Origin of the sequence: Cobetia sp. UIB-001 (assembly GCF_044789135.1) — a bacterium.
GTDB classification, from domain to species: domain Bacteria; phylum Pseudomonadota; class Gammaproteobacteria; order Pseudomonadales; family Halomonadaceae; genus Cobetia; species Cobetia amphilecti.
Window position 1 is genome coordinate 2648342 of sequence record NZ_CP058244.1, and the last position, 55730, is coordinate 2704071.

Below are 55730 nucleotides of genomic sequence, written 5' to 3' on the forward strand. Positions count from 1 at the left end.
GAGGCATCGAGCAAATCCGTCTTGCTGATCAACAGCACATCACAGAATTCGATCTGATCGACCAGCAGGTCGGCGACATTGCGCTCATCGTCTTCGCCGAGGCTTTCCCCCGCTTCCGCCAGTGACTGCGCCTCGCGATACTGGGTGAGGAAGTTGGCGCCATCCACGACGGTAACCATGGTATCGAGACGCGCGACACTGGAGAGGCACTGGCCATCCTCGTCCTCGAAGGTGAAGGTTTCCGCCACCGGCAGCGGCTCGGAAATGCCGGTGGATTCGATCACCAGGCAATCGAAGCGCCCTTCCTCGGCCAGTCGCCGTACCTCGATGAGCAGGTCTTCACGCAGCGTGCAGCAGATGCAGCCGTTACTCATCTCGACCAGCTGCTCCTCGGCACGATTGAGCGTCACCTCGTTGTCCGCACCGGGCGTGCCACGCACCATGGCAGCATCGATGTTGACCTCGCTCATGTCATTGACGATCACCGCTACCCGGCGCCCTTCCCGGTTGGCAAGGATGTGATTGAGCAGCGTCGTCTTGCCGGCGCCCAGAAAGCCGGACAGCACAGTGACTGGCAGGGCCGGAGGCAGTGAAGCGGGCCTGTCAGGAGAGGAAGTCGATTGCAGAGTTGTCATCAGTCATTGCCTTGGATTCATGAGGGGGCATCACGCCGAATCAGGTGCTGCATGACGCCCATGAGGGCTTGTCTCACAGAGCCCTTGTCAGAGCCCTTGACAGAGGGCTTGCATCAGCAAGCACGATTGCGCGGCAGGTCGAGGAATGCGCCATCATCCACTCGACCCCAAAATGATACGTTATAACATTTCTACAAGGCAATCCCTTACCCCCTGCCTCCAGAAGACAAAAAACGCCCCGCTGGCAAGCCAGCGGGGCGTCGATAGCGTAATGAACCCAATGCGAGAGTTCATGTCATCGTCATGAATTCCCTCAACCTGAAATCTTCCTAGACCGCCATGATCATGGCAGAGGCCATCACCGCCCCACCCACCAGGCGTGAAGCGATGGCGGGCACGCCCATCAGGCGCTGGCCGATTGCACGGCCCAGCAACGCCAGGGCCAGCGTCGCGACCACGAAGCCCGCCATGTAGCCCACGGCGCTGCCAGCCGCCGGCATTTCCAGCGCATGGGCGAAGCCGTGACAGGCCATGAAGCCGGCGACCATCACGGCGCCAGCCAGGGTCGGCAGACGCAGCAGCAGCGCCACCAGCGCACCGGAGGCCAGCACCGAGAGCAGAATGCCCTGCTCGGCGATCAGCGCATGCAGCGCCTGACCACCGCTGAGCAGCGCGATGCCCGCCCCCGCCAGCATGCCGACGGCCATCAACAGCGGAGTGGCAAGCGTCAAGGCCCGCGACTGACGCGCACTCCAGATGCCGATGGCCAGCATGGCCAGCAGGTGGTCCAGCCCGGTGAAGGGATGCGACAGGCCCGCCATCAGCCCCTGGGCATCATGGCCGGGGTGTGCGGAGGCTGAGGTCGCCACCAGCAGCAGCGAGGTGGCAAGCAGTGCGGAGTGAGAACGCTTCATGTGTCATTCCTGAACAAGATGATGATGAATCCCCCCCGACACCCGTGGAGAGGCGAATGCCGGGAGACAATGGCTCGTAGACAAGTGGCAGAAAACGCTGCGCCGTCAGGCCTGTGCCGCCAGCTTTTGCGGGCGACGCTCCGGCAGCATGCCGCGATCCAGAATGAAGGCGATGATCTCTTCCAACCCGACACCGTCATACAGATTGGCGAACACGAAGGGCCGCTCGCCGCGCATCTTGCGCGAATCGCGGTCCATCACCTCGAGCGAGGCATGCACCTGCTCGGCGATGTCGATCTTGTTGATGATCAGAAGATCCGACTTGGTGATGCCCGGCCCGCCCTTGCGCGGAATCTTGTCGCCTGCCGAGACGTCGATCACATAGAGGGTGAGATCGGAAAGCTCGGGGCTGAAGGTCGCGGACAGGTTGTCGCCACCGGATTCCACCAGCACCAGCTCCATGTCCGGATGGCGGGCCTGCAGATCATCGATGGCCGCCAGATTCATCGAGGCATCCTCGCGAATCGCGGTATGCGGACAGCCACCGGTCTCGACCCCGAGGATACGGTCCGCCTCCAGCGCTTCATGGCGCAGCAGGAAATCGGCATCTTCGCGGGTGTAGATGTCATTGGTGACCACCCCGATGTCGTAATGATCGCGCAGGGCCAGACACAGCTGGCGCAGCAGCGCCGTCTTGCCGGAGCCCACCGGCCCACCCACTCCTACGCGTAGACAATGCTTCATGGCAGCTTCCTTTCTCGTGAGATATCAGACGTTCATGTCGGTCGGTTCAGCCGCCGCCTCAAGACAGGCGGCCTTGGCTCAACTCCTGAACAGACGGGAATATTGTGTTTCGTGCTGGGCGGAGGCGAGCGCCAACCCCGGCAATATCGGGCCAAGCTCATCATCCAAACGCGTGAGCGCCTGTGAGACGATTTCCACCACACGGGGTCGCAGCTGCTCGGTCAGGCGTTGGGCGGCGGTGTGCCCCAGCGGCATGGCCTTGCAGGCCACCGCCAGCTGATTCTCGAGCCAGGCCCAGGCGAAGCCGATCAAGGTCTGGCGCGGTGGCACCCCACGCTGATGCGCCACCCAGGCAAACACCGTCACGTAGCCGGGTGACTGCGGCATCAGCGAGCTTGGCGGTTCGAGCTCGAGACTTCTGAGCAGGCGCAGCAGCGCCGCCCCGAGACGCGCGTCCTCATCGCTGAGTTCGGCGGTTTCACGGGTCGCCTTGAGCCAGCCATCCCACTCGTCGAGCGCCGGTGCATCCCCCGCGGCCCACGCCTGCTGCAGACGCACCAACAGTGGCAGTTCGCAACGGCCGAGCCCGTCTTCCAGCACGCCGTCGATCCACTCGCCTAGCTCCTGCTCCTGAGTGACCCAGCCAAGCTCGAAGGCACTCTCCAGCCCCTGGGACCAGGCAAAGGCGCCGATGGGCAAGGCAGGGCTTACCAGCTGCAACAGCCCAAGCAGCGCCAGATCCTCCTGCGCCGGCAGGCCCGCCATGGCATCAGTGCTCATGCGTGTGCTCATGAGCGTGGTTGTGAGAATGGCCGTGGCTGTGCTCATGGTCGTGAGCATGTGAGTGGCCGTGTGAATGACCGTGAGAATGAGCATGCCCCTGCCCCGCCTGGGCATAGGCGCCCGGCTCAGGGTCAAAGGGCGCCTCATGATGGGTGAGGGTCGCGCCGAGGCGCTCGGCCAGTTCTTCCAGCACGTGATCCGGCGGGAAGCGCACCCAACCGGTTGCGCTCTTTCCTTCACTACCGGAAGCATCAGGCGTCTGCATGCCGATGGCGAGCTGCACATGGCGATTGCCCAGGTGATAGCAGAGCGCGGCCATCGGTCGCCCGGCGGCGATGTGGGCAGTCACTACCGGCTCATCCGCGGCGCGGATGCGGATCACCTCACCCTCGCGCGAGGCCAGCCGATCGCCATCACGCAGTACCGGACCGCGATCCAGAAACAGTCCGACCTCGCGCCCGCCGTCCGTGGTGGCACGCAGACGACCGCGGATACGCAGCTCCAGCGGCAGGGTCAGGGTGTCGAGGGGCTCGGCATCGGTGTGAGCGCTCGCTGGGTCGCCTGATCCACTGGCGTCTGGCAGGCGATGTATCAATTCCATCATGGCGTCAATCTCGAATAGGGAATCAGAACAGGTGATAGCGCTGGGCCAGTGGCAACTCGCTGGCGGGCTCACAGGTCAGCAGCTCACCGTCGGCGAAGACTTCGTAGGTCTCGGGGTCGACCTTGAGTTCCGGGCAGGCGTCATTGAGCTTCATGTCGCACTTGCGCACCTGACGCACGTCGCGGCAGGCAGACAGAGGACTGTCGAGCCCCAGCGCCTCCCCGACACCAGCCGTGAGCGCCGCCTGGGAGACGAAGGTCAGGCGCGTAGCGCTGGCCGCCTTGCCGAAGGCGCCGAACATCGGGCGGTAATGCACCGGCTGCGGTGTAGGAATCGAGGCATTCGGGTCGCCCATGGGTGCGGCAGCAATCATGCCGCCCTTGAGGATGCAGGCCGGTTTGACGCCGAAGAACGCCGGTGACCACAGCACCAGGTCCGCCAGCTTGCCGACTTCAATTGAGCCGACTTCATGGGCGATACCGTGGGTGATGGCCGAGTTGATGGTGTACTTGGCGATATAGCGACGCGCACGGAAGTTGTCGGTGCCGCGCTCGCTGTCCTCTGCCAGCAGGCCGCGCTGTTCGCGCATCTTGTGCGCCGTCTGCCAGGTACGGCAGATCACCTCGCCCACACGGCCCATCGCCTGGGAATCCGAGGACATCATCGAGATGACACCCAGGTCATGCAGGATGTCCTCGGCGGCGATGGTCTCGCGGCGAATGCGCGAATCGGCGAAGGCGACGTCCTCGGGGATGCTCGGGTCCAGGTGGTGGCAGACCATCAGCATGTCGAGGTGCTCATCCACCGTATTGACGGTGTAGGGACGCGTCGGATTGGTGGAAGACGGCAGCACGTTGGGCCGCGAGCAGGCGGTGATGATGTCCGGAGCATGGCCGCCACCGGCGCCTTCGGTGTGGAAGGTGTGGATGCAGCGGTCCTTGAAGGCCGCCAGGGTGTCCTCGACGAAGCCCGACTCGTTCAGGGTGTCGGTATGGATCGCCACCTGCACGTCATAGGCATCGGCGACGGTCAGACAGTTGTCGATGGAGGCCGGCGACGTGCCCCAGTCCTCATGCAGCTTGAGCCCGATCACGCCGGCCTCGATCTGCTGCTCAAGTCCCTGTGGCAGCGAGGCATTGCCCTTGCCGAGAAAGCCGATGTTCATCGGCAGGCTATCCACCGCCTGCAGCATCTTGCCGATATGCCACGGCCCCGGCGTACAGGTGGTGGCATTGGTGCCGGTGGCCGGCCCGGTGCCGCCGCCGAGCATGGTGGTGATGCCGCTCATCAGCGCCTCTTCCACCTGCTGAGGGCAGATGAAGTGAATGTGCGGGTCGACGCCACCGGCAGTGAGAATCTTGCCCTCACCGGCGATGATCTCGGTGCCCGGGCCGATCACGATATCCACGTCGGGCTGGGTATCAGGGTTGCCCGCCTTGCCGATGGCTGCGATGCGCCCGGCCTTGAGACCGACATCCGCCTTGACGATGCCCCACCAGTCCAGAATCAGCGCATTGGTGATCACGGTATCCATCACGCTGTCATCGGCGCGCTGGCTCTGGCCCATGCCATCGCGGATCACCTTGCCACCGCCGAACTTCACTTCTTCCCCGTAGTGGGTGAAATCCTTCTCCACCTCGATCCACAGCGCCGTATCGCCCAGACGCACGCGGTCACCGGTGGTCGGGCCGTACATGTCGGCATAGGCCTGTCGCGTTATCTTCATGGGTTGCCTCTTGATCCCTGAGCCGCAGCTTTTAAGCCAACGCTTCTGAGCTGCAGTTTCTAAGCCGCAATTTCTGAACTGCTGATGCCAGGTGTGCTCCGAACTGAATGCCCGTCAGCGCCATTGCCTGGCGCATTGAGGCAAAGGGCGTCGCACGCTCAGCGCTCGACACTGCCGTCATCCTTGAGTTGCCCCATCACCTCGCCGCGGAAGCCATAGATATGACGGCTGCCGGCGAAGGGAATCAGCGTAACGTCACGCGTCTGCCCCGGTTCGAAGCGAATCGCCGTGCCGGCGGCGATGTCCAAGCGCTGCCCGAGGGCGGCCTCGCGATCAAACACCAGCGCCGGATTGGCCTCGGCAAAGTGATAGTGCGAGCCGATCTGGATCGGTCGGTCGCCGGTATTGCCGACCGAGAGCTTGGTGCGCAGGCGGTCTTCACAGAGAGAGATCTCGCCGTCCGCCACCAGATATTCACCGGGAATCATGATTGCTCGCCTCACACGATGGGGTTGTGAACGGTCACCAGCTTGGTGCCATCCGGGAAGGTCGCCTCGACCTGCACCTCGGGAATCATCTCGGCGATGCCCTCCATCACGTCGTCACGGGTCAGCACCTCCGCTCCGCGCCCCATCAGCTCGGCCACGCTCAAGCCTTCGCGGGCGCCTTCCAGAATCTCGGCGCTGATCAAGGCGATGGATTCCGGATAGTTGAGCTTGAGGCCCTTGGCCTTGCGGCGTTCCGCCAGCAGCGCTGCGGTGAACAGCAACAGCTTGTCCTTGTCTCTTGGCGTCAGTTCCATGTCGTGGCTCTTGTGGTTGTCATTCAGTGGGGTCTGTCGAGATCAGGTCAGCCAGATACGTGGCACCTGCGCCTCAAGCCCCGTCATCAGAGGGCGCAGGAGCTGCCATGCCTGCTGGCACAGCGCCCAGGCCTCGTTGCGTTCATGGCCCAGATAGCGCAGCAGCAATACGCCTTCGCGACGTGTCACCGCCCAGCGCGGGGAAGCCGGCAACGCCTCACGCAGCGCCTCGATGGCCGCCGCCTCATCCTCGAGCCCGACCGCCCACAGCGTCGCCTGCACACTGCAACCGCCCTGCCCCCAGCGCCCGGTGAAGCGCGGATGCAGCGGGTCCAGCGACTGGCGCTCGATCCACACTGGCTTGCCGTCACGGGTCAGGCGAAAGCGTTGTTCGAGATGGCCGCTGACGAAGGGCAGCTCACCGACCGGGCGCCCCAGCGCCAGCACTTCCCAGCCCAGACAGCACGCAGAGCCGGCAAGCTCGAGGGTGGTGGTCTGCTCACCGCGCGAGCCATTGAAGGCCAGCGTCTCCTGAGGCAGCCATTCCAGGGTGGCCCCGTCGGCGACCTTGAGATGGGTATGCTGGCCCCAGGCCACGCCGTTGCGGTCCGCCTTGTAGAGCTTGGCCGCCGCCGGCGTGGTCAACAGCACATGCGCGCCCTCCTCCACCTCGGCCTCGATCTGCAGCGCATCGCCGCTGACCAGCCCACCGGGGGGATGCAGCAGATAGACGTGGCAGCAGCCGTGGCGGCCCTCGGGATAGAACGGCCGCTGCACGCGCAGCGGGCCATGATGACGTCTGCGCGTCAGGCGGGTGATGGCGCGCCCGGCATCACTGGTGTCGCGCGCATCAGCCTCGAACCGCAGCGCCAGCGCGGCCTGCCACTGGCGCTGGTCATCGAAGCGATGGCCGGAGGTATTGGCCTCACTGCGCGCGGCATCCGTCGCACCATCAGCGGGAATCACGCACCGGATCGTCATACGGTCAGGTGCTGCTTGATCAGTTCATCGGACAGCGCCGCGATCTCGCCTTCGGCTACCCGGCGGCCGCGATCCATGATCACGAAGCGGTCGGCGTACTTGCGCGCGAAGGGCAGCTTCTGCTCGACCATCAGTACCGTCAGGCCGTCTTCCTTGATCAGGCGGCGAATGACCTCACCGATCTGGGCGACGATATTGGGCTGGATGCCCTCACCGGGCTCATCGAGGATCAGGAGACGAGGTTCGATGACCAGCGCGCGGCCGATGGCGAGCTGTTGCTGCTGGCCGCCTGAAAGGTCGCCCCCGCGCCGGTGACGCATCTCCTTGAGCACGGGAAACAGCTCATAGATGCGCTCGGGAATCTGGCGCAGGCCATCGCGGCGCACGGCAAGCCCGGTGCGCAGATTCTCTTCCACCGTCATCATCGGGAAGATCTGCCGCCCCTGGGGGACGTAGCCGACACCCAGCCGCGCGCGCTCCTCGAGCTTGCGCCGCGTCAGATCAAGCGGCTCGTTGCTACTGGCATCGCGACCGGAATCGCTGCCACTGGCATCGCCATCGGCGCGGTACAGGAGCTTGCCGTCACGGACGCTCTCCTCACCCATGATGCATTTCATCAGCGTGGTCTTGCCGACGCCGTTGCGGCCCATCACGCAGGTACATTGCCCAACGGGAATCTCCAGCGTCAGGTCCCACAGCGTGTGGCTTTCCCCATAGAACTGGTTGAGCGTGTCGATGGTCAACAGCGGCGACTCGCCGCTCGGCATCGGTGCCTTGGTGTTCAGCGCTTGCGTCATCCGTCACTCTCTCCCAGGTAGACCTCGACGACTTTCGGGTCGCTCGATACCGCATCCATGCTGCCTTCCGCCAATACCGCGCCCTGATGCAACACCGTGACCTTGCGCGCGATGGAGCGCACGAAGCCCATGTCGTGCTCGACCACCACCACCGACTGGCGTCCCGCCAGGCTGGTCAGCAACTCCGCGGTGCGCTCCATCTCCTGCTCGGTCATGCCGGCCACCGGCTCATCGACCAGCAGCAGACGCGGCTTCTGCATCAGCAGCATGCCGATCTCCAGCCACTGCTTCTGGCCGTGGGACAGGATGCCCGCCTCGCGCGCATGCCACTCTTTGAGGTGAATCGTCTCGAGCACTTCCTCGATCCTGGCGCGGGTCTCGCCGCTCATGCGGGCCGCCAGCGTCGGAAAGATGCGCTTGTCGGTGGCCATGGCCAGCTCGAGATTCTCGAACACGCTGAGCGCCTCGAAGACGGTGGGCTTCTGGAACTTGCGCCCGATGCCCAGGGTGGCGATCTCGGGCTCACTCATGCGCAGCAGATCGTGCCGGCTGCCGAACCACACCGAGCCACTGTCGGGGCGCGTCTTGCCGGTGATGATGTCCATCATCGTGGTCTTGCCCGCGCCGTTGGGGCCGATGATGCAGCGCAGCTCGCCATCGTCGATGGTCAGGTTGAGGTCATTGATCGCCTTGAAGCCATCGAAGCTGACACTGACATCCTCCAGATAGAGGATCGGCCCGTGGGTCACGTCCACCGGCGAGATGCGCGGGGTCAGGAAGTCGAACACGCGGTCACGCGTGGCCATCTCTTTCAACAGGCTCATGCGGTGGCCTCCTCGATGGGACGGGAACCGGATGCCGATTCGGACGGCGGTTCGCTCTTCGCCGAGGACGACTGCGAGCGGCTGCCCCAGCCACGCTGGGCAAAGAGGCCAGCGATGCCCTTGGGCAACAGCACGGTGACCAGCACGAACAGGCCGCCGAGGGCGAACAGCCAGGCGTCCGGCATGATGCCGGTGAACACCGTCTTGGCGTAGTTGACGATCAGCGCGCCCAGCACGGCACCGTAGAGCGTCGCGCGGCCGCCGAGCGCCACCCACACCACCACCTCGATGGAGAACAGCGGCGAGAACTCGCCGGGATTGATGATGCCGACCTGCGGCACGTACAGCGCCCCCGCGACCCCGGCCAGCATCGCCGAGACCACGAAGATGAAGAGCTGGACACGTTCGACGCGGTAGCCCAGAAAGCGCGTGCGTGCCTCGGCGTCGCGACAGGCGATGCTCAGCCGCCCCAGCTTGGAGCCGACGATGCCACGACACAGCAGATAGCCGAGCCCCAGCGCCACGCCACTGGCGATGAACAGTGCGATGCGCACCGCATCCGTGCGCAGATCGAAGCCGAGAATTTCCTTGAAGTCGGTCAGGCCGTTGTTGCCACCGAAGCCCATCTCGTTGCGGAAGAACGCCAGCATCAAGGCAAAGGTCAGCGCCTGGGTGATGATCGAGAGATAGACGCCGGTGACGCGGGAGCGGAAGGCGAGGAAGCCGAACACCAGCGCCAGCAGCCCCGGCGCCAGCAGCACCATCAGGAAGGCGAAGGCCGGCATGTCGAAGCCCTGCCAGAACCACGGCAGCTCCTGCCAGTTGAGGAAGACCATGAAGTCCGGCAGTTCCGGATTGCCATAGACGCCGCGGTCGCCGATCTCGCGCATCAGATACATGCCCATGGCGTAACCGCCCAGCGCGAAGAAGGCGCCGTGGCCCAGACTGAGAATGCCCAGGTAGCCCCAGACGAGATCCACCGCCACCGCCAGCAGCGCATAGCACAGGTACTTGCCCAGCAGGGTGACGGTGAAGGTGCTGACATGCAGCGGATGCCCCTCGGGCAGCAGCACATGCAGCAGCGTGATCGCGAGCACTGACAGCGTCAGCACCGCGAGGAAGATCTGGGTGGAGCGCTCCGTGAAGGGGCGCGCCAGCCAGGAACGTGAATCAGGCATGGATCAACCCTCCGCGGCGCGGCCCTTCTGCGGGAAAAATCCCCGCGGGCGCTTTTGAATGAACAGGATGATGAAGACCAGCACCACGATCTTGGCGAGAACCGCACCCGCCCAGGGCTCGAGGAACTGATTGAGCAGCCCCAGCGACATGCCGGCCACCAGCGTGCCCCACAGATTGCCGACCCCGCCGAACACCACGACCATGAAGGAGTCGATGATGTAGTTCTGGCCCAGGTTCGGCCCGACGTTGGTGATCTGGGAGAGCGCGACACCGGCCAGGCCGGCCACACCGGAGCCCAACGCGAAGGTCATGATGTCGACACGGGTTGCCTTGATGCCCATCGAGCGCGCCATGGCCCGGTTCTGGGTCACCGCCCGCACCTCGAGGCCGAGACGGGTACGGCGCATGATCAGCATCAGACCGGCGAACACGAACAGCGCGAAGCCGATGATGTAGAGGCGATTGAGCGTCAGTGACAGCGCCTCGTTGATCATCAGCGAGCCACTCATCCACTCCGGCGTGACCACGATGCGATTCAAGGGCGAGATGGTGGTGCGCACCAGCTGCTGCAGGATCAGGCTGATGCCGAAGGTGGCCAGCAAGGTCTCCAGCGGGCGCCCCTTGAGGTGCTGGATGACGCTGCGCTCGATGATGACGCCCACCGCCGCCGCGACCAGAAAGCCCGCCGGAATCGACAGCAGCAGCGCCAGCCCCGGCTGCCCCGGCAGCAATTGCTGCATGCCCCAGGTGGTGTAGGCGCCCAGCATGATCAGTTCGCCATGCGCCATGTTGATCACGCCCATGACACCGAAGGTGATGGCAAGCCCGATGGCGGCCAGCACCAGTACCGAGCCCAACGAGAGGCCGAAGTAGAGCGTCTCGAGCCCGCTGTTGAGCTGAAGCTTCTGCTCGATACCGGCCAGCGCCACCTTGGCGGCCTGGGCCAGCTGCGGATCATCACTCGCCGCGGCGCCATTGATGGCAGCGATCGCGGCGGCGTTCAGGCTGCCGGAGAGCGTCTCCAGCGCCGCGGGGTCGCCATCGGCCTCCAGCTGCTGGATGGCGAGCGCTTCCTTGAGCGTGGCGCGGATAGCGTCATCGCCTTCCTTCTCGATCAGGCTCGGCAACCGCTCGGCCATGGCCTCATCGACGCTGCCGCGCAGGCCGCGCGCCGCCGCGAGTCTGACCTCGGCATCCGGCGAAGACAGGTCGATCATCGACAGCACGCCATCGATATGCCCACGCAGCGAGTTGTTGCTGCGCAGTGTCTTCAAGTCGCGGCGCGAGACCTTGCCCGCCGATTCTCCCGACAGGGCGTCGGAAACGGCCCATTCGCGGCCACGATTGTTGTCGATGATCAAGAAGCGCTCGGCGTCCTTGAGACGAGCCAGCTTGCTGGCAGAAAAGGCTTCCAGCCAGCCACGTGCACGTGCATCGCCGCTCATCGCGATTTCATCGATCACGGCTGGCTTGGCCGGGTTGCGTGCCTCGGCAAGCCGGGTCAACAGGGATTGGGCAGCGCCGTCGGACAGGCGCGCTGACTGGCCAGTCGCGGACTCGGACTGGGCAGCGGCAAACAGGGGGAATGACAGAAGACAGACCAGCAGCATCCACTGCCAGCACCCGCGGTACATCGTTGCAACGGAGATAGACATCAAGAAGGCCATCCATGGTGAACGCGCAAAGGCGTCATCAGTCTCCGAGGGCATCGCGGCTTCGGAGACTGACACTCAACGAGGCGGCATGCAGGTGAGCCAGCACGCCGCCTCGCTCTCAGAACGTGCTACGCATCATTGCGCCGCAACGCTCTGTTGAGCCCCACAGGAATGGGTCACGACATTGTAGTTGCCGCATTCCATCGGCTTGCGCCAGTCACTGATCAGGTCCTTGGAACCTTCCAGATAGTCAGACCACGCATCGCCTGCCACGGTGGACGGGGTCTGCCAGACGACGGAGAACTGGCCGTTGTCCTGGATCTCGCCGATCAGCACCGGCTTGGTGATGTGATGATTGGGCATCATGGTGGCGTAGCCGCCGGTCAGGTTGGGCACCGAGACACCGATGATGGCGTCCTTGACCGCATCGACCTCGACGCTGCCGGCCTTGCGCGCGGCTTCCATCCACATGTTGAAGCCGATGTAGTGGGCTTCCATCGGGTCGTTGGTGACCGCATCTTCCTTGCCGGTGTAATCGATCCACTCATCGATGAAGTCGTAGTTGGTGTCGCTGTCCACGCTCATGAAGTAGTTCCAGGCGGCCAGGTGGCCGACCAGCGGCGCGGTATCGATGCCCGAGAGCTCCTGCTCGCCCACCGAGAAGGCCACCACCGGGATGTCCTCGGCATTGATGCCCTGGTTGGCCAGCTCACGATAGAACGGCACGTTGGCATCGCCATTGATGGTGGACACCACGGCCGTCTTCTTGCCGGCACTGCCGAAAGACTTGATGTCCGAGACGATGGACTGCCAGTTGGAATGACCGAAGGGGGTGTAATTGACCATCACATCCGCGTCCGCCACGCCCTTCGACTTGAGGTAGGCGGCCAGAATCTTGTTGGTGGTACGCGGATAGACATAATCCGTGCCCGCCAGCACCCAGCGCTCCACGCCCACGTCGTTCATCAGGTAATCCACTGCCGGAATCGCCTGCTGATTGGGCGCCGCTCCGGTATAGAAGACGTTCTCCGAGGACTCCTCGCCCTCATACTGCACCGGGTAGAACAGCAGGCCGTTGAGCTCCTCGACCACCGGCAGCACCGACTTGCGCGAGACGGACGTCCAGTTGCCGAAGATCACGTCGACCTTGTCCTGTGCCAGCAGCTCACGCGCCTTCTCGGCGAACAGCGGCCAGTTGGAGGCCGGGTCGACCACGACAGGCTCCAGCTTGCGTCCCAGCAGCCCGCCCTGCTCGTTCTGCTTCTCGATCAGCATCAACATGGTGTCTTTCAGTGTCGATTCACTGATCGCCATGGTGCCGGACAGTGAGTGTAGGATGCCGACCTTGATCGGCCCCTCTTCTGCCTGGGCGACATTGGCCAGCGAGAAACCGACACAGGCGGATAGCATTGCGGCAGCGATTTTCTTGTTCACGACATTCCCTCGTGTCTTGTTGTACTTGTTGTCCCGGCTGAGGTAGTGCAATCGATGTGCCAGCCGCACACTGACGCCGCCGGCCAACGGCCAGACAAGAAAGCGACAGCGGTGAGATAGAAGAGAGACAGGGAGAGAGACGGGCACAAAGACAGGGAGAAAGACTGGGCAAAAACAGTGGAAAGACCGAGAAAGGATGAAGAGAAACGCGAGACATGATGAGAGCGAGCGAAGCACAGCGACACTGCTCAAGCGCAGCACTGCACCAGGATGATGCGCCCATCACCGACCCTCGCCTTGCCTTGCACCAGATAGGTGAGAAGAGCGCTGGGCGTGGCTCTGTGCGTGGTGCAGGGCGTGGCGCTCGCCCCGATAGAGCCTCCGGCCGAACGAAAGCGAGGGAAGCTAATGACATTGGTGCATCCACTACGACGCCCAAACGTCACTGTCTATCGACACTGCGGTATCCTTGCCCTCTCTCTTGCCCTCTCCCTTTCACTCTTCCACCCCGTCAGGAAATCCCCCATGAAGCGTTATGAACGCTTTGCCGCCAAGATCTCCAACCTGATTCGTACCGGCATTCTCGCGCCGGGTGAGCGCGTGCCGTCGGTGCGCCAGGCCAGCAAGGCGCATGGCATCAGCCCCTCTACCGTCTTTCAGGCGTATTACCTGCTGGAGAATCAGGGCCTGATCAGTGCGCGGCCGCGCTCAGATCCGCTTCACCACATCCGCCAGCTTGAGGCGTGACTTGGGTACCTGCGAGTTGAAGTCCTCGGCATGGTGATAGCCCACTGCCAGCGCGACATCACAGAGGTGCCCGTCCAGTTCCGGGGCGAATTCCTGTGCCACCAGCTCGCTGTCGATGCCTTCCATCGGGGTGGCGTCGATACCGAGTCTGGCGAGCACATGCAGGGCGCTGCCCAGCGCGATGTAGGTCTGGGCCTTGGTCCAGCTGGCGGTGCTTCCGTCGGCGTCGGTATTCATCTCGACGAAGGCATACTTGGCCAGCGCCGCCTCACGTCGCTCGGCAGGCGTATGAAGATTGGCGATGTCTTCCTCCACCACACGGCGATAGGCCGCAGGCGAGTAGGCAGGGTCATGCGCCAGCAACAGGATGTGCGAGGCCTCACGAACGTGGCGCTGGTTGTACTGGAAGTTGCGCGCGAAGGTACGCTCCATGCGCATCCTGGCGGTCTCGCTTTCCAGCGCGATGAAGCGCCAGGGCTGGGAGTTGATCGAGGAAGCGGACAGGCGCAGGGCCTCGTAGAGCACCTCCATGTCCTCGGCGGCGACCTTGCGGGTCGGGTCATAGCGCTTGGAGGTCTTGCGTGTGCGCAGGTCAGTGAGAATCTGCTCGCGGGTCGCGATCCGCTGTGCATCGACTGGCTGAGTCATGGCCGTTCTCCTTAGAGAGTCTCGAGAGACATGGCAAAGTTGGGCTGACCATTGGACGCCGTGACACCACCATCGACCGGCAGATTCACGCCATTGATGAAGCTGGCTTCGCTGCTCAGCAAGAAATAGATGGCCGCGGCCACTTCGTGGGCCTTGGCGGCTCTTCCCAGCGGAATGCGATTGCGGAACATGGCCATGACCTTGTCATCCTCGGTCACGAAGGACGTCATGTCGGATTCCGTCAGCGTCGGAGCGACGGCATTGATCCTGACGCCCTGACTGCCCAGCTCCAGCGCGAGCGAGCGGGTGAAATTGGTGACGGCGCCCTTGGCCGCATTGTAAGGACTGAAGCCCCAGTCCCCCGCGAGCCCGGACACGGACGAGACATTGACGATGGCGCCGCCAGCCTCCTTCAGGTGCGGCAGCGATTTCTGGATGGTGTTGAACACACCCTCGACATTGATTGCCATCGAGGCGCGCCAGTCTTCCAGCGAGACCGTCTCGATGGCGCCGCCGAACGGGACACCGGCGCTGTTGACCAGGCCATCCAGGCGCCCGAAGCTCTCGATATGACTCGCCACGAGGCGTTCGACATCCGCGGCCTGGCTGACATCGCCCTGCACCACGACGACCCGCTCAGGCTGAGCGAGCGAGTCGCGCATGGCCTCGAGTTTCGCCAGATTGCGTCCGAAGAGCGTGACGTTCCAACCGTTGTCGATGAGCTTTCGGGCTGTGGCAGCGCCCATACCGGAGCCACCGCCAGTGATGATGGCAGAGAGATGGCTGGAAGATTGATGGTCGGAAGAGAGACGAGTGGTTTGCATGCGGGTACCTGCTTGAAAGACAAGAGCGTGCGAAAGAGAGCACGACACGACGAGGTGTCATCGCTCTCCACGAATGCCACCAAGGTATGAGATAGCGCCGCACGGATAAATATCATCAGCGTGAGATGAGTTGTGAGGAAAACTGATGAATCAGCATTCACTTATCCCTATTCTGCAACGCTGCGGTAGCAATAGCTGATCCCCCGCTCGGCAAGCGCCTCGGCCCTGAGCCGCCCGACCGCGTGCTCCTCCAGAGACGGCTTGCACAATGCACAGCCACAGCCACCGATCATGCGATGACGTCGCCGCTTCGGTATCCTTGCCCTCTCCCTTTCACTCTCTCTTGCCCTCTCCCTTTCACTCTTCCACCCCGTCAGGAAATCCCCCATGAAGCGTTATGAACGCTTTGCCGCCGAGATCTCCAACCTGATTCGTACCGGCATTCTCGCACCGGGTGAGCGCGTGCCGTCGGTGCGCCAGGCCAGCAAGGCGCATGGCATCAGCCCCTCTACCGTCTTTCAGGCGTATTACCTGCTGGAGAATCAGGGCCTGATCAGTGCGCGGCCGCGCTCGGGGTATTTCGTGCGTGACAATGCCTCGCGGATACTCGATGAGCCGCATGTCGCCCTGCAGCAGCAAGCCCCTTCCGATGTCGCCGTCAGTGAACTGGTGTTCTCGGTGCTGGGCTCACTGCGTGACAACGACACCGTCCCCTTCGGCTCTGCCTTCCCGAGCCCGGAGCTCTTCCCCCTCGCGCGGCTTGCGACCAGCATGACGCGTGGGCTGCGCCAGCTGTCATCGCATGCCGTGATCTCCGACATGACCACAGGCCATCCTGACCTGTGCCGGCAGATCGCTCAGCGCTACATGGTCAACGGCATGCAGCTGCCGACAGAGGAGCTGGTGATCACCAATGGCGCCATGGAGGCGCTCAATCTCGGCCTGCAATGTGTCACCCAGCCAGGGGACCTTGTCGCCATCGAGGCGCCAGCCTTCTATGCCACGCTTCAGGTGCTTGAGCGGCTCAAGCTGCGCGCGGTGGAAATTCCGGTACATCCGCGTGACGGGATTGATCTCGAGGTGCTCGAGAATCGTCTGGAGACGCTGCCCATCAAGGCCTGCTGGTTCATGAGTCATCTGCAGAATCCGCTGGGGGCCAGCCTGAGCGATGCACGCAAGGCCCAACTGTATGCGCTGCTCTGCCGTCATCAGCTGCCGATGCTGGAGGATGATGTCTACGCGGAACTGTACTTCGATCAACGTGCCGAGGTGTCGCCCCCGCAACCCGTCAAGGCGCTGGATGTCGAGGGCCTTGTGATGCACTGCGGGTCATTCTCCAAGTGCCTGGCGCCGGGCTATCGGGTGGGCTGGATATCCGCGGGGCGGCATACCCGGGAGATTTCACGCCTCAAGTTGATGACAACCATCTCGCCATCGCTGCCTGCCCAGGTGGCCCTGGCCGACTATCTTCAGCACGGCGGCTACGACCGCCACCTGCGCAAGCTACGCCTGGCGCTCGAAACCCAGCAGACGGCCATGCTGGCAGCCATTGATCGCTACTTCCCCGCAGACACCCGCGTCACCCATCCCCACGGGGGCTATTTCCTGTGGTGCGAGCTTCCCGAGCACATCGACTCGCTGGCCCTGTTTCAGCAGGCGCTGGCCCACGGCATCAGTCTGGCGCCGGGGCCCATCTTCTCGGCCACCCAGGGCTTCAATCATTGCATTCGCTTGAGCTACGGCCACCCATGGGACGCGGCATCAGAGCGCGCCATGCAGACATTGGGTGAATTGCTCAAGGCAGCCTGAAACGCGGACCGCTCAGACGATATGCGAGGTGCGAAGAGCGAGGTGCAAAGAGCGAGGTGCGAGGCGCGAGGCGCGAGGCGCGAGATGTAAGGAATGCCTTGAGTATGTGCGCGCATGAGTGCGCGCAAATGCCGCAGCCCTTGCGGCCGCCTTGCCATACAGTCATCACGCGTTATCCGCTGGGGCGAAAACAGCCTTTTGCGGCGCATGTCACTCGCGCGCCAGCCGCTTGCCACGCCTGGAGGTCGCACCTTGTTGCGTACCTTGATTGCACGCCCTGATGACGCACGCGTACCCCTTAAGGATGCGCCAGAGCCCGCCATGGCGGGGCCTGCCGCCAAGGGCGATACGACAAGCAGCTGATCCCGTCATGGTGCTGACGTGAATCAGAGTGCGCCCTCCTGCCCGGCTCGCCTTGCTGGCTGCTCTCCATACCACCTGGCTGGCCGGTTGACTGGCTCACGGGCAGTTAACGACTTACCAAGATTCAGCTTGCAACTGATATGGTTTTTTCTCGCACAACTGAGCCTGTTATGGCTTCCGGTGGCTCCCTAGAGTAGCGGCGAAGATTCAGGCAGGGCCGTCCCCCTTGCCGCCTACTCAGGAGACATTGCCATGTTCGGCACCGAGGCCATCGACCTGGCCAGGATACAGTTCGCCTTCACCATCTCGTTTCACATCATCTTCCCGGCCATCACCATTGGCCTCGCCAGCTATCTGGCGGTGCTGGAAGGCATGTGGTTGAAGACAGGCACACAGGTCTACCGCAACCTCTATCATTTCTGGTCGAAGATATTCGCGGTCAACTTCGCGATGGGCGTGGTGTCAGGGCTGGTTTCTCGGCCTTTGCCGGCAGCGTGACCGGACCACTGCTGACCTATGAAGTGCTGACCGCCTTCTTCCTCGAAGCCGGCTTCCTCGGCGTGATGCTGTTTGGCTGGAATCGCGTCGGCCGCGGCCTGCACTTCTTCTCGACCTGCATGGTGGCGCTCGGCACCCTGGTCTCGATGTTCTGGATCCTGTCGTCCAACAGCTGGATGCAGACCCCACAGGGGCATGAGGTCATCGATGGCATCGTCGTGCCGGTCGACTGGTTCGCGATCGTCTTCAACCCCTCCTTCCCCTATCGCCTGGCCCACATGGCACTGGCCTCCTTCCTGAGCACCTCGCTGTTCGTCGCTGCCTCCGCCGCCTGGTTGCTGCTCAAGAAACGCGACACCCCGGAAGTGCGCAAGATGCTGGTCATGGCGGTGCTGATGTTGATGGTGACCGCCCCGCTGCAGGCCTTCGTCGGCGACATGCATGGCCTGAATACGCTCAAGCACCAACCGGCCAAGATCGCGGCCATCGAAGGGCATTGGGACAACAGCCATGGGGAACCGGCGCCGTTGATCCTGTTCGGTGTGCCCGACATGCAGCGCGAAGAGACGCGCTTCGCACTCGAGATTCCAGCTCTCGGCAGCCTGCTGTTGATGCATGACATCGACAAGCAGGTACCGGCGCTCAAGGACTTCCCCGCCGCGGACCGCCCCAATTCGACCGTCGTGTTCTGGAGCTTCCGCCTGATGGTCGGCCTGGGTCTTGCGATGATTCTGCTCGGCCTCTCCGGTGTCTATCTGGCTCGCAAGGGCAGGCTCTTCACCTCGCGGCGCTGGCTGAGGCTGGCCGTCGCCATGGGGCCGGCCGGTCTGATCGCGATACTCGCGGGTTGGTTCACCACCGAAGTCGGCCGCCAGCCGTGGGTGATCTACGGCTTGATGAGAACGGAAGATGCCGTCTCTGCCCACAGCGCCGTTCACCTCAGCATCAGCCTGGCGGCCTTTGTCACGGTCTACTTCATCGTCTTCGGCACGGGGATCAACTACATCTTCAAGCTGATCAAGAAAGGGCCTGCGGGTGATGACAGCCACGCCCCCAGCGGCGGCCCCGGCAAGCCACGTACACCTTCCCGCCCACTGTCGGCCATCGAGGAATCTCTCGACGGCACCACTCACTGACCGGAGCGATGAACGCTATGGGTATCGACCTTTCTGTCATCTGGGCGGGCATCATCCTGTTCGGCCTGATGATGTACGTAATCATGGACGGCTTTGATCTGGGCATCGGCATCCTCTTCCCGTGGGTGGAGGAAAAGGTGGACCGCGATGTGATGATGAATACCGTGGCGCCCGTGTGGGATGGCAACGAGACATGGCTGGTGCTGGGCGGCGCGGGGCTTTTTGCAGCCTTTCCGCTGGCCTACGCCGTCTTGCTGGAAGCCCTGAGCATTCCTCTTGTCGCCATGTTGATCGGCCTCATCTTCCGCGGTGTCGCCTTCGAATTTCGCTTCAAGGCCTCGGACGCGAGCCGCCACTGGTGGGACAAGGCCTTCGTGGGCGGCTCGGTGCTGGCCACCTTCAGTCAAGGCGTCGCACTGGGAGGCTACATCCAGGGCATCGCCTTCGATGGGGTTCACTTCAGCGGCGGTTCGCTGGACTGGTTGTCACCCTTCCCGCTGTTCTGCGGTGTGGCGCTGCTGTTCACCTATGCATTGCTCGGCAGCACCTGGCTGATCATGAAGACCGAAGGCATTCTCCAGGCGCGCATGTTTGCCCTGACGCGCCCGCTGACGCTGTGGGTATTGATCATGATCGCGGCCGTCAGTCTGTGGACTCCGCTGGCGCACCCCGCCATCGCCGAGCGCTGGTTCACGCTGCCGCAGCTGTTCTGGTTCCTACCGGTGCCAGTGCTGGTAGTGCTGGCCGGTTATGCGCTGATCCGCGCCGTCGCCCTTGAATATCATGCCCAGCCCTTCCTGCTGGTGCTGGCCTTGATCTTCCTGGGCTACAGCGGTTTCGGCATCAGCATGTGGCCTGACATCATTCCCGGTCATGTGACGATCTGGGAAGCGGCCTCTCCGCCCCAAAGCCAGGGCTTTGCCCTCGTCGGCACGCTCTTCATTCTGCCGATCATCCTGGTGTATACGGCGTGGAGCTACTTCGTGTTCAAGGGCAAGGTCCGTCATACCGATGGCTACCATTGAGAGGTGCTGACATGACATCCCCGACTCGCGAGACACATTCAGCGCCACTGCATGCCCCCACAACCAGACTCGACGACGAGCCATCCGGGACGCCCGCGCGCCCGGCCAGCTGGCTCAGCAAGATCGGCTGGCTGGTGGTGATCTGGGGAGGCAGCGTAAGCGCGCTGGGCCTCGTCTCTCTGGCACTGCGCCGCTTCATGCAGGCCGCGGGCCTTACGCCCTGACAGCAGTGAAAGAAGACATGACGTAGGCAAAAAAAAGACGCCGGAGCAGTGAATGCTCCGGCGTCTTTCTTGGTTTCAGGGGCTTTCTTGGTTTCGGAGGATTCTTGGCCTCGGTCCAAGCAACGATGCCTTTCCCCGCTTATCCTGCGCCTTTCGATAGTGATGCTGTCGCCCACGGGATGTCGGCCCGGGTGGCGGCCGTGCGAAGATAGCGCTCCAGAACGCCCAGGGCGTTACCCCCGCCAGGTTTTGACAGGAGGCATGCGTGTATTCGATTCGTCTGTGGGCCGCACGTCACGCACGACTGCTGGAGCTCACCTATCAGGCCGTCGAGCCGGTGATCATCAAACTGCAGCCGCTGTGGAAGTCCGTCGGTTACGCACGCGCCGAGAAGCCCGTCGCCAGGCTGGAGCAAGCCTGCAAGGGCTTGCTGTTTGACTGTCAGATGTGTGGCCAGTGCATTCTGAGTTCGACCGGCATGTCCTGCTCAATGAACTGCCCCAAGCACCTGCGCAACGGCCCCTGCGGCGGTGTCATGCAGAATGGCAACTGTGAAGTCGAGCCGGACACGCGCTGCGTCTGGGTGGAAGCCTGGGAAGGCAGCCAGCGGATGAAGGACAGCGACGCGATCCAGATCGTGCAGTTGCCGGTGGACCATCGCCTGCAGGGCACCTCATCCTGGTTGCGCGTGGCCCGGCAAGCCGCTGAGCGCCGAGAGAGCCTGAAATGACCTCCAGACTCACTATCCCCGACAGCCCCCAACTGCCACCTGCCGAACGCGACGGCAACGTCGGTCGCCTGGAGCGAGTACTTCGCAGCGGTCAGTTTGCCGTTACCGCCGAGCTGGCGCCGCCCGACTCGGCCGATCCACAGGAGGTGCATGCGCGCGCGCAGCTGTTTGCCGGCCATGTGGATGCCATGAACGCCACCGATGGCTCGGGTGCCAACTGCCATATGTCGAGCGTAGCGATGTGTGCCCTGCTGGCCCGCGAAGGCCATGAGACGGTGATGCAGATCTCGTGTCGTGACAGAAACCGCATCGCCATTCAGGGCGATGTGCTGGGGGCTGCGGCGCTGGGCATCCGCAACCTGCTGTGTCTGACCGGGGATGGCGTGCAGGTCGGGGATCACCCCGAGGCCAAGCCGGTGTTCGATCTCGACTCCCTGTCGCTGCTGGAAATCGTCGCCGGGCTACGTGACAAGCACGCCTTTGCCAGCGGGCGAACATTGACCTCAGCGCCCCAGGTATTTCTGGGCGCAGCCGCCAATCCCTTCGCCCCGCCCTTCGCGTTTCGCCCTCACCGTCTGGCCAAGAAGATTGCCGCCGGCGCCCAGTTCATCCAGACACAGTACTGCTTCGACCTGCCGCGCTTTCAGGACTTCATGCATCGCGCCCGTGATCTGGGCCTGCTGGAGAAATGCTTCATCCTGCCCGGCGTCGGCCCGCTGGCCTCGGCACGCACCGCCGAGTGGATGCGCCGCCATGTTCCCGGCGTACATATCCCGGATGACGTGCTCAAACGCTTGGAGGGAGCCCGGGATCAGAAGGCGGAGGGCCGTGATATCTGCATCGAGATGATCCAGCAGCTGCGTGAGATCGAGGGCGTCAGCGGCGTGCATATCATGGCGCACCGTCAGGAAGCCTTCGTGCCCGAGATCATCCAGCGCGCGGGCATTCTGGGGGCGCGTAGGCAATACTCGCCGCAAGCCCCGCTGGGCGCTACACCGCCCATTGGCTGATATGTCTGCGGGTCAAATCCATGAATCGCTATTCCGCCAGGCTCACCATCTCAACCTGCTCGCAACACTGGTAGTACTGCTTAACCAGCGGTCGCTGCCTCACGCGTTGTGACGACACCTGAATCGGTGCCAGCCTCAGGTCTGACCTCGGTGCCAACCTCGGCGCTTGCCTCCAGCGCCCCGACTTCCTCAAGCTTGCCCTTGCCGGTGACGATGGCTTCCAGGTGATCGCAGAAGTCACTCAGCGCATCGCTGACATGGCCCGGCGAGCGATGAAGCTCGATTTCCACATGGCCAAGCGGCGGCAAGCCTTCGTCATCGGCGACGATTCGACAGCCGGAGGGGACACTGCGCGGTGTCTTGACGGTCAGTGCCAGTCCGGCCTTCACCGGCAGATTGATACCCGTCGGTGACTGGCTCGAGTAACGCACATCCCACTGTCGGTCATCCCGCCCCAAGGCGGCGAAGGCATGCGCGCGGAAGATGCAGCCTTCCGGATTGAGCGCGAGCGGCAGTACCTCCCAGTCTGCAAGCGACTGGTCCTCGGCGACCACCCACACCATGCGCTCGCGCCCCAACAGCCGCCCGGTCTGGGTCGGCCCGTGACGCACCACCAGCACGGCGTCCAGCAAGCCTTCCTGAAAATCATGCACCAGCGAGGCGCTGATCTTGCAGGTCACCTCCAGGCGCACTTCGGGGTGATCCGCGGCGAAGCGCGACAGCAATTCGGGCAGGTAAGTACTGGCCTGTTCTTCCGACGTGCCCAGCCGGATGAGCTCATTCTTGCGATCGACCCCGAGCACCTGCCGCGCCTCATCCTGCAGCTTGAGAATGTGCCGCGCATAGGGCAGCAACCGCCCTCCCGACGCCGTGAGTTCTACCCGACGGCTGGTGCGGGACAGCAGCGCCCCGCCCATCTGATCCTCCAGCCGCTTGATCTGCAGACTGACGGCAGACTGGGTGCGATGCAGCACCTTGCCGGCGGCGCTGAACCCTTCACATTCGGCCACCGTGACAAAGGCACGAAGCAGGTCGGTATCCATGATCTATGAGCCCTCGCAATGCATTTGATCTTGACCATTCATTTCTATTATCAAAACACGCCCTCTAACCTATTCCTACGTTATTTAGCGATCAGGGAACAGGAGGCCGGGCATGAACACAATCCAGCAGCAGGACAGTGATACCTCTCTCGATGGGCTGATAGATCTTGAACACTATCCCATCCATCGACTGACAGAAGCGCGGGGTCGCGAACTGATGCGCCAATGTCGTGAACAGCTCGCGCAGGATGGCTGCGTCGTGCTGGAGGGCTTCGTGCCGCAGGAGGCGCTGGCACGACTGGAGCAGGAAACGGAGCGTCTTTCACCGCTGGCGCACTACAACCAGACCGTCACCAACCCCTACAACAGCGACGGTGATGACTCACTGCCCGCATCACATCCGCGCAATCGCTTCGATGATCGCACCAACGGTTTCGTGGCGGGGGATCGCATCGGCTCGGACACCCTGATTCGCCAGGTCTACTCGCATCCCGATTTCCAGCACTTCATCGCCAGCGTCGTCGGCATGGACGACATTCACCAATATGCCGACCCGCTCGCGGATCTGGTCGTCAACGTGCTGCGCGATGGCTGCCAGCATCCCTGGCACTACGACACCAACGAATTCATCGTCACCATGATGACCCGCAAGTCCGATGCGGGTGGCCGCTTCGAATACGCCGCCGGTATCCGCAGTCCCGAGGGCGAGAACTTCGAGGGCGTCGAGAAGGTGCTCGACGGAGACCGCTCGCGCCTGACCGCCATCGATCTGAAGCCGGGCGACCTGCAGATCTTCTTTGGTCGCTACTCCCTGCATCGCGTCACCCCGGTTCGCGGTGAGCGAGAACGCCATACCGTGATCTTCGCGTACGCCAAGGAGCCCGGCTTCATCGGTCGCCCTGAGCGTGCCCAGCGAATCTTCGGCCGCATGGCACCTATCCACGAGCGCCTGCTCAAGGAAGGCATGCAGCGCAGCGACAACCTGGCGGACTGACATGCCCGAGCCCGGCGCGTCCTGTCCTCTACCAGTTCTTGTACCAGCGCTTGTACCAGCGCCTGTGCCAGTCCTTTTTTCCAGCGCCTTTCCTGACCTTTTCACCAGACCGTGAGCCGAGACCAACCATGAGCATCGTCGACTTTGAACGCCTGACCGACAGTGAACCCGCAAGCTTCCCGATCGTGCCGTCCGCGCCAATGGCCAATGGCGACAGCATTCCCACGGCCTTTGACCCGGTGCAGCTGCGCGGCGGTCGTCTGGCTCGCCTGCGCGCCATGATGGCAGAGCAGGGCTACGCCGCCGTAGTGCTGTTTGATCCCAACAACCAGCGCTATGCCACCGGCTCGCGCAACATGTTCGGCTACTTCCTGCGCAACTCCACCCGCTACATCTACGTGCCTCTCGAGGGGCCGGTGATCCTGTTCGAATACCCCGGCAGCGCCCACGTCTCGACCTGGCTTGAAACCATCGATGAGGCGCGCACGTCCAAGGTGGTGTGGTCCGCCGTCAACCAGCGCGACAACCTCTCGAGCGACCCGTTCGGCATCGAGATTGCCCAGCTGGTCGAGGAACATGGTGGCGGCAATCGCAAGGTCGGGCTGGACCGCTGCACCCTGAATCTGGCGCGCTCGCTGGAAGCGCAGGGGCTGGAAGTCTTCGACTGCATGCAGGACACCCTGCACTGCCGTCGCCTCAAGACGCCTGAGGAAATTGCCTGTCTGGCCCAGTCGATGGCCGGAAGCGAAGCCGCGGTTGCCGCCGTGGAAGCCGCCATCAAGCCCGGCGTCACCGAGAATGAGCTGTTCGCCATCATGTACGGCGATGTCATCCGCCAGGGCGGTGAGTTCATCGAGACCCGCCTGCTGTCGTCCGGACCGCGCACCAATCCGTGGTTCAACGAGGCCAGCGACCGCGTGATTCGCCCCGGCGAGCTGGTCGCGCTGGATACCGACACCATCGGCTGCCACGGCTACTACTCCGACTTCTCACGCACCTTCCATGTCGGGCCGGGCCGACCGACCGCCTATCAGCAGAGCCTGTACCAGATGGCGCACGAACAGGTGCACCACAACATGTCGATCCTCAAGCCCGGCATCAGCTATCGCGAGATCGCCGAGAGCGCCTGGAAGATTCCCGAGCGCTTCCTCGACCGCCGTTACCCCTCGATCATCCACGGCGTCGGCATGCATGGCGAGACACCACTGGTCGCGCACCACATGGACTTTGATCGCTTCTCCAAGGATGGCGTGCTGGAACCCGGCATGGTCGTCTCGGTGGAAAGCTATATCGGCGAAGTCGGTGCGGCCGATGGCGTCAAGCTGGAGGAAGAGGTGCTGATCACCGAGACCGGCATCGAGAAGATCTCGCGCTATCCCTTCGATGAGGCACTGCTTGGGCGTCAATTCTGAGTACTGGTCATTCCAGGCTCACAGCAACCTCAGCACAAGACAGCGACTTTCTCTGCCACATTCTCTGCGACTGAACACAAGGCTGAAAACTGACCGATGGATACCCTGACTCACCTGATTGGCGGTGACGCCGTGACTGGCGAACGCACCCTGGATGTGCTCAATCCGGCCACCGCGCAAGCCGTGCGCCGTCTGCCACTGGCCGATGCCGCCATCGTGCAACGCGCGATAGCCGCTGCCAAGGATGCCCTGCCCGCCTGGCGCGCCATGCCGCCCGCCAAGCGCGCTCAGGTCATGTATCGCTTCAAGACATTGCTGGAACGGGATGCTCAGGAAATCTGCGCCCTGATCAGTGAAGAGCACGGCAAGGTGCTCGACGATGCCATGGGCGAACTCAAGCGCGGCATCGAGAACGTCGAATATGCCTGCGGCGTGCCGGAGCTGCTCAAGGGCGAGTATTCCCACAATGCCGGGCCGAGCATCGACACCTGGTCCAACCATCAACCGCTGGGCATCGTGGCCGGTGTCACGCCGTTCAACTTCCCGGCTATGGTGCCGCTCTGGATGTTCCCCATGGCGCTGGCCTGCGGCAATGCCTTCATCCTCAAGCCGTCGGAGCAGAGTCCGTCGGCGGCCAACAAGATGGCCCACCTGCTGCAAGAAGCCGGACTGCCCGCAGGGCTCTTCAGCGTGGTGCATGGTGATCGCGAAGCCGTCGAGGCGCTGATCGCGGCCCCGGAGGTCAAGGCGATGAGCTTCGTCGGCTCGACTCCCGTGGCGCGGAGCCTCTACGAAGGCGGCACGCGTCAGGGCAAGCGGATCCAGGCGCTGGGAGGCGCCAAGAATCACGCCGTGGTATTGCCGGACGCCGATCTCGACAATGCCGCCAGCACCTTGATCGGGGCCGCCTTCGGCAGCGCAGGCGAGCGCTGCATGGCCATCTCGGTGGCCGTCTGTGTGGGGGATGAGACCGCGGATGCCCTGATCGAACGTCTCGCGCCTCAGGCCCGCGCCATGAGCATCGGCCCGGGCACTGAACCCGGGCACGACATGGGCGCCCTGATCAATGCCTCGCAGCGCGACAAGGTCGCCGGCTATATCGAGGCAGGCGCCAGCGCTGGCGCCCAGTTGATCGTGGATGGCCGCACTCACCCGCTGGTCGAGAGCTCGCCCGGCTTCTTCATGGGCGCCACGCTGTTCGATCGCGTCACGCCGGACATGAGCATCTATCGTGACGAGATCTTCGGCCCGGTACTCTGCGTGGTGCGCGTGGCAAGCTTCGAAGACGCCATCGCGCTGATCAATGACCACCAGTACGGCAACGGCACCTGCCTCTTCACCCGCGATGGCGAGGCCGGACGCCGCTTCGCCGACCAGATCGAGGTCGGCATGGTCGGCATCAACGTGCCCTTGCCGGTACCGGTAGCCTTCCACAGCTTCGGCGGCTGGAAGGACTCGCTGTTCGGTGATCTGCACGCCTATGGCCCCGACGCCGTGCGTTTCTATACCCGACGCAAGAGCGTGTCACAGCGCTGGCCTGAGCGCAGTGCCCAGGAAGCCGCTCAGTTCAGCTTCCCGTCCTGAGCCGCATTGCCGGCAACGTAAACAAGACCGCAAACAAGACATCCGCGACATAAACAAGACGCCCGCGCCAGAATTCTGGCGCGGGCGTCTTGTTGTTCGACAGGCTTAATTGCTCAACATCAATCGCTCAGCGATAGCCCAGCATCAGGTCACGGACCAGCGGCGTGTCGGCGTCGCGGTGCGTCGGCAGCTCGAAACGGGCCTTGGCGATCGCTGTGCGCGACAGCTCGGCATGTATCAGCATCTCGCGGTCTTCCGCCTGGGCCAGTGTTTCCCCGCGCGGGCCAAGAATTCGCGACCCGCCCCAGAAATGACTGCCGCCTTCCGGGCCGAAGCGATTGGCCATGATGACCGTCGTGCCGTAGGTCATGGCGTAGAACTGGAGGTTGATCGCCCAGTTCTGCTCGTTGGAGAAATCATCGCTGACGATGCCCGAGGCCGAATTGATCGGCGCACACAGCACGGTGGGGCGCGCGAGCATGGCGGCGTGCACCAGGCCCGGATTCCACAGGTCCGCGCAGATCAGTGAGGTGGCCGACCAGCCTTCACGCACATCGTTCTGGGTCAGGTCACTGCCGTGGGTGAACAGCTTGCCCTCCTCCAGCCCGCCATAGGTCGGCAGGTTCAGCTTGCGATGCACGGCCTGCAGCGCGCCGTGCTGCAGGATCGCCAGGGCGTTGTAGTACTCCCCCGGACTGGCCTCCTCGACAAAGCCCACCACCAGCTGCATGTCGCCCGCGGCACGCGCGAGCATCAGCAAACGCGGGTCATGCGGCGGAAAGGCCAGATCAATGACCCGACTGCCCATGCCATAGCCCGTCAGCGACAGCTCCGGGAAGACCAGCAGGTCCAGATCGACATCCCGCGCCTGATGGATGATGTCGAGATGACGTTCCAGGTTGGCCTCAATATCGCCAAGGGTGGCGTTGATCTGGGCCGCGCCAACGCGCAGGTGATCTTGATGGTGCATGGGCAAGTCTCGGTAATGAAAAGAGAAGGCAACGAAGAGCAGAAGCCTGGGTCAGGGTCAAGCAGGCCAATGAGAATCAAGCGCCGCGCAGAATGTCAGCCGCGGCCGCCAGATTCAAGCCGGTGCGCCCAGAAGCGCCAGCAGCTCGGAGACCGGCCGTGACTCCAGATCCATCACGACATCACTCAACCTGGCCGCGCGGTCTCCCAGCACCGGCTCCGCCAGAGCCTGATACTTGGCCAGCACCTGAGCATCCGTCAGCGGCTTGTCCGGATTGCCCAATGCCTCATGGTCTGCGCTTTCCAGCACCTCGCCACTTTTCAGCACGATTCGCGCACGGGCCCAGCGCTCGGCAGGGAAACGGGCATTGAATGTGGCATCCTCCTCGATGACCACCTTGCTCGCCAGCGCCTTGAGGTCCTCATCGTCAAGGGCGTCGCAGACACCTGCCACATCCACGCTGCCCCGCCCCAGAGCACAGGCGACCGACCACGGCAGGCTGTATTGCGCCTGCTCCGTGGTGTCAGGGTGCATGACATGCAGCCGCTTGCCCTCATGGAAGGTGATGATCTCGATACGCATGATGTCGTCAGGCTCAGCCACGGCGTCTGCCAATGACAGCACCGCCTCCACTGCCGGCTGCGCCCAGCGACACACCGGATAAGCCTTGAAATACTGCTCGAACAGATAGTGACGCTGGCCGAGGTCCTGCCACAGCGCAGCGACCTCCGGCGCCGTGACCGTCAATGCCGGCGCTCCGGTGAAGCCATCTTCCGCCAGCAACGCCGCCGAGATGCCGGTCATCGCGCCCCAGCCGGAGCCATCCTTGAGCATGGTGGGATGATCGATGCAGCGCATCATCTGGCTACGCGGCCCGTAGAACTCGGCGATGCCCAGCGCGTGGTGCAACGTCTCACGATCAAAGCCGCGCAGACGCGCAGTCACTGCGGCCACGCCCAGCGCATTCCAGGCCCCCGACGTATGGTAATCGGGGCTCTGGGCATGCAAGGCGATGCCCGCGCGCGTGGCGATCTCATAGCCATAGGCCAGCAGCGCCAGAAACGCCTGCCCGCTGAGCTGCCGGGTTTCCGGGAGCGCCAGCAGGCCGGGCAACAAGGCTACCCCCGCATGCCCCTTGGTCAGCACCTGGCCGTCGTGGGCGTCCAGTGCATCGATCAACCAGCCACCCTGCAGGGCGACACCACTGGAAGAGGCCGTGCCGCTGGCAAACAACAGCGGCAAGTCGCCACCGTGCTGACGCGTGACATAGCGAGCCGCCTTGGCGGCCAGGGGAGTCCGCGTCGCACCTGCCGCGACGCCCAGCAGATCCAGCAGGCAGCGCTTGGCCTGGTGCAGCTGCTCTGCGCTGAGACGGGTCTCGTCATATTCATGGATCAGGGACAGCGGCGCAGGCGCCAGGCCATCCTCGGCAGGTGCATGAGAGGTGGGCAAAGCATGAGAGGTAGACGTGGCTTGAGGCAGACAATCCGGAGCAGACATGGGACTTCTCCAATTTGGCAGACACGAAATGACCAACGGGATGGCAGCAAGTGCGAGCGAGGCAGACGCGGCCGCCAGAGACGACAAGACCGCCCGCAGGCGGCCTTGTCGTGCTGGCATGGCCCCTGAGCCTCGCTATCAGAGGATCAGGCGTACCTGAAGGTCACTTGAGGCCGTGTTCCTTCAGGAAGTCCTCGGCGACCTGCTCGATGGTCTTCTTCTCGACATCGACCTGGGCGTTCAGGCTCGCCATGGTGTCGTCATTGAGCTCGGCGGACAGCGCATTCATCTGCGACTCGAGTTCCGGGTTGGCCTTGAGCGACTCCTCACGCACCACCGGTGTCAGGGCGTAGGCCGGGAAGTAGCCCTTGTCGTCCTCGAGCACCGTGAAATCAAACGCCGGGATGCGGCCATCGGTGGCGAATACCAGGCCGACATCGACCTGACCATCACGCAGGGCCTGGTAGACCAGGCCGGAATCCATGCGCTTGACGTCGGCGCGCCCGACACGGAAGTCATAGGCTTTCTGCAGCGGACGCCAGCCATCATCACGCGCGTAGAATTCGGCGTTCAGCGCGAAGGACAGCCCCTTGTCGTCATTGACCGCCTGCGAGAGGTCGGACAGTGAGGCGATACCGCGCTCCTGGGCATCCGCCTCACGCATCGCCAGTGCGTAGGTATTGTTGGCCGCAGACGGCTCCAGCCACACCAGGCCCTTCTCGGCGTCCAGCTCCTTGACGCGAGCATAGGTGTCTTCCGGGCTCAGGCGCTCACTGACATCGTTGTAGTTGATCAGTGAGGTGCCGGTGTACTCCCAATAGAGATCGATCTGGCCGTTTTCCTGCGCCTGACGCAGAACGGCGGAGCCCATGCCGGAGCGCTCTTTCACCTCATAGCCCAGGCCTTCCAGGTACTGCCCCGTCATGCTGGCGAGGATCTGTTGTTCGGTGAAGTTCTTGCCACCCACCACAATCTCTTCAGCCTGCGCCGTGGAAAGTGAAGCGGCCAGTGCCGCGCCGGTCAGCAGAGTCGTCAAGGTCTTCATGGTGTTCTCCTATCCTGTGAAATTTCGGTCCAGCCGGTTGTTGTTGTTCAGGTCGTGCAGTCTGTCACCACGCGCCGATCGGGTCGGCGCGTGGGTCTTCATTCATGCCCGTGCCGGGTTGACGCCTCGCGGCACCACGAGGAAGGCCACGAAGGCCACCAGCACATCCACCCCGATCGCCAGCAGCGCCGTGGGGATGGCACCGGACAGCATCATGATGGGGTCATAGAGGTCGATCCCGGTAAAGATCAGCTCCCCCAGTCCACCGGCGCCGATCAGGAAGGCCAGCGGTACCGTGCCGACATTGATCGCCAGGGCGGTGCGAATCCCGGCGAACATCACATACAGCGCATTGGGCAACTCGACCCGCACCAGACGCTGGAGGGGCGACATGCCGATTCCGGCCGCCGCTTCCTTCAGGGCCGGTGATACTCCCTTGAGCCCCGTGTAGGTATTGCGGGTGATGGGCAGCAGGGTCGCGACGAACAGCCCAAAGACCGCCGGCACGGTGCCGATGCCCAGAAAGCTCATCGACAGGGCCAGCACCGCCAGCGTCGGGATGGTGGTGCCCACGTTGAGCACCTGCATGGCGGATTCGGCATAGCGCGTCATGCTCGGTCGCGACAGGATGATGCCCAGCGGGACCGCGACCAGGATCGCCAGCCCGCCGGACAGCGCCGTCAACCAGAGGTGCTGTACCGTCAGAAACTGGATGTCGGGGATATAGAACAGGAACTCTTCGATCACGCCGCTCGACTGGCTCCAGACCCCGGCCATGAAGATCGCGACCACGGCCACCAGCCGCAGCAAGCCCGTGAATTTCAGTGTCGGCATGGGCTTACTCCTTGTGCAGCGCGGTCGCGGACATCTCACTCTGCTGGCCCGAAGCCCCGCCACCCGCATGCGCCCGATAGCGCGAACCCAGATGATGGGTGATGGCGCGCTGGGTGATCTGGCCGACGATACGCCCCTCGTCATCGACGCACGGCATCCAGGTCATGTCATTGGCGAACATCAGCGAGGCCACCTTGCGCAGGTCATCCTCCAGGCTGACCACGACGGGCACGCTCTGGAAGTGATCACGGCAATGGCCCTTGGAGGTGCGAGCGATGGCGGCACTGATGATGCCGACCGGCTGACGCTTGTCGTTCACCATCACGATGCTGTTCTGGTAGCCGTAGGCCTCGATGCGCTCGAGCGCCGTGGTCAGGGTGTCATCCGGCGTGACCATGCCGATGTCTTCACTGGCCAGGTCGCGCACCTTGACCAGGTTGAGGCGCTTCAGAGCACGGTCCTCGCCCAGGAAGGATTCGACGAACTCGTTCTTCGGCGCGGCCAGCAACTCATCGGGCGGTGAATACTGCACCAGCTTGCCGCCGCGGAAGATGGCGATGCGATCGCCCATCTTGATCGCCTCATCGATATCGTGGCTGACGAACATGATGGTCTTCTTGAGGTCCTGCTGCATCTTGAGGAACTCATCCTGGATCACCGCGCGATTGATGGGATCGATGGCCCCGAAGGGTTCATCCATCAGCATCACGGGCGGGTCCGCCGCCAGGGCACGCGCAACGCCGATGCGCTGCTGCTGGCCACCGGACAATTCACTTGGGTAGCGCTTGAGGAAGGCATCGGGCTCGAGGGCGATCATGCGCATCAGCTCACGGGCACGTTCGCGATAGCGCGTCTTGTCCCAGCCCAGCAGCCGGGGCACCACCGTGATGTTCTCCTCGATGGTCATGTTCGGGAACAGACCGATCTGCTGGATCACGTAGCCGATGTTGCGGCGCAGCTCCTGGGTATCGAGATTGGTGGTGTCTTCCCCGTTGATCAGCACTCGCCCCGAGGTCGGGCGAATGATGCGGTTGATCATCTTGAGGCTGGTGGTCTTGCCGCAGCCGGAGGGGCCGAGCAGGATGCAGATCTCACCGCTCGGGACCTTCATGCTGATATTGTCAGCGGCCGTCACGGCGCCCTTCGGGGTATCGAAGACTTTTGTCAGGTTGTCGAGTTCGATCATGAAGCGTTCCTTGTCGTGTTGGCAGAATGGCGCGCGAATGACGCCTCAGGCGGCGGCCGCTGTGGTGCGGTCCATGCCTTTGGGCGTCAGGCGCTTCTGCAGCGCCAACAATGCATAGTCGACGAGGATGGCCAGCACGCTGACCGCCACCGCCCCGACAATCAATTGCCGAGGATCAGACTGGGAAATCCCTCGACTGATGAAGGTGCCAAGCCCCCCGGCACCGATATAGGCCGCAATCGCCATCACCCCGATATTCAGCACCACGGCGGTGCGCACACCGGCCATGATGATCGGCACGGCCAACGGAATCTCCACCATCCACAGACGCTGATTCTGGCTCATGCCCACCCCTCTGGCGGCTTCGCGCAGCGCCGGGTCGACATTGTTGATCGCGGTATAGGTGTTGCGGATGATCGGCAGCTGCGAATACAGCAGTACGGCGATCACGGCCGGCAGATAGCCGATGCCCTGCCCGATCAACGACAGGATCGGAATCATGATGCCGAACAGCGCGATGGAGGGGATTGTCACGATGATCGAGGCGATATACAGCACGGTCTTGGCGGCTCGCTCGTTCTTGGTGATCGCGATACCGATGGGCACGCCCGTCAGGGTGGCGATTCCCACCGCCACCCCGACCAGCGAGATGTGCTCAAGCGTGCGTGTGGTCAAGAGCTCCAGATTGTCCAGAGCATACTGGATCAGTTCCAAGCGGGATCTCCTTGCTTTTATTGTGTCCTGTTCGGCACGGCAGGCTTGAGCCGGCGTCACAGGTGTCAGGGCAGGTATATCATCAAGCGAAGTCGCTGAGATGCCGAAGCGGAAACCTGCTTAGCTTAGCAAAGCGAGATAGCAGTTATTTATCGACTTGGATGAGCATGCAAAATGCCAGTTATCAAGAACAGTGATCCTCCTTGCGCCACGCGAGCCCGAGAGCACGACTGACTCACTGACGACAGGTATCACCGATTCGCTCTGCAGGTTTGGGGCCAATTCGTCACCGCTATCCGCCTTGTCCGCGACGATGGTAACAAAAAAGACAAAACAATTTATAAATCATCTATTTAGCATATATGGGCGGGCCCCATTCCCAGCGGAATGGCGGTCGGGTAGCGGGCGCGAACCTCCCTCACCACCAACCCCATAAGAAAAATGCATACCCACCGATAACACTCACCCCCTACTTAGGTCCCATGCCTCGCTCCCATAATGGCCACGATATACAACCGTGCTAATGGAGAGATGCCTGCATGTCCCTGACCAATGCCCTGTCCGACGCGCTGCCGCTGACCCTGAGCGAGTCGCCGCTGTCACTGAATCTGATCACCGCCGAAGGCCTGGAGCCGGTCAGCCCGCTGTGGCTGCGCGAGCGCACCCAGGACCCGGAGCAGCTCGATGAGGTGACCACCCAGCGTCTGTTCGATTCGCATGCCATCGACGTCAACCTCGAGCTGACCGCGGCGCGCCCGGTCGATGAGACGCACGTGGAATTCACCTTCAGTGACGGGCATTGCGAGGTGTATGACCTCACCATGCTGGCGCATGAACTGCAGGGCATCACGCCGTTCCCCAAGCCCGAGAGCTGGGATGCGAGCATCGATCAGCAGGCGCAGCGCGTCGACTGGGAGAAGATGGGCAACAATGAGGACTTCCAGAAGGCATTGAAGGCCTATCTGCGCTTTGGCTACATCATCGTGCAGAACGTGCCGACCGACCCGGAGCGCATTCTGGAAGTGGCCGGTCACTTCGGCTATGTGAAGGACACCAACTTCGGCAGCTACTTCGAGGTGTACTCGCGCCCGACGGGCAATGACCTGGCCTACCGCAGCGTGGCGCTCGGGCCGCACACCGACAACCCGTATCGTGATCCGGTGCCGGGCATCCAGATGCTGCATTGCCTGGTCAACGAGACCACCGGCGGCCTGTCCACGCTGGTCGACAGCCTCAATGCGCTCAAGCAGCTCAAGGCCGAGATGCCGGAAGGCTATGAACTGCTGCGCACCACGCCGGTCGGCTTCCGCTTCCTGGACGCCGGTACCGAGCTGACCACGCGTCGCTGCGTGATTCGCGAGAATTCCGATGGTGAGCCCATCGGCGTCAACTACAGCCCGCGCCTCGATCACCTGCCGCACATGTCGCTGGAAAACACTCGCCGCTACCATCAGGCCCGCCAGCGTCTGGGGCAGCTGTTCCAGGACCCGGCCAACGAGATTCGCTTCCAACTCGAATCCGGAGAGCTGATGATGTTCGACAACACCCGCGTGCTGCATGGCCGTACGGCGTTCGACACCAATGAGGGGCACCGCCACCTGCAGGGCTGCTACATGGATAGCGATGGCCCGCGTGAGCGCTTCGCCACGACCCTGATGCGTCAGCGTCAGCAGCAGGCACAACAAGAAAACCGTGAGGAAATGGCGTAATGGATCAGGTTTCATTCACCCAGATGAAGGACGGCACCGCAGAAGACTATGCGTTGCTCGAGCGTCTTGAAGACCAGTTCAATGAAGGGCTGGTGGAGCGTCTCAAGCTTGCCCTGCGCAAGCTCGATGATGGCCTGAGTGGCTACAAGGTCAGCCGTCTGGAGCATTCCCTTCAGTCAGCGGCGCGCGCCGAGGCCGATGGTGCCGATGACGACCTGGTCGTCGCCACCCTGCTGCATGATCTCGGCGATGAGCTGGCGCCCTACAATCACTCGCAGCTGGCCGCCGCCATCATTCGCCCGTACGTGCGTGCCGAAGTGACCTGGATCATCCATCACCATGGCCTGTTCCAGAAGTTCTACTACGGTCACTTCTACGGCGAGGACCGCAACGAGCGCGAGATCTACAAGGACCACCCCTGGTATCAGAAGTGCGTGGATTTCTGCGAGCGTTATGATCAGGCCGCCTTCGATCCCGACTACCCGACCCCGCCGCTGGAGCACTTCGAACCGGCACTGCGTCGCGTCTTCGCGCGCAAGCCCTTCGATCCGGACGTGATCGGCGAAGAGCCGGCCGGCGGTTTCGACAGCCGCGTCTGAGCGTGTGAAGGCGGGGGCGTGAAACGCGCCTGACCTGCTCCGCTCCCCCGCTTGACCATTGCCCTCACTGGCCCGCCCAGTGAGGGCAATCTGGTTTGTGGGCGTTGCGTTGAGTGCTCCACGTCAACCAGGGGTTGAACCTCGCCACTCAACCTTCATCATCATTGGCTAACGTCAGTGTCAATGAAGGCGGTGCCGATACGGCCGTCTTTCCCTCGCGGATCATCCCCCTTCCCCAACCCGACAGGCAGACGCATGGAACATCTCTTCATCTACGGTCCACTGGGCCCCGGCGGCCTCAACGAACATGTCATCGCCAATATCGATGGCGAATGGAGCTCGGCCTATCTACGCGGCCGACTGGAAAACACCGATCACGGCGATGAGCACAACTTCCCTGGGCTGGTCGTCGACAACACGGGCCAGGTGATACGCGGCCACGTGTTCTCCTCGGCGCAATTGCCCGAGCATTGGGATGCCCTCGATGACTTCGAGGGCCCCATCTATCAGCGTACCGTCACCACCGTCATTCTCGATGACAATCGTGAACTCGAGGCCTATGTCTACGCCCTGCCGCAGTGAGACTCACGCGCGGCACGGATAGCAATTGCCGGCTCGTGGCAAGAGATGGATGGATCGTGGCTAGTGATGGATTGATCGTGGCAAGTGATGAATGGCGGCCCGCCGCCTTGCGCCCGGATGGAGTAACATTGCCCTTCGGGCGATGCATGGCCAGTCAGCGCCAGCGTCCTCATTCATGCATCACAAGGGAGATTCCTCATGCAGCTTGAAGGTTCCTGCCATTGCAAGGCCGTCACATTCCAGCTCGAATCGCCGCACCCCTATCCGTATCAGCGCTGTTATTGCTCGATCTGTCGCAAGACGGCGGGCAGCGGTGGCTACGCGATCAACCTGGCGGGCGATGCCGACACCCTGCAGGTGGAAGGCCGGGACAATCTCTCCATCTATCACGCGGTGACCGACGGGGTCGAAAGTCCGGCGGAACGTCACTTCTGCAAGCGCTGCGGCAGTGCGCTGTGGCTCTACGATGCCCGCTGGCCGGAGCTGATCCATCCTCAGGCGGGGGCGATCGACACCCCGCTGCCCGTGCCGCCGGAACATGTCCACATCATGCTCGACAGCAAGGCCAACTGGGTGGAAGTCGCGCACGAAGCGCGTGATGCTCATCATGTCGAGTATCCCGAAGAGAGCATTGCCGCCTGGCATGCGCGGGTTGCCGAGCGCGATACCGACTGATATCAGCCGCGCGTCAATCAGGACCAGCGACGCCTCGATCAGGATCCGATGCGACGCTGGTCAGGATCCGTTGCGACTTCATGGCCTGATCCGCCGGGCTGAGCGTTGATGTCATTCGCTGCGTCGCGTATAAGTGCCGCCTATACAAGGCGGCACTCCTGTTTGTATCCGGTGATCCTTGGCTGATGCCTTCTCATGTCATCACCCGGGCAATCGCCCGAGCCATCAGCCAGGCCATCATCCAGGCCAAAGCAGTACGACAGGAGCGCCGCGACAGCGCATCACAGTGAGGACTCTCGTGCCGGCCCGAAAGACAAGCTCCCCAGCGCCGCTGGAAAGCGCAAGCCCTCTGGATGACCTGCCCTCCCTGCGCGGGCTGGTCGCCTTTGACGTGACGGTCCGCCTGGGGTCGATGACGGCCGCCGCCAGTGAGCTGGATACCACCCAGCCCACCATCTCCCAGCGCATCCGCGCACTGGAGGAGCATCTGGGCCATCCGCTGTTCGATCGCCAGGGCGGCCGACTGATCCTCAACCACTACGGCGAGACCTTCCATGCCGAACTGGCAGGCGGGCTTGGCAAGGTATGCAGCGCCGTCACGGAAGCACGCCGCAAGGTGCACAAGCCGACCCCGCGCATCACCATCGCCGCGGGCGCCGGTTTCGCGCATGTCTGGCTGCGTCCGCGCCTGGAGCGGCTGGAGCAGGATTTCCCCGACTGCCACTTCACGCTGCTGCCGATCGATCGCGATGAAGACCCGCAGATGCAGCAGGCCGACATCGCGATCCGCTTCGGCCCGCCGCTGACGGGCGATCATCGCGATACGCTGGTGGTCGCGGAGCGCGCCTTCCCGGTCTGCTCCCCGGACTACGCCCGGCGTCATGGACTCGAGAAGGGACTGGACGCCGAGGCGCTGTCGCGCATCACCCTGCTGCATCTGGACATGCGCGATACCCGCTGGCTGGACTGGGCCACCTGGTGTCGCCATGCGGGACTGCCGGTGCCGCGCCTCGACAAGGCCTTCCCCTACAACAACTTCCCGCTGACGCTCAATGCCGCCGTCAATCATCAGGGCGTCGCGCTGGGCTGGAGCCACGTCATCCAGGACCTGCTCGACAACGGCTCGCTGATCGCCCTGACGCCGCATATCTCGCGGGACCGCCACGGCTATCGCATGAGTGTCCGCCATCCCAACAGCGCCGTGATCCAACCGATCACCCGCTGGCTGACACGCGAATTTTCCGGCCTCGAGATTCCGGGGCCTACCTCAAGGCAGCCATGAGTTGCCGCAAGCCCTCGCTCCGTCCGGCGCGCGCCGCCGAGACAGACTTCCCCCCCGACGAACGACAGAGACTCCCATGCAGCATCTATTCATCTACGGCACCCTCGGCCCGGGCGGCCCCAACGAACACGTCATGCTCGACATTGGCGGCAGCTGGACACCCGGCACCCTCAAGGGCCGCCTGGAGGCAGCTGGCTGGGGGGCTGAGATGGGCTTTCCGGGGCTGAGATTGGATGAGGCGGGCGACACCATCCGCGGTCACGTCTTCTCCTCCGACAACCTGGCCGATCACTGGCAGGCGCTGGATGATTTCGAAGGCAGCGAATACCTTCGCCAGCCGGCCACGATCACGCTGGAAGATGGCAGCACCCTGACGGCACAGGTCTATGCGCTGAGCCAGCCGTAAGCTGCTCCATGAACTGCTCCATAAGCTGATCCATGAACTGCTCCATAAGCTGATTAGTGCGCCGATGCCTGAGCGTCACTGTCTTAGCGCCGATGCCTGAGCGTCGAGGTCTGAGCACTGATGCCTCGGCGTGCTAAAGCGAGGCTTTCAGATACTCCAATACCCGCCTGGCGCGCGCCGAGAGCGGCCATTCCGCTCGCGTGAGCAGCCACAGGGTATCGACCACCTCCGTGCTGCCCTCAGGCGGTGGCACCACCCGGATGGCCTGATGCTCGGGGAAGGCCTCGCGGGCATGGCGCGGCACGACGCTGAAGCCCAACCCACGGGCGACCGGCTCCAGAATCAGGCTGATCTGGTTGGTGGAGCCACTGCGCGGCAATGAGCTGATGCCCGGATTGCCCGGAAAGCGCCGACTCAACAGGCGCGAGGCCATGTCCTGACCATCCGGGTGATCGATGAAGCCCAGTGTCTCGAGATCCCCCCAGTCATGGATCTCGACCCCCGCCGGCACCACCAGCTCAAGGGGCTCACGCGCCCACTCCGTCACGCTCAGACGCGGGTCATCCGGCTTGAGCGTGACGATCCCCAATTCGAAGCGATTCTCCAGCACGGCCTCCACCACCTCGCGCGTCGGCGCGAAGCGATGGTGGACATTGAGACCCGGCGACTCCTGCTGAAGCGCCAGCAAGCGCGGATAGATCGCCAGGCCAATGCTGCCCGGCGTGATCAGCCGAATGTCGCCATGACTGTCTTCATTGCCCGCCAGCCGCTGGGTCAGGCGCTGCTCGGCGGTTTTCATCTCACGCGCGAAATCCAGCAGTGCATGGCCGGCCGGCGTCAGTTCGATCTTGCGCGGATGACGGATCAACAGCGTGCCAAGACGGGTTTCCAGCTGGCGCACATGCTGACTGACGGCGGCCTGGGTCAGATCGAGCCGCTCCGCGGTGCGCGTGAAGTTGCCGACACTCACCAGGGTGCGAAAGGTGCGTAGCCATTGGGGTTGCAGCATTCAAGCTCCTGGGGGCTGGAAGAATCAGGGGGCAGAGTCAGGGGACAGAATCAGGAAGTCAGCGTCAGAGGAGTAGCATCAGCAAGACTGCGACGGAGAACCCCCTACCGCCATAAGCAAGTCTTATCATTATCATAACAGCTACGTAGTTTTCATTATTGCTCATGACGCCCAAGATGGCTTCCAACGTCACGCAGGCAGTGACCGAGCCATTTCCTTCACGACTCACATATCGAGGTGACTCATGAGCAACGAAAAGAACACACCGTATCCGCGCACCTTCTCCCACATCGGCCTGTCCGTCGGTGATGTGGAAGCCGCGGTCAAGTTCTACACCGAAGTGCTGGGCTGGTACGTGGTGATGGAGCCGACCACCATCACCGAAGATGACTCCGCCATCGGCGTGATGTGCAGCGATGTCTTCGGTCCGGGCTGGGGCAGCTTCCGCATCGCCCACCTGTCTACCGGCGACCGTATCGGTGTCGAGATCTTCGAATTCCCGAACCACGAGACGCCGGAAAACAACTTCGAGTACTGGAAGACCGGCATCTTCCACTTCTGCGTCCAGGACCCCGACGTCGAAGGTCTGGCCGAGCGCATCGTCGCCGCCGGCGGCAAGCAGCGCATGCCGGTACGCGAGTACTTCCCCGGTGAGAAGCCGTTCCGCATGGTCTACATGGAAGACCCGTTCGGCAACATCCTCGAGGTCTATAGCCACAGCTATGAAATGACCTACGCCGCCGGTGCCTACCAGAACTGAGCACGGCCGCAGACGTCAGATACAGCAAGGCCCCGCCATGGCGGGGCCTTGCTGTATCTGACATTTGTGCTCGAGACATCCCGACAGGAACCTCGAGAGCAACGCACGATGACCTTCGTCGGGCGAGCTCACTAAAAGCCCACCCGCTCACGCCTCAGTGGATGACGGGCATGCTGCGCACACGACGGTAAAGACTCTGACTGGCGAGTTCCGGACTGAGCAAGGCAATCCGTGCCTTCTGCACTGCAAGCTCACGCTGCAACAACGACCAGGTGCCGATGAACTCGGCACACTCACCACAGTGCACCAGGTAATCATCAGAGCGCTCATGATATTGGTAATCCATGCTCAGGCAGTTACATACCGGGCAGGACAGAACGGCGTTGGCTTTCCCATCCATGATTCGATTCCCTGGAGCCACACTGATTGAATTCACGGCAATGATCACACGCGTTCAGGTAACCATTACGGGTGTGAACACCCCTCATACTCTGCAAAACCCGCTGAGCTCACACTATCCATGATGTGATATCTGTACAACTCTCTCTTGTGGGCGGCATTTCTCGAAACGTTAACCAGTGGTAACTTGCTGGCGTGTTCAGCACGTTGATCTCATCGCGACTCGCCAGTCACCATGACCGCGACGAACACCCCGATAGCAAATCACTTCTCCATGATTACACAGCGATACGCAAGACTACATTCGCTGACCGATGGCGAGCCGGCTTCAGACTCGCGAGACCACAAAGCGCGCTTGGTTTGCAGGCTCTGTCGCCAAACGGGCATGAAAAAACCCACCCTCGAGGGTGGGTTTTACGTGAATCCCTTCGGCTGTTACCGCCAGCAGATCATTTCATCTTGCGCGCCGAATCATCCTGCTCGATACGGGTCAGTAACCTGTCAAAGACGCCAGTCGCCAACAGCACAAAGGTGACGGCCAAGCCAAGCCCCATCCAGATAGCGATATTGCTCATTGTCCCTTACCCCTGCTGTTTTCTTGGTTTTTTCAGCCCTTCTGCGACGCAATATGGCGTAAATTCAATCTTTGTACAACATTTGATCATGAAAATATCGAGCGTCGTCTGGCGCTGCGGCTGTCGCTGCCATTCCAGACCTTTGACCGACGTGATCACACTGCCAACAGCCATGATTTGAGCAATCACTCAACAACAGGTAGTCTGACACCATGAATAAAATGGCGTGGGCTTGCCAGCGCTGATTCCTTGGCGCTACCCGTCGGTCTGCCACCTTGCTTCGCGCCCACTGCATGTCTGAAATATCACCCCAGGAGTCATCATGTCTGACACGACCTTTCCCGACGTACTGGTGTTCGACGTCAACGAGACACTGCTCGACATCACCACGCTCTCGCCGTTGTTCGCACGCGTGTTCGGTGATGAAAGCGTGTTGCGCGAATGGTTCGCACAGCTGGTGCTGTACTCGCAGACCATGACGCTCTCACAACGCTACACCCCCTTCGGGGCGCTCGGCGTGGGCGCCCTCAAGATGGTCGCCGACATTCATCAGGTCAGACTCGCGGATGACGATATCGATGAGCTCAAGTCGCGCATGGCCGAGATGCCGGCCCATCCCGATGTCGCCCCGGCGCTTGAGCGCCTCAAGCAGGCCGGTTTCCGCCTGGTGACGCTGACCAATTCCCCCGCAGGCGCCTCCCCGACGCCGCTGGAGAAGGCCGGTATCAGCGAGGCCTTCGAGCAGCACTTCAGCGTCGACAGCGTCAAGCAGTTCAAGCCGGCACCGGCCACCTATCAGCATGTCGCCGAGCAGCTCGACGTCGAACTGGGCGACATGTGCATGATCGCCTGCCATGTTTGGGACACCATCGGTGCCCAGGCTGCCGGCATGCAGGGCGCCCTGCTGACGCGCCCGCACAATGCCGTGCTGCCCGCCGAGAATGTGCCGACCCCGGACTTCATCGCCGCGGAGCTGATGACCCTGGCAGACCAGCTGATCGCGGCCAGGGAGGCCTGAGCGAGCCTTGGACTCTGAGCTCTCTTGCTGGAATCTCTTTCTAGACTCTCTTTCCAAACTCAGTTTCTCAGCTCTGTCTCTAAGTGCTGCCTCGTAAATAAACGCCGCCCGCCCATTCGGACGGGCGGCGTGTTTGTGCCTGCCTTCCTATTCGCTTTTTCCACTATCTCGCCGTTCGAGCAGCCGCCGCACACGGCAGCCTTGCCGCCTTGGCGGGACGCGCTCACTTGAGTGAACGGAAGGCCTTGAGCATCTCATCACGTGTCGCCTGCAGCGCGGCCTGAATCTCCGCCCTGCGCTCGCTGATGCGCCATGAGGGGCCGACCACGGACACGGAGTAATGGCCCTGGCTGGTCTCCAGGCCGATTCCGATCGCGCCGACTCCCTGCATATGCTCATCCTCATCATGGCCGATGCCGGTGCGACGCACCTCGGCCAGTTGCGTCAGCAGTGCCGGCATCGCGAGGGTGTTGTCCGTGTAGGCCATGAGTTCCGTGCCCAACAGGCGCTCCACCTGCTCATCCTCGAGATGCGAGAGCAATACCTTGCCGCTGGCTGTTGCATGCAATGACAGGAAATTGCCGGCCATCGGCGATACCCGCAGCGGCAGCGGCGACAACACCGAGTGCAGTATCAGCAGCTCGTTGCCGCTCAGACTGCAGAGCACCACCGTTTCCTCGGTGGAGCCGCTCAGCGCCTCCAGAAACGACTTGGCATGCGTGGTGATATCGAGCTGGCTATGGCGCGCCAGCCGCATCAGCGCAGAGCCGAGCCGTATCCCGCCATGGCCGTGGATTTCCAGCAGGTCTTCCTGGGCCAGCGCATCGACCAGCCGCTTGACGGTCGAGCGCGGCAGATCGTTGCTGGCGGCGATCTCCCCCAGGCTCATGCCCTGCTCACTACCTTCCAGACTCTTGAGAATCGCCGCCACCCTGGCCACGACCTGCACGCCACTACCTTCTCTTGTGGACACAGACACAACTCCTTAACAAGCTAACTACTTGCCTAACAAAACCACCAAGTGGTACAGTGTACCGCATAACGAGACACCCAAGGTGTCTAGCGCTTCACCTCAAAACGGGAACTCTACAGTGGCCGCTCCTCAACCCTTCAATCTACGACTCGCACTCGGTCTTGTGGGCATTCTGCTCGCATCGCTGATGTCCGGTGTGGGAGAGCGTGTCACGCAGACCGTCCTGACGGATGTGGTCGGACACTTCGGCTTCTCCCACGATGAGGGCAGCTGGCTGACCACCATCTACAGCGCGGCGGAAGTCTCGATGATGCTGCTCGCCGGCTGGCTGGCCGTCACCTTCAGCCTGCGCCGCTTCGCGATCGGTGCCTGCCTGTCACTGGCCCTGTTCTCGCTGCTGGTGCCCCTGGCCGACAGCTTCCCGCTGATGGCGGGGCTGCGCGTTGCCCAGGGCCTGGCCTCCGGCAGCATCCTGCCGCTGTTGATGATGTCGGCGCTGCGCTTTCTGCCGTGGCACAGCAAGCTCTATGGCCTGTCGGCCTATGCGATGACGGCCACCTTCGGCCCTTATCTGTCGGCACCGCTGGCCGCTCTCTATGGCGACCTGGGCGACTGGAATCTGGTGTTCTGGGAAACCGCGCCGGTATGTCTTCTCGCCGCCGCGCTGGTCTCCTGGGGCCTGCCGCAGGACCCGCTCAAGCTGGAACGCTGCAAGCAGTTCGACTGGCTCGGTGCCTTGCTGGGCGTCACCGCCCTGTGCGCGCTGGTCGCCGGCATGACCCAGGGGGAGCGACTCGACTGGGGCAACTCGCCGTTGATCGTCGCCCTGCTGACCACGGGCGGGCTGGTCTTCGTGACCTTCCTGATCCATGAGTGGTTCCACCCGATGCCGCTCTACAAGCTGCAGCTGCTGGCACGCCGCAACTTTGCCTTCGGCATCATCACCCTGTGTACCTTCATGTTCCTGACCCTGGCCGCCGGCACCATTCCCGCCGCCTTCCTGGGGGAAGTGCAGGGCTATCGCCCCATGCAGCTGTTCCCGGTCATGTTGACCATGGCGCTGCCGCAGCTGCTGCTGGCACCGCTGGTGGCGACACTGATCAATCGCAAGAGCGTCGACAGCCGCTACGTGATGGCCACGGGCCTGGTGTTGATCCTGATCAGCTGCCTGCTGGGCTCGCAGCTCACCAGCGACTGGAATCGCGACAACTTCTATCTCATCGAGGTGCTCAACACCCTGGGCCAGCCGATGGTGGTGGTACCGCTGCTGATGAATGCCACCGGGGCACTCAGCCCGTTGGAAGGGCCGTTCGCCACCGCGATGGTCAACTCGCTGCGCGCCCTGTTCACGGTGGTGGCCTCCACGGCCTACGGAAGCTTCCTCGTCACGCGTGAAGCCCTGCACACCACCCGCCTGGGCGAGGCACTCGGCCTGCAGGGCAATCAGCCCGCCGGACTCATCCAGGTCGATGCGGCAAGCGATATCACCACGCGCATCTCCGAGCAGGCCTCCGTGATGAGCTATGCGGATGCCTACCTCGCCATCATCCCCTTCGTGGTGGCGCTGCTGATACTGGTCATGGTGCTGCCGATCCGCGCCTATCCGCCCCAACCGGCGACGGCACCGGCACCTCAACCAGAGCCAGCACAGCGCACTCAATCTCAGCCCCCTCAAGCACAACCCTCCGGGGCATAGACACAGACAAAGCCGGCGGCTGCCCGCCAGCCAGGATTCAGCCACTTCCCCCTTCTTCGACATAGACGACGAGATACGACACCGACATGAACAAGACACGTACCACCCTACTGTTGAGCGTTCTGGCGCTCCTGCTGGTCGCGACCTACGCGGGCCTCTACTGGAAGGGCCATGATGGCCGCGAAGCCACCAACAATGCCTATGTGCGCGCCGATAGCGTGATGGTGACCACACGCGTCGCGGGTCAGATCGACAGGGTGCTGGTGGAAGACAACGAAGTGGTCAAGGAAGGCCAGATCCTGGCCACGCTGGATGACCGCGATTACCAGGCCTCCCTGCACTCCGCCCAGGCCGATCTCGCCGCCCAGCAGGCAGCGGTCGGTGACCTGGATGCCAACATCGAGCGTCAGCACGCCGTCGTGCAGCAGTCCATCGCCGAAGTGAAGTCCACCCAGGCCTCGCTGCGTTATGCGCGCAATGATGCCAAGCGTTACCGCAGCCTGCGCATGACCAACGCCGCCTCCCAGCAGGACAAGGAAAAGGCCGATGAACAGCAGGGCATCTGGGAAGCCAATCTCGTGCAGGCCCAGGCGGCTCAGCGCTCGGCGGAAAAGCAGATCGGCGTCCTTGAAGCCCAGCGCGTGGAAGCCCTGGCCGAGGTCGAACGCTCTCGTGCAGCGCTCGAGCAGGCAGAACTGAACACCGGCTATACCGTCATTCGTGCGCCGAAGGACGGCATCGTCACCCAGCGCTCACTGCGTGTCGGCGCCTACGTGCAACCGGGTGATTCGCTGCTGGCCATCGTGCCGCACAAGGAAGCCTATGTCGTCGCCAACTATCTCGAGACCCAGATGGCCGAGATGGAGCCGGGCCAACCGGTCGAGATGACGCTGGATAGCCTGCCGGGCAAGACTTTCACTGGCCATGTCGACAGCATCGCACCGGCCTCCAGCAGCGCCTTCTCGGCCGTGGCCAGCGAGAACGCCACCGGCAACTTCACCAAGATCACCCAGCGTGTGCCGGTCAAAATCGTGTTCGACCCGAACCAGCCCGACTTCGACAAGGTACGCATCGGCATGTCCGTGATTGCCCATGTCACGACCCAGCAGCCCTGAGCGACTTGGGACAGTCCTGAACGAGGCTAGACAGTCCTGAACGTGGCTAGACAGCCCTGAACGACTTGCGACAGCCCTGAAACAGTCAAGAGAACCGTCCCGGAGGACACGCCGTCCCGGGACGCCTCTGAAGAACGCCATCACGCCATCACTCGATCATCAACGGGATCAACACCATGAAAATTCGCGCCGCCGTCACCGCCACCCAAGGCCAGCCCTTCGACCTCAAGGACGTCGAACTGGCGTCCCCCAAGGGTGACGAGATTCTGGTACGTGTCGTGGCCACCGGGGTCTGCCATACCGATGCCGCCGCACGCGACCTGGGCATCGCCCCCTATCCGATCGTGCTCGGCCATGAAGGTGCCGGTGTGGTCGAGCAGATCGGTGACAATGTCCGCGACATGGAAGTGGGCGACCATGTGGTGCTGTCCTTCGCGCACTGTGGCCATTGCAGCCACTGCCTGACCGGACACCCGACCGTCTGCGAGCGTGGCGGTGAGCTCAACTTCGGCGGTGTGATGGATGATGGCGGCAAGCGCCTGAGCTGTGACGGCCATGACGTCGCCACCTTCTTCGGCCAGTCGTCCTTCGCCACTCACGCCGTGGTCAGCGAGCGCAATGCCGTCAAGGTCGACAGCGATGTCGATCTCGCCCTGCTGGGTCCGCTGGGTTGCGGCATCCAGACTGGCGCCGGCACCATCCTCAATCGCCTCAAGCCGGGCTTCGGTGACAGCCTCGTCGTGTTCGGCTGTGGCGCCGTGGGCCTGAGTGCCGTGATGGCGGCCAAAATCGCCGGCTGCAAGAACATCATCGCGGTCGACCTGCACGAGAGCCGTCTGGAGCTGGCCCATGAGCTGGGCGCGACCCACAGCGTCAACGGCAAGACCGAGGACCTGGTCGGCGAGATCAAGCGCATCACCGATGGCGGCAGCGAATTCTCCCTCGAGACCACCGGCGTGCCGATGCTGGTGCGCAGCTCCCTGCAGGTGCTGCGTCCGCTGGGCACCTCTGCCATCGTCGGCCTGACCCACGATGTGACCCTGGACGTGCACCACGACCTGATGGCGGAAGGCAAATCGATGATCGGCGTGATCGAGGGCGACGCCGTGCCGCGCGTCTTCATCCCGCGTCTGGTCGGCTACTACAAGGAAGGCCGCTTCCCCTTCGACAAGCTGATCCAGATGTATGACTTCGAGGACATCGAACAGGCCTTCGCGGATTCGAAATCAGGCCTGACAGTCAAGCCGGTGCTGCGCATCAGCACGCTGTAATCAGCGCCTGCGCCATCGGGTCTGAACCGCAAAGCCCCCGTGCGTCACTGACGCACGGGGGCTTTCTTCGTTGGCCGACACGACCTCAATCAGCACGCTCGCGCATTGCCTACGACTGACACAGCTGCCAGGCGTCGTGGTCGATATCGAGCATGGCGGCGATGGCGGCCGAGGCGATGACATGCGTCTGGCCACTGACCTCGTCATGCACATTGAGACCGCCCTGCACCACTGTCACCTCGGCGCGCCCACGGGGAAGCTCGCGCGCCACCGCGTCAGCATCCACGGCGTCCGGCTCCTGGACCGCGATGGTGACCTCGACGCGCATCTGGTGGTGATCGATGCCGAGTGACTGGAACATCACGATGGAGGAGTGATGCAAGGCGTCATGCACCGCACGGCAGGCAGCCTTGGTGTAGTCCATGCCGTAGAGGTCATTGCCGGTGCCCATCTCGAGAATGATGCGCTGCTCGCTCATGACTGACCTCCTGCCGACTGCCCGGCCGTGGAAGAAGTGGACGCCGCACCGGCGGCCGCCGCGCCGGAGGCCGCCATGTCGAATGACACGATGATGGCGACATTGGCGATCACGCTGACCCCGCTGCCATCCGGCTTGGCGACGTCCAGCCCGCCCTTGACCACGCGCACACTGGGCTGACCGTAGGGAAAGATGCCCAGCAGGGCATCACTGTCGACCTTGTCGGGCTGCTGCACCCCGATCTCGACCTCGATCAGCATCGCCTCCTTGGGGAAGCCGAAGGCGTCCGCCACGTTGAGCGAGTTGTGCCACAGGGCATCGCGGATGCCACGTGCCGCCGCCTCGGTGTAGTTCTGGCTGCGAATGGAGGTGCCCATGCCGAACTGGGTCACCATGCGTGTCTTGGCCACATTACCCCCTGATTTCCTGTCACGGAAAAGACGTACCATTCGCGCCGCCGATCAGCGCGGATGCTTGAAAAGCCCGATCACCCAACCTATCCCGCCCAGCAGCAGGGCGCCCTGCCAATCTCCCTGAAACAGCTCGATCAGCGCCAGGATGATCGCCACCAGCTGCGCACTGCGCACCGGACTGACCGTCGCTGTGGGCTTGCGGTCATCCTGCTCTGACATACGGTCTCCCGTCGCTGGCCCGATGTCTTCATCAGGCGATGACACCCTCGGGCGATGACAACGCCGAGCGATAACATCATAGGACGATGACAACGTCGCCCCATCGTTTCAGGAAAGCCTCAAGTAGAAAATACGACTTCCGTCCCCGAGCACCAGCAGGCACCAGCCCCGATCAGCTCATTGGGTCGTGGCAGGCGCCTCAAGCGCCAGCTGCCCCCAGAAGTGGCCGCTGCTGCGCGACAGCGTCGGGTCATGCATCAGGTAGGCAAAGGTCGCCATGGGGTCGAGGTCGGCAAAGGTCTTGGGGTGCAACCAGCGCGCGATGGCCTCCAGCGCGACGATGGCATAGGGCCCCTGGTGGAAGCCATGCCACAGCGCCATCACCCGGCCTTGCTTGACGGCATCGAGTGACTGCCAGCCAGGCAGTGTCTGCACCATGCGCTCCAAGTCGTGCTGGATATCCTCACCCGAGATGCCGATGCCGGCGCGCAGGCCATCGCCCTTGGCCCACTGGCCACCGGTATTGAGAATCGCCTCGGGCGGGTGTGCCAGCACCCACTCCTTGCTGAGGGTGGCACCGCTGACCGGCGCCAGTTCAGCGGCCAGATTGCGCCCGCCGGCCCGCGTGACCAGGTCTGCCACGCCGTTGTGCAGATTGGTACGACAGCAATCCACCTTCACGCCCGGTGCGATGTTGATCAGCACACGCGGCCGTTCGGCAATCGTCGCCAGACGTTCGTCAATCAGCGCCAGATGCGCCGCGATGGTGTCATCCACCTCGCGGGCACGCGCCTCGACGCCGAGCACCTCGCCCAGCAGGCGCACGCTGACCGGAGCATCCTGCAGCGGATGGTGATTGAACTCGACATACAGGTAGGGAGTGCCGACCTCGTCCAGCAGCGCCGCCAGCGGCGAGCCTTCGATACGTGAGCGCTGGGAGAGATCGAACAGCACCAGGTCCGGCGTCAGCGCCAGCAGGGCCTCGCCCTCGAGGCTCGGCGTCGAGGCGCGACTCAGCGCTGGCAGCGTGGCAAGTTGCGGCCAACGCGCTTCAAGACGCTCGGTCATCGCCGGGTCAAACACCGCCAAGGGGTAGGCCCAGCCGACGATACGCTCAAGCGGCGCATCCAGCAGCGTCAACAGCGCATACAGCTGGCGCGGCTGGGCCAGGAAGATGCGCTGCGGTGAGGCCGCAAGCGTCACCTCGCGCCCGGCGAGATCCGTGACCTGACGCGGAAAGCTGGCCTGGGTCTGCCCCTTGGCGTCCGGCTCGGCGGCATGGGCAAGGTTGCCCGGCGCGCTCGAGAAGGCGCCTGCGAAGACAGTGGCGAGTGCCAGCAGGCAGGCGCCTGCCAGTCTTGTGCGCCTCGCCATCATCGTCTGACTCCGGCATCGCGCGTGATATGGCCAATGTCGGCGTGGGCCGAGTCGGCGACGCGGTCGGTGAGTACCACCGGATGGCCCAGCGAACAGCTCTCGATCCGCGCCTCGATGCCGTAGGCCTCGCGCAGATGCTCAGCGGTGATCACCTCCCGCGGGGCCCCGGTGGCCAACAGGCCGGAGGGCGCGAACAGGATGATCTGATCACAGAAACGCAGCGCCAGATTGATGTCATGCAGCGCGATCAGGCAGATGGCCTGCTGCTCCTGCACCACACCGCGCACGCCTTCGATCAAGGCCAGCTGCCAGCGCAGGTCCAGCGCACTGGTCGGCTCATCCAGCAGCAGCAGTTGTGGCTGGCGCACCAGCGCCTGGGCGAGACCGACCATCTGACGCTGGCCACCGGAGAGCGTGTCCATGCGCCGGAAGGCCAGCGAATGCAGCGACAGGCGCGCGAAGACCTGCTCGACCAGCGAGTCGGTTGCCTCGCGGCTCAGTTCGGCACGCGCCGCACGACAGGCGCTGGCCACGGCTTCATAGGCGACCAGACTGGTCGGCTGCGGCAGCGTCTGCGGCAGGTAGCCGACATGACGCATGCGATTCGCCCCGTGCAGCGACGACAGCGCAAGCTCGCCGAGGTGGATGTCGCCCTTGGCCGGGCGCATGCCGGCAATCGCCTTGAGGAAGGTCGACTTGCCGACCGCATTCGGCCCGAGCACCCCGACCAGTGAGCCCGCCGGCAGCGGCGGCAGGTCGAGCTGATCGAAGATCATGCGCCGCTGATAGCCGGTGGTCAGCTGCGAGATCTTCAAGGATGCTTGCGAATCAAAGACGTGATGGCTCATCCCTGCCCCCTGCGCTGTCCGAGCAGCAAGGCAAGAAAACAGGGGATACCGATCAACGAGGTCACGATCCCCACCGGCAGCACCAGTCCGGGCACCAGCGACTCACTGGCCGTCGCGGCCAGGGACAGCACCAGCGCCCCCGCCAGCGCACTGCCGGGCAGATAGAAGCGATGGTCTTCCCCCAGCGCCAGACGCGCCATGTGCGGCCCGACCAGACCGATGAAGCCGATGGTGCCGACAAAGGCCACCGCCACTGCCGCCAGCAGGCTGACGCGCAACAGCGCCGTGCGGCGCAGACGGGTGACCGGCACGCCGAAGCTACGCGCATGGTCTTCCCCGGCACGCAGCGCTGTCAGCGCCCAGGCACGCCGCATGGCGAAGGGCAGGCAGACGACCAAGACGCTTGCGATGATCGCGACTCGCTCCCACGAGGCTTCCGACAGGCTGCCCATGGTCCAGAACACCAGCTGTTGCAGCGCATCGGGACTGGCCACGAACTGCACCAGCGCATTGACGGCGTTGAGCACGAAGACCAGCGCGATGCCGAACAGCACGATGACCTCGCGACTGGCGTCATACAGCGAGGCCACGGCATCGATGGCCAGAATCGACAGCGCCGCGAATACGAAGGCCATCAGCGCGATGGTGTAGCTGGGCGGCAGCCCCGGCAAGGCGACATCCAGGATGATGACCAGCGAGGCACCAAGCGTCGCCGCGGCGCCCACGCCCAGCGTGAAGGGGCTGGCCAGGGCGTTGTTGAGCACGGTCTGCATCTCGGCACCCGCAAGCCCCAGAGCGGCACCGACCAGCGCCGCCATCACCGCCGTCGGCAGGCGAATCTGCCAGACGATGGCTTCATTGATCGGCCCGTGCGAACCGGGATTGATGAGTTCGCCCAGCAGATCAGACAGCGCGAGATCGGCAGGGCCGGTCATGATGTCGCCAAGGATGGCCAACAGCAGTGCCAGGCCCAGTGCGGCGAGAATCACCACACGTTTCCAGGCGAAGCGCCGGTATTGCTGGGCGAGCGTAGGCGACGACTCAGGCGCTGAGGCCTGAGCGTGCGCGGGGGGAGACATCGGACTTTTTTCAATCACCAGCAAGGTCTGCCACTAGGAGGAGGAAGTGAACTTCCATGCATCAGGGCCCACCGAAGCCGCCAGGCAGCTCGGCTATCAGCATGAATCATGCGCAGATGATAATGATTGACGCCTTCAGTCACAATGCGCACGGCCGCGACTGGCGATATGCGCGACTCGGCTCACGTCCATTCAACCCAGCCTGGCGGCGCCGCCAGGCCTTCCTACACCAGTGCTTCCCACACCCGCCCTGCTCACGCCTGCCCTGCTCACGCCCGCTTCGGCAAATACCTGACTCAGCAAATGTCAGGCTCGAAAATGACTGGCCCGGAAAATGACAGACTCGGTGAACAGGGCGGCAAAAACTTGGTAGCGTCATGGCGGGTTGCTATGTTCAAGATTCGCTCGTCCCTTCTCTTGCCCAGGAGTCTGACATGGCCCGCCTCACTGCAAAGGATTTTGCTCCCGAGTTGCTGGAGCTGTACGACGGATATGTGCATGGCAACATCACTCGCCGCCAGTTTCTGGATCGCGCGGCGGCCTTTGCCGTTGCGGGCATGACGGCCACCTCGATTCTGGCAAGCCTGAGCCCCGACTACGCGCTGGCCTCCCAGGTCGAGTTCACGGACCCCGATATCGTCGCCGAATACATCACCTACCCGTCCCCCGAGGGTCATGGCGAGGTGCGCGCCTATCTGGTGAAGCCCGCCAAGGCCAGCGGCCCGCTGCCGGGCGTGGTGGTGGTGCATGAGAATCGTGGCCTCAACCCCTATATCGAGGACGTGGCGCGCCGCGTGGCCAAGGCCGGCTATATCGCGCTGGCCCCGGATGGGCTGAGCTCGGTGGGCGGCTATCCGGGCAATGACCCCAGGGGCAAGGAGCTACAAGCACAGGTAGACCCTGAAAAGCTGATGAACGACTTCTTCGCCGCCATCGATTACCTGATGAGCGAGGACCGCACCACCGGCAAGATCGGCATCACCGGCTTCTGCTACGGCGGGGGCGTCTCCAATGCCGCCGCCGTGGCCTATCCGGAGCTTGCCTGTGCCGTGCCCTTCTATGGCCGCCAGCCGCGCGCCGAGGAAGTCGCCGCCATCAAGGCCCCGCTGTTGCTGCACTATGCGGAGCACGATGAGCGCGTCAATGCCGGCTGGCCCGCCTATGAAGCCGCGCTGAAGGAACACGACAAGGTCTATGAGGCCTACATCTATCCAGACACCCACCACGGCTTCCACAACGACTCCACCCCGCGCTATGACGAACAGGCCGCCAAGCTCGCCTGGGACAGAACCCTTGCCTGGTTCGAGAAGTATCTGAGCTGACCTCAGACGGCACCAGGAAGACGGACTGCCCGCCTCAAGACGACGAAGCCAGCCATCACGCTATCCCCGTGATGGCTGGCTTCGTCATTTTCGAGTGAGACCGAGACTGATCTCTTCAGGCTCAGGCCTGATCAGTTCAGACCAGACCTATTCAGACTGACCTGTTCAGAACAGACCCGCTCTAAAAACAGCTCAGCTGCACAGCATGCCGCTGGCGACGATCTCGCTGAGCGTACCCTTGCCGATGCCGCTGATGCGGGTCAGTTGACCGCTGGAACTCCACGGACGCTGACGGATGATATCGGCGGCGCGTGCCGGCCCGATATTGGGCAGGCGATCCAGCTGATCGGCGTTGGCGGTATTGAGGTCGATACAGGTCTGACTCGCCGAACTGGAGGCGTTGGATGCACGACTGGCCACCTCTGTACCCGCCGCCTGCGGCTGGCCGCCGTCCAGCGGCAGCAATGCCAATGTCTCGCCGGTCACCGCCAGATAGATCGGGGCGTGATCGGAGACATCGGCACGCGCCGCCTCATGACTGATACCCAGATAGTCCGGGAAGCGGAACACATCGCCGCTGGCACTGGGCCATTCGCTCGGCACATACCAGATGTTGTCGTAGAGCGAGGCATAGCGGCCATCGGTCTTGGAGAGCGTCGTCGCGCCCTCGGTGATCAGAGGACGCAGGCCGAGGGTCCGCAGGTCTCCCCACGCAGGCTCATCCGGCGCCATGTTGAAGTCGCCCATGATGATCGCCGGGGTGCCGGGCGAGATTTCCTTCATCAGGTCGTAGATATCCGCCAGCGCACGGATTTCCGGCGCGCGATCCGCCTTGCTGTCGCCATAGACGATATGCACGTTGGCGGCGCTGAAGGCCCGCCCGCTGTCCTTCTCGACGAAGGTGGCCAGCAGCGGCTCGCGCGAGAACACATCCTCGGGATCGAGATAGACGGTCGCCCCGCCCTGATAGGCGATCGTCTTGTCGCGATACAGATAGGCGTAACGCTCGGTATAGGTGCTGCGCCCAACCGCATGGCTGACCAGGCTGTCCCACTCATCGCCGGTCAGCGCCTCAAGCTGCTGCTCGAGCTCGCTGACGACCTCCTCCTTCATCACCTCCTGCAGGCCGATCAGGTCCATATGGCTCGCCACCGCCGCGACCTGCTCGAGATGCTTGCCGTTGTTCCAGCCGGCATGCTTGAGATTCCAGCTGGCGATCACCGCATCCGCCTGACTGCTGGCCGCAGCGCCCAGCAGCACGGGCACTGTCAGCGCCATCACCACCCTTCTGGCGATGCGCTCAAGTCGTGAGCCGCCAGACGGCTGCCGTCCGCGCGGGGGCTTGCTGCTGTTGCCAGCGATATCCAGATGACTGCTGCTCGTATTGCTGACGCTACTGCGCTGACCTGTCCGTATCACTGCGTGACCCTTGACTGATGACTCGTACAAAAAAGACCGTAAGAGACTGTATCTTATGGACTTGTCGTCAAGGTTTATAGAACCACGATATTATTTATTATCCTTTGCGCGACTCTTGATAGATGACAGAGAGCTAGCGCGTCACGCCACCGTCAGCGCCGGACCTTGCCACTTGACCTTTCAGCGCCAGCTTTTACTCTCGAGCGCTGATGCTTCCTTTCTCCAGTCACGAGATCCCATGACCCCATCGTCATCCCTTTCTCCCGGCAGCCTGCTGAATCAGCTGCGCCAGACCACGCCGCTGGTGCACAACATCACCAATCACGTCGCGATGACGCCGACCGCCAATACCCTGCTGGCCATCGGTGCCTCGCCGCTGATGGCGCATGCGCAGCAGGAAATTCAGGAGATCTCCGCCATCAGTGCGGCGCTGTCGATCAATATCGGCACCCTGTCACCCAGCTGGATCGAGGCCATGCAGCTGGCCGCGATGTGCGCCCACCGCGATGGCAAACCCTGGGTGCTGGACCCCGTCGGCATCGGCGCCTCCAGTCTGCGCCAGTATGCGTGCCGCGCGCTCTTGGAATATCGCCCCAGCGTGATTCGCGCCAATGCCTCCGAAGTGCTGGCGCTTGCCGGTGAGATGAATCAGGGTCGCGGCGTGGACAGCGGCGATGACGGTGAGGATGCGCTGGAACGCGCCAGTCGGGCCGCCGTCGCCCTGGCACGCGCGCAGAACTGCGTGGTGGCGATGACCGGCCGTGTCGATGTCGTCACCGATGGCCAGCGGCAAATCACGGTTCAGGGTGGTCATGCGCTGATGGGCCGCGTCACCGCCATGGGCTGCGCACTGAGCAGCGTGGTCGCCGCCTTCCTCGCCGCCTCCCTCGCCGCCTCCCACGCCGGGCATGACGACACCCTGCACGCCACCGCCGCCGCGCTGGCCTGCTACGCCGAGGCCGGTGAGACGGCGGGCCAGTCGGCGCAAGGTCCGGGCAGCTTCGTGTCACGCTTCATGGATGCCCTGTATACTCTCGACGCCGATTCCCCCCCGCTAGCCTCTCGTCTGGAGCTGACCGATGTCACTTGATCTATCCCTTTACCTGGTCACCGACCCCGCGCTGTGCGCACA

The 55730-nt window shown here is 63.1% G+C and carries 57 protein-coding genes and 1 pseudogene (2 of these 58 running past the window's edge); 24 read left to right on the forward strand and 34 right to left on the reverse strand.

The genetic code is table 11. The annotated features are described in order from the left end of the window. The 14 genes from zigA to urtA form a co-directional block, all read right to left on the reverse strand. Positions 1-635, reverse strand: partial view of a zinc metallochaperone GTPase ZigA gene (gene zigA / locus HA399_RS10965; protein WP_404324994.1) — the 5' portion only. The gene continues 622 nt to the left of window position 1, outside the view; only the first 635 of its 1257 coding nucleotides appear in the window; its start codon is at positions 633-635; its stop codon lies off the left edge, out of view. 329 nt (positions 636-964) lie between these two features. Further along, positions 965-1549, reverse strand: coding sequence for a HupE/UreJ family protein (locus tag HA399_RS10970; protein WP_404324995.1), 585 nt, complete (start codon positions 1547-1549; stop codon positions 965-967). Between the two features lie 105 nt (positions 1550-1654). Beyond that, the gene (gene ureG, locus HA399_RS10975; protein WP_107336429.1) at positions 1655-2293 is read right to left on the reverse strand and encodes an urease accessory protein UreG; all 639 of its coding nucleotides are present in this window, start codon (positions 2291-2293) and stop codon (positions 1655-1657) included. A 78-nt stretch (positions 2294-2371) separates the two neighbouring features. Continuing rightward, positions 2372-3073 (reverse strand): urease accessory protein UreF, encoded by a 702-nt coding sequence (locus tag HA399_RS10980; protein WP_404324996.1) that lies wholly within the window; start codon positions 3071-3073, stop codon positions 2372-2374. Then, the gene (ureE, locus tag HA399_RS10985; RefSeq protein WP_404324997.1) at positions 3063-3680 is read right to left on the reverse strand and encodes an urease accessory protein UreE; all 618 of its coding nucleotides are present in this window, start codon (positions 3678-3680) and stop codon (positions 3063-3065) included. Before ureE ends, HA399_RS10980 begins: the two co-directional genes overlap by 11 nt. Positions 3681-3702: 22 nt before the next feature. Next, positions 3703-5406 carry an urease subunit alpha gene (gene ureC / locus HA399_RS10990; RefSeq protein WP_279837279.1) on the reverse strand — a complete coding sequence of 568 codons (1704 nt, stop codon included), beginning with the start codon at positions 5404-5406 and terminating at the stop codon, positions 3703-3705. A 158-nt stretch (positions 5407-5564) separates the two neighbouring features. After that, positions 5565-5894, reverse strand: a complete 330-nt coding sequence (locus tag HA399_RS10995; protein WP_404324998.1) for an urease subunit beta — start codon at positions 5892-5894, stop codon at positions 5565-5567. A gap of 11 nt (positions 5895-5905) precedes the next feature. Next, the gene (ureA, locus tag HA399_RS11000) at positions 5906-6208 is read right to left on the reverse strand and encodes an urease subunit gamma (RefSeq protein WP_024952521.1); all 303 of its coding nucleotides are present in this window, start codon (positions 6206-6208) and stop codon (positions 5906-5908) included. 42 nt (positions 6209-6250) lie between these two features. Then, positions 6251-7174: an urease accessory protein UreD gene (locus HA399_RS11005; RefSeq protein WP_404324999.1), complete on the reverse strand. Its 924-nt coding sequence runs from the start codon at positions 7172-7174 to the stop codon at positions 6251-6253. A gap of 11 nt (positions 7175-7185) precedes the next feature. After that, entirely contained in the window at positions 7186-7935 is a 750-nt protein-coding gene (gene urtE / locus HA399_RS11010) for an urea ABC transporter ATP-binding subunit UrtE (RefSeq protein ID WP_404326964.1), read from the reverse strand. A gap of 47 nt (positions 7936-7982) precedes the next feature. Beyond that, positions 7983-8810, reverse strand: coding sequence for an urea ABC transporter ATP-binding protein UrtD (gene urtD / locus HA399_RS11015; protein WP_175089551.1), 828 nt, complete (start codon positions 8808-8810; stop codon positions 7983-7985). After that, a complete protein-coding gene (gene urtC, locus HA399_RS11020) occupies positions 8807-9988 on the reverse strand; it encodes an urea ABC transporter permease subunit UrtC (RefSeq protein WP_404325000.1) in 1182 nt (393 codons plus the stop codon). The genes urtD and urtC overlap by 4 nt, the downstream gene beginning before the upstream one ends. A gap of 3 nt (positions 9989-9991) precedes the next feature. Then, entirely contained in the window at positions 9992-11644 is a 1653-nt protein-coding gene (urtB, locus tag HA399_RS11025) for an urea ABC transporter permease subunit UrtB (protein ID WP_404325001.1), read from the reverse strand. Positions 11645-11779: 135 nt separating this feature from the next. Then, on the reverse strand, positions 11780-13054 hold the full coding sequence (urtA, locus tag HA399_RS11030) for an urea ABC transporter substrate-binding protein (protein ID WP_192837858.1): 1275 nt from the start codon (positions 13052-13054) through the stop codon (positions 11780-11782). A 549-nt stretch (positions 13055-13603) separates the two neighbouring features. Here urtA and HA399_RS11035 point away from each other — a divergent pair. Continuing rightward, positions 13604-13825 (forward strand): GntR family transcriptional regulator, encoded by a 222-nt coding sequence (locus HA399_RS11035; RefSeq protein ID WP_404325002.1) that lies wholly within the window; start codon positions 13604-13606, stop codon positions 13823-13825. On the opposite strand, the gene HA399_RS11040 is transcribed toward HA399_RS11035, so the two are convergent. Both HA399_RS11040 and HA399_RS11045 read right to left on the reverse strand, forming a co-directional pair. Next, a complete protein-coding gene (locus HA399_RS11040) occupies positions 13787-14473 on the reverse strand; it encodes a nitroreductase family protein (protein WP_404325003.1) in 687 nt (228 codons plus the stop codon). The genes HA399_RS11035 and HA399_RS11040 overlap by 39 nt on opposite strands. An 11-nt stretch (positions 14474-14484) precedes the next feature. After that, entirely contained in the window at positions 14485-15297 is an 813-nt protein-coding gene (locus HA399_RS11045; protein ID WP_404325004.1) for an SDR family NAD(P)-dependent oxidoreductase, read from the reverse strand. Positions 15298-15684: 387 nt separating this feature from the next. On the opposite strand from HA399_RS11045, the gene HA399_RS11050 reads away from it, so the two are divergent. The 6 genes and pseudogenes from HA399_RS11050 to HA399_RS11075 all read left to right on the forward strand — a co-directional run bounded on the left by HA399_RS11050 (position 15685) and on the right by HA399_RS11075 (position 22092). Beyond that, positions 15685-17106: a PLP-dependent aminotransferase family protein gene (locus tag HA399_RS11050; protein WP_404325005.1), complete on the forward strand. Its 1422-nt coding sequence runs from the start codon at positions 15685-15687 to the stop codon at positions 17104-17106. A gap of 615 nt (positions 17107-17721) precedes the next feature. Further along, positions 17722-19103 (forward strand): annotated as a pseudogene (locus HA399_RS11055) (cytochrome ubiquinol oxidase subunit I). 17 nt (positions 19104-19120) lie between these two features. Further along, positions 19121-20128, forward strand: coding sequence for a cytochrome d ubiquinol oxidase subunit II (gene cydB / locus HA399_RS11060; RefSeq protein WP_136938923.1), 1008 nt, complete (start codon positions 19121-19123; stop codon positions 20126-20128). A gap of 11 nt (positions 20129-20139) precedes the next feature. Further along, positions 20140-20352, forward strand: a complete 213-nt coding sequence (locus HA399_RS11065) for a DUF2474 domain-containing protein (RefSeq protein ID WP_404325006.1) — start codon at positions 20140-20142, stop codon at positions 20350-20352. Positions 20353-20617: 265 nt separating this feature from the next. Continuing rightward, the gene (locus HA399_RS11070; protein ID WP_024952503.1) at positions 20618-21082 is read left to right on the forward strand and encodes a methylenetetrahydrofolate reductase C-terminal domain-containing protein; all 465 of its coding nucleotides are present in this window, start codon (positions 20618-20620) and stop codon (positions 21080-21082) included. After that, entirely contained in the window at positions 21079-22092 is a 1014-nt protein-coding gene (locus HA399_RS11075) for a methylenetetrahydrofolate reductase (RefSeq protein WP_404325007.1), read from the forward strand. Before HA399_RS11070 ends, HA399_RS11075 begins: the two co-directional genes overlap by 4 nt. Before the next feature lie 80 nt (positions 22093-22172). On the opposite strand, the gene HA399_RS11080 is transcribed toward HA399_RS11075, so the two are convergent. Next, positions 22173-23135 carry a LysR family transcriptional regulator gene (locus HA399_RS11080; protein WP_404325008.1) on the reverse strand — a complete coding sequence of 321 codons (963 nt, stop codon included), beginning with the start codon at positions 23133-23135 and terminating at the stop codon, positions 22173-22175. Between the two features lie 112 nt (positions 23136-23247). Here HA399_RS11080 and HA399_RS11085 point away from each other — a divergent pair, with 112 nt between their 5' ends. The 3 genes from HA399_RS11085 to HA399_RS11095 all read left to right on the forward strand — a co-directional run bounded on the left by HA399_RS11085 (position 23248) and on the right by HA399_RS11095 (position 27125). Then, positions 23248-24129 carry a hypothetical protein gene (locus tag HA399_RS11085; protein ID WP_404325009.1) on the forward strand — a complete coding sequence of 294 codons (882 nt, stop codon included), beginning with the start codon at positions 23248-23250 and terminating at the stop codon, positions 24127-24129. Between the two features lie 128 nt (positions 24130-24257). Continuing rightward, the gene (locus HA399_RS11090) at positions 24258-25541 is read left to right on the forward strand and encodes a Xaa-Pro peptidase family protein (protein ID WP_166018350.1); all 1284 of its coding nucleotides are present in this window, start codon (positions 24258-24260) and stop codon (positions 25539-25541) included. Positions 25542-25637: 96 nt separating this feature from the next. Continuing rightward, positions 25638-27125, forward strand: a complete 1488-nt coding sequence (locus HA399_RS11095) for a CoA-acylating methylmalonate-semialdehyde dehydrogenase (RefSeq protein WP_404325010.1) — start codon at positions 25638-25640, stop codon at positions 27123-27125. A 127-nt stretch (positions 27126-27252) separates the two neighbouring features. Here HA399_RS11095 and HA399_RS11100 read toward each other — a convergent pair whose 3' ends face one another. The 6 genes from HA399_RS11100 to HA399_RS11125 form a co-directional block, all read right to left on the reverse strand. Next, entirely contained in the window at positions 27253-28095 is an 843-nt protein-coding gene (locus tag HA399_RS11100; RefSeq protein WP_404325011.1) for a nitrilase-related carbon-nitrogen hydrolase, read from the reverse strand. A 114-nt stretch (positions 28096-28209) separates the two neighbouring features. Beyond that, a complete protein-coding gene (locus HA399_RS11105; RefSeq protein ID WP_404325012.1) occupies positions 28210-29595 on the reverse strand; it encodes an MmgE/PrpD family protein in 1386 nt (461 codons plus the stop codon). Positions 29596-29758: 163 nt separating this feature from the next. Next, complete coding sequence (locus tag HA399_RS11110; protein WP_404325013.1) at positions 29759-30640, reverse strand: glycine betaine ABC transporter substrate-binding protein; 882 nt, start codon at positions 30638-30640, stop codon at positions 29759-29761. A gap of 102 nt (positions 30641-30742) precedes the next feature. Further along, positions 30743-31474: an ABC transporter permease gene (locus tag HA399_RS11115; protein WP_216060389.1), complete on the reverse strand. Its 732-nt coding sequence runs from the start codon at positions 31472-31474 to the stop codon at positions 30743-30745. A 4-nt stretch (positions 31475-31478) separates the two neighbouring features. Continuing rightward, complete coding sequence (locus HA399_RS11120) at positions 31479-32660, reverse strand: ABC transporter ATP-binding protein (protein ID WP_404325014.1); 1182 nt, start codon at positions 32658-32660, stop codon at positions 31479-31481. Positions 32661-32705: 45 nt separating this feature from the next. After that, the gene (locus HA399_RS11125; RefSeq protein WP_176677398.1) at positions 32706-33374 is read right to left on the reverse strand and encodes an ABC transporter permease; all 669 of its coding nucleotides are present in this window, start codon (positions 33372-33374) and stop codon (positions 32706-32708) included. A gap of 539 nt (positions 33375-33913) precedes the next feature. Between HA399_RS11125 and HA399_RS11130 the strand changes: the two genes are divergently transcribed. The 6 genes from HA399_RS11130 to HA399_RS11155 all read left to right on the forward strand — a co-directional run bounded on the left by HA399_RS11130 (position 33914) and on the right by HA399_RS11155 (position 38627). Continuing rightward, entirely contained in the window at positions 33914-35083 is a 1170-nt protein-coding gene (locus HA399_RS11130) for a TauD/TfdA family dioxygenase (RefSeq protein WP_054556214.1), read from the forward strand. Beyond that, positions 35083-35682 (forward strand): HD domain-containing protein, encoded by a 600-nt coding sequence (locus HA399_RS11135; RefSeq protein WP_054556215.1) that lies wholly within the window; start codon positions 35083-35085, stop codon positions 35680-35682. Before HA399_RS11130 ends, HA399_RS11135 begins: the two co-directional genes overlap by 1 nt. 255 nt (positions 35683-35937) lie before the next feature. Continuing rightward, the gene (locus HA399_RS11140) at positions 35938-36264 is read left to right on the forward strand and encodes a gamma-glutamylcyclotransferase family protein (RefSeq protein WP_054556216.1); all 327 of its coding nucleotides are present in this window, start codon (positions 35938-35940) and stop codon (positions 36262-36264) included. 198 nt (positions 36265-36462) lie between these two features. After that, a complete protein-coding gene (locus tag HA399_RS11145; RefSeq protein WP_404325015.1) occupies positions 36463-36939 on the forward strand; it encodes a GFA family protein in 477 nt (158 codons plus the stop codon). A 298-nt stretch (positions 36940-37237) separates the two neighbouring features. Next, positions 37238-38221: a LysR substrate-binding domain-containing protein gene (locus HA399_RS11150; RefSeq protein WP_225346916.1), complete on the forward strand. Its 984-nt coding sequence runs from the start codon at positions 37238-37240 to the stop codon at positions 38219-38221. A gap of 76 nt (positions 38222-38297) precedes the next feature. Next, positions 38298-38627: a gamma-glutamylcyclotransferase gene (locus HA399_RS11155; protein WP_153636169.1), complete on the forward strand. Its 330-nt coding sequence runs from the start codon at positions 38298-38300 to the stop codon at positions 38625-38627. A gap of 133 nt (positions 38628-38760) precedes the next feature. Here the strand turns inward: HA399_RS11155 and HA399_RS11160 are convergent, their stop codons facing one another. Next, on the reverse strand, positions 38761-39636 hold the full coding sequence (locus HA399_RS11160) for a LysR family transcriptional regulator (RefSeq protein WP_404325016.1): 876 nt from the start codon (positions 39634-39636) through the stop codon (positions 38761-38763). A gap of 244 nt (positions 39637-39880) precedes the next feature. Here HA399_RS11160 and HA399_RS11165 point away from each other — a divergent pair, with 244 nt between their 5' ends. Next, on the forward strand, positions 39881-40396 hold the full coding sequence (locus HA399_RS11165; protein ID WP_043333918.1) for a lactoylglutathione lyase family protein: 516 nt from the start codon (positions 39881-39883) through the stop codon (positions 40394-40396). Positions 40397-40550: 154 nt separating this feature from the next. Here the strand turns inward: HA399_RS11165 and HA399_RS11170 are convergent, their stop codons facing one another. Both HA399_RS11170 and HA399_RS11175 read right to left on the reverse strand, forming a co-directional pair. After that, a complete protein-coding gene (locus HA399_RS11170; protein ID WP_404325017.1) occupies positions 40551-40796 on the reverse strand; it encodes a hypothetical protein in 246 nt (81 codons plus the stop codon). Between the two features lie 448 nt (positions 40797-41244). After that, positions 41245-41370 carry a hypothetical protein gene (locus HA399_RS11175; protein ID WP_267895301.1) on the reverse strand — a complete coding sequence of 42 codons (126 nt, stop codon included), beginning with the start codon at positions 41368-41370 and terminating at the stop codon, positions 41245-41247. 322 nt (positions 41371-41692) lie between these two features. Between HA399_RS11175 and HA399_RS11180 the strand changes: the two genes are divergently transcribed. Then, entirely contained in the window at positions 41693-42388 is a 696-nt protein-coding gene (locus HA399_RS11180; RefSeq protein WP_404325018.1) for a haloacid dehalogenase type II, read from the forward strand. Positions 42389-42611: 223 nt separating this feature from the next. Here HA399_RS11180 and HA399_RS11185 read toward each other — a convergent pair whose 3' ends face one another. After that, entirely contained in the window at positions 42612-43361 is a 750-nt protein-coding gene (locus tag HA399_RS11185) for an IclR family transcriptional regulator (protein ID WP_404325019.1), read from the reverse strand. Positions 43362-43479: 118 nt separating this feature from the next. On the opposite strand from HA399_RS11185, the gene HA399_RS11190 reads away from it, so the two are divergent. From HA399_RS11190 to HA399_RS11200, 3 genes are all read left to right on the forward strand, one after another. Next, the gene (locus HA399_RS11190; protein WP_404325020.1) at positions 43480-45057 is read left to right on the forward strand and encodes an MFS transporter; all 1578 of its coding nucleotides are present in this window, start codon (positions 43480-43482) and stop codon (positions 45055-45057) included. 86 nt (positions 45058-45143) lie between these two features. Next, positions 45144-46172 carry an HlyD family secretion protein gene (locus HA399_RS11195; protein WP_404325021.1) on the forward strand — a complete coding sequence of 343 codons (1029 nt, stop codon included), beginning with the start codon at positions 45144-45146 and terminating at the stop codon, positions 46170-46172. Positions 46173-46348: 176 nt separating this feature from the next. Continuing rightward, entirely contained in the window at positions 46349-47443 is a 1095-nt protein-coding gene (locus tag HA399_RS11200; protein ID WP_404325022.1) for an NAD(P)-dependent alcohol dehydrogenase, read from the forward strand. A 109-nt stretch (positions 47444-47552) separates the two neighbouring features. On the opposite strand, the gene HA399_RS11205 is transcribed toward HA399_RS11200, so the two are convergent. From HA399_RS11205 to HA399_RS11230, 6 genes are all read right to left on the reverse strand, one after another. Then, positions 47553-47921 carry a Lin0512 family protein gene (locus tag HA399_RS11205; RefSeq protein ID WP_153636176.1) on the reverse strand — a complete coding sequence of 123 codons (369 nt, stop codon included), beginning with the start codon at positions 47919-47921 and terminating at the stop codon, positions 47553-47555. Next, positions 47918-48331 carry a Lin0512 family protein gene (locus HA399_RS11210; protein ID WP_404325023.1) on the reverse strand — a complete coding sequence of 138 codons (414 nt, stop codon included), beginning with the start codon at positions 48329-48331 and terminating at the stop codon, positions 47918-47920. The genes HA399_RS11205 and HA399_RS11210 overlap by 4 nt, the downstream gene beginning before the upstream one ends. 51 nt (positions 48332-48382) lie before the next feature. Then, the gene (locus HA399_RS11215; protein ID WP_404325024.1) at positions 48383-48553 is read right to left on the reverse strand and encodes a hypothetical protein; all 171 of its coding nucleotides are present in this window, start codon (positions 48551-48553) and stop codon (positions 48383-48385) included. Between the two features lie 177 nt (positions 48554-48730). After that, positions 48731-49930: an ABC transporter substrate-binding protein gene (locus HA399_RS11220; RefSeq protein ID WP_404325025.1), complete on the reverse strand. Its 1200-nt coding sequence runs from the start codon at positions 49928-49930 to the stop codon at positions 48731-48733. Then, a complete protein-coding gene (locus tag HA399_RS11225; protein ID WP_404325026.1) occupies positions 49927-50778 on the reverse strand; it encodes an ABC transporter ATP-binding protein in 852 nt (283 codons plus the stop codon). The genes HA399_RS11220 and HA399_RS11225 overlap by 4 nt, the downstream gene beginning before the upstream one ends. Next, positions 50775-51857, reverse strand: a complete 1083-nt coding sequence (locus tag HA399_RS11230; RefSeq protein WP_404325027.1) for a FecCD family ABC transporter permease — start codon at positions 51855-51857, stop codon at positions 50775-50777. The genes HA399_RS11225 and HA399_RS11230 overlap by 4 nt, the downstream gene beginning before the upstream one ends. A gap of 434 nt (positions 51858-52291) precedes the next feature. Between HA399_RS11230 and yghX the strand changes: the two genes are divergently transcribed. Further along, a complete protein-coding gene (gene yghX, locus HA399_RS11235; RefSeq protein WP_131432393.1) occupies positions 52292-53179 on the forward strand; it encodes a YghX family hydrolase in 888 nt (295 codons plus the stop codon). Between the two features lie 192 nt (positions 53180-53371). On the opposite strand, the gene HA399_RS11240 is transcribed toward yghX, so the two are convergent. Continuing rightward, positions 53372-54457: an endonuclease/exonuclease/phosphatase family protein gene (locus HA399_RS11240; protein WP_404325028.1), complete on the reverse strand. Its 1086-nt coding sequence runs from the start codon at positions 54455-54457 to the stop codon at positions 53372-53374. A gap of 379 nt (positions 54458-54836) precedes the next feature. Here HA399_RS11240 and thiM point away from each other — a divergent pair, with 379 nt between their 5' ends. After that, positions 54837-55688: a hydroxyethylthiazole kinase gene (thiM, locus tag HA399_RS11245; RefSeq protein ID WP_404325029.1), complete on the forward strand. Its 852-nt coding sequence runs from the start codon at positions 54837-54839 to the stop codon at positions 55686-55688. After that, positions 55678-55730 carry the 5' end (the start) of a thiamine phosphate synthase gene (thiE, locus tag HA399_RS11250; RefSeq protein ID WP_404325030.1) on the forward strand. It continues 571 nt past the right edge of the window, so only the first 53 of its 624 coding nucleotides appear in the window; it begins with the start codon at positions 55678-55680; its stop codon lies off the right edge, out of view. Before thiM ends, thiE begins: the two co-directional genes overlap by 11 nt.

What these genes read in the sequence shown, in the direction of transcription:
- ureG (WP_107336429.1), bottom strand. Translation starts at nt 2,293, where the DNA reads ATGAAGCATTGTCTACGCGTAGGAGTGGGTGGGCCGGTGGGCTCCGGC.
- HA399_RS10980 (WP_404324996.1), bottom strand. Translation starts at nt 3,073, where the DNA reads ATGAGCACTGATGCCATGGCGGGCCTGCCGGCGCAGGAGGATCTGGCG.
- HA399_RS11080 (WP_404325008.1), bottom strand. Translation starts at nt 23,135, where the DNA reads ATGGATACCGACCTGCTTCGTGCCTTTGTCACGGTGGCCGAATGTGAA.
- HA399_RS11230 (WP_404325027.1), bottom strand. Translation starts at nt 51,857, where the DNA reads ATGTCTCCCCCCGCGCACGCTCAGGCCTCAGCGCCTGAGTCGTCGCCT.
- ureC (WP_279837279.1), bottom strand. Translation starts at nt 5,406, where the DNA reads ATGAAGATAACGCGACAGGCCTATGCCGACATGTACGGCCCGACCACC.
- HA399_RS11215 (WP_404325024.1), bottom strand. Translation starts at nt 48,553, where the DNA reads ATGTCAGAGCAGGATGACCGCAAGCCCACAGCGACGGTCAGTCCGGTG.
- yghX (WP_131432393.1), top strand. Translation starts at nt 52,292, where the DNA reads ATGGCCCGCCTCACTGCAAAGGATTTTGCTCCCGAGTTGCTGGAGCTG.
- HA399_RS11085 (WP_404325009.1), top strand. Translation starts at nt 23,248, where the DNA reads ATGAACACAATCCAGCAGCAGGACAGTGATACCTCTCTCGATGGGCTG.
- HA399_RS11075 (WP_404325007.1), top strand. Translation starts at nt 21,079, where the DNA reads ATGACCTCCAGACTCACTATCCCCGACAGCCCCCAACTGCCACCTGCC.
- HA399_RS11035 (WP_404325002.1), top strand. Translation starts at nt 13,604, where the DNA reads ATGAAGCGTTATGAACGCTTTGCCGCCAAGATCTCCAACCTGATTCGT.
- HA399_RS10995 (WP_404324998.1), bottom strand. Translation starts at nt 5,894, where the DNA reads ATGATTCCCGGTGAATATCTGGTGGCGGACGGCGAGATCTCTCTCTGT.
- ureE (WP_404324997.1), bottom strand. Translation starts at nt 3,680, where the DNA reads ATGATGGAATTGATACATCGCCTGCCAGACGCCAGTGGATCAGGCGAC.
- HA399_RS11090 (WP_166018350.1), top strand. Translation starts at nt 24,258, where the DNA reads ATGAGCATCGTCGACTTTGAACGCCTGACCGACAGTGAACCCGCAAGC.
- HA399_RS11095 (WP_404325010.1), top strand. Translation starts at nt 25,638, where the DNA reads ATGGATACCCTGACTCACCTGATTGGCGGTGACGCCGTGACTGGCGAA.
- HA399_RS11135 (WP_054556215.1), top strand. Translation starts at nt 35,083, where the DNA reads ATGGATCAGGTTTCATTCACCCAGATGAAGGACGGCACCGCAGAAGAC.
- HA399_RS11200 (WP_404325022.1), top strand. Translation starts at nt 46,349, where the DNA reads ATGAAAATTCGCGCCGCCGTCACCGCCACCCAAGGCCAGCCCTTCGAC.
- HA399_RS11105 (WP_404325012.1), bottom strand. Translation starts at nt 29,595, where the DNA reads ATGTCTGCTCCGGATTGTCTGCCTCAAGCCACGTCTACCTCTCATGCT.
- HA399_RS11140 (WP_054556216.1), top strand. Translation starts at nt 35,938, where the DNA reads ATGGAACATCTCTTCATCTACGGTCCACTGGGCCCCGGCGGCCTCAAC.
- HA399_RS11115 (WP_216060389.1), bottom strand. Translation starts at nt 31,474, where the DNA reads ATGCCGACACTGAAATTCACGGGCTTGCTGCGGCTGGTGGCCGTGGTC.
- HA399_RS11175 (WP_267895301.1), bottom strand. Translation starts at nt 41,370, where the DNA reads ATGAGCAATATCGCTATCTGGATGGGGCTTGGCTTGGCCGTCACCTTT.
- HA399_RS11100 (WP_404325011.1), bottom strand. Translation starts at nt 28,095, where the DNA reads ATGCACCATCAAGATCACCTGCGCGTTGGCGCGGCCCAGATCAACGCC.
- HA399_RS11040 (WP_404325003.1), bottom strand. Translation starts at nt 14,473, where the DNA reads ATGACTCAGCCAGTCGATGCACAGCGGATCGCGACCCGCGAGCAGATT.
- HA399_RS11195 (WP_404325021.1), top strand. Translation starts at nt 45,144, where the DNA reads ATGAACAAGACACGTACCACCCTACTGTTGAGCGTTCTGGCGCTCCTG.
- HA399_RS11205 (WP_153636176.1), bottom strand. Translation starts at nt 47,921, where the DNA reads ATGAGCGAGCAGCGCATCATTCTCGAGATGGGCACCGGCAATGACCTC.
- cydB (WP_136938923.1), top strand. Translation starts at nt 19,121, where the DNA reads ATGGGTATCGACCTTTCTGTCATCTGGGCGGGCATCATCCTGTTCGGC.
- HA399_RS11120 (WP_404325014.1), bottom strand. Translation starts at nt 32,660, where the DNA reads ATGATCGAACTCGACAACCTGACAAAAGTCTTCGATACCCCGAAGGGC.
- ureA (WP_024952521.1), bottom strand. Translation starts at nt 6,208, where the DNA reads ATGGAACTGACGCCAAGAGACAAGGACAAGCTGTTGCTGTTCACCGCA.
- urtB (WP_404325001.1), bottom strand. Translation starts at nt 11,644, where the DNA reads ATGTCTATCTCCGTTGCAACGATGTACCGCGGGTGCTGGCAGTGGATG.
- urtA (WP_192837858.1), bottom strand. Translation starts at nt 13,054, where the DNA reads ATGCTATCCGCCTGTGTCGGTTTCTCGCTGGCCAATGTCGCCCAGGCA.
- HA399_RS11130 (WP_054556214.1), top strand. Translation starts at nt 33,914, where the DNA reads ATGTCCCTGACCAATGCCCTGTCCGACGCGCTGCCGCTGACCCTGAGC.
- urtC (WP_404325000.1), bottom strand. Translation starts at nt 9,988, where the DNA reads ATGCCTGATTCACGTTCCTGGCTGGCGCGCCCCTTCACGGAGCGCTCC.
- HA399_RS11155 (WP_153636169.1), top strand. Translation starts at nt 38,298, where the DNA reads ATGCAGCATCTATTCATCTACGGCACCCTCGGCCCGGGCGGCCCCAAC.
- HA399_RS11110 (WP_404325013.1), bottom strand. Translation starts at nt 30,640, where the DNA reads ATGAAGACCTTGACGACTCTGCTGACCGGCGCGGCACTGGCCGCTTCA.
- HA399_RS11220 (WP_404325025.1), bottom strand. Translation starts at nt 49,930, where the DNA reads ATGATGGCGAGGCGCACAAGACTGGCAGGCGCCTGCCTGCTGGCACTC.
- HA399_RS11180 (WP_404325018.1), top strand. Translation starts at nt 41,693, where the DNA reads ATGTCTGACACGACCTTTCCCGACGTACTGGTGTTCGACGTCAACGAG.
- HA399_RS11225 (WP_404325026.1), bottom strand. Translation starts at nt 50,778, where the DNA reads ATGAGCCATCACGTCTTTGATTCGCAAGCATCCTTGAAGATCTCGCAG.
- HA399_RS11240 (WP_404325028.1), bottom strand. Translation starts at nt 54,457, where the DNA reads ATGGCGCTGACAGTGCCCGTGCTGCTGGGCGCTGCGGCCAGCAGTCAG.
- HA399_RS11170 (WP_404325017.1), bottom strand. Translation starts at nt 40,796, where the DNA reads ATGGATGGGAAAGCCAACGCCGTTCTGTCCTGCCCGGTATGTAACTGC.
- HA399_RS11065 (WP_404325006.1), top strand. Translation starts at nt 20,140, where the DNA reads ATGACATCCCCGACTCGCGAGACACATTCAGCGCCACTGCATGCCCCC.
- HA399_RS11160 (WP_404325016.1), bottom strand. Translation starts at nt 39,636, where the DNA reads ATGCTGCAACCCCAATGGCTACGCACCTTTCGCACCCTGGTGAGTGTC.
- urtD (WP_175089551.1), bottom strand. Translation starts at nt 8,810, where the DNA reads ATGAGCCTGTTGAAAGAGATGGCCACGCGTGACCGCGTGTTCGACTTC.
- HA399_RS11165 (WP_043333918.1), top strand. Translation starts at nt 39,881, where the DNA reads ATGAGCAACGAAAAGAACACACCGTATCCGCGCACCTTCTCCCACATC.
- HA399_RS10970 (WP_404324995.1), bottom strand. Translation starts at nt 1,549, where the DNA reads ATGAAGCGTTCTCACTCCGCACTGCTTGCCACCTCGCTGCTGCTGGTG.
- HA399_RS11050 (WP_404325005.1), top strand. Translation starts at nt 15,685, where the DNA reads ATGAAGCGTTATGAACGCTTTGCCGCCGAGATCTCCAACCTGATTCGT.
- HA399_RS11045 (WP_404325004.1), bottom strand. Translation starts at nt 15,297, where the DNA reads ATGCAAACCACTCGTCTCTCTTCCGACCATCAATCTTCCAGCCATCTC.
- HA399_RS11145 (WP_404325015.1), top strand. Translation starts at nt 36,463, where the DNA reads ATGCAGCTTGAAGGTTCCTGCCATTGCAAGGCCGTCACATTCCAGCTC.
- thiM (WP_404325029.1), top strand. Translation starts at nt 54,837, where the DNA reads ATGACCCCATCGTCATCCCTTTCTCCCGGCAGCCTGCTGAATCAGCTG.